This is a genomic window from Catenibacterium sp. GCM10023432 (assembly GCF_042651925.1).
In the GTDB taxonomy this organism is placed as follows: Bacteria; Bacillota_I; Bacilli_A; order Erysipelotrichales; family Coprobacillaceae; genus Catenibacterium; species Catenibacterium mitsuoka.
The window spans coordinates 1-57,671 of the sequence record NZ_JBHSEB010000075.1 but is presented as its reverse complement, the minus strand read 5'-3'; the positions used below and the strand labels follow the sequence as shown (position 1 = coordinate 57,671).

Here is a 57,671-nt window from a genome sequence, read left to right as displayed (position 1 = left end):
TAATAATCTGTGACACCTTATGACTGGCATTCCCTATATTTATATATAGGTTTCTTTTTTTATTCCTATAGAAAAGGATAGTAAATAGCCGTCATAGGGTGTCACACTTAATTATTCTTAACCCTTAGAACTTGCAGTTTCTTGCTTAAGCTTTAAGATCTTTACTGCTTCAGGAAGGATAAGCTTACCATCGACTCTTTCCTTGGCTACATAACCGACCATGCCGTTACCAGCGAAAAGTTCACGCAGTTCTGCAAAAGAACGAGAACCACGATCACCAATGTTGTAGTAACTATAGTCACCGAATGCAATCGCATTTGTAGGTGCGAAAGCAGAAGTGTGAACAGCATAGCCAAGAACTCTGTCAGGTTCTCCTTCCTTGTAAGAAGGCTGCCAGATGTAGGCACCGTTGTTGTCCTTAAGCTTTCTGATAGAAGCAAGTGTGGCATCATTCATAATGAAAGATGCGTTCTTACGGTAAGGTCTCTTAAGACCGTATACCAAATCGATAAGGTCATCAGACTTGATAGCTGCAGTAAGTGTTGCTGCAATCTGACCACCACCGTTTGCTGCGAAGATACCAGTAGGCTTTCCAGTACCGTTACCGTTAAGGAATGCATCCTCTTCGGCATTTGCTAAAGCCTTACCGAACTGAGTGATGATGTAGTTTTCAAGACCAAAGGCATTGTCATAAAGCAATTCTTCAGTAACCTTGATTGCTACATGAAGCTTGTAGGCATCAAGATAGATCTGGTCAAATGTTGCATCACCAAAAGATAATGCTCCACCTTCCTCAATCCATGCTGCTGCAGGCTTGGTAGCTGCAATGTTGATTTTGTGCTGACCTGCTGTAGTAATCTTTGTAGCAAGGCTGCGCATGATGTTCTCACCATCAAGCACATCGATAAGTCTTCTGTCATACTCCTCCGGCACAAGATAACCACCATCGGCATCTACACCTTCCTGTAATACATTGCTTACATTACGGAAATTAGAACGCATTGCAGAAAGCATCGCATCCTTGTATGCATCAGAAGCACGTCCAGTCTTTACCTTATCTGCATCACCCATAAAAGGCTTACCGGTAATCGGAGAATTAACAGGCTTTGCAAGTTCTGCTTCTCTGCGTTCTGCTCTTGTTTGACGATCAATCGCAGCTGTCAAATCCTCAATTTCCTTTTCCATCTTGTTGTAGGTTGCTGTATCCTCTTCGGAAAGCACACCATTCTTGTCTTCATGGGTCTCAACAAAGTTCTTTGCAGTATCCCACACTTTTGCTCTTTTTTCGATTAAATCCTTAATAGTCATAATAGAATTCCTCCTTAAATGAATTTCTTAATAAAATCAAGACGCTCCTTAATCTCTTTTGCAGGAGTGCCTTTACTTGCAGGTGCAGTGATTTCTGCCTGCTTTGTTACTGTCTTTTCAGGCTGGACATAGTGTTTTTCCAGCTTGTTGATAAGAGCGTTGTTTACAGCCTTGCGTGAAAAAAGCATCGAGTCAGTTGGTTTCTTTTCCTTCTCCTCGGTGCTTTCATCTTCTTCGTCCTCTTCATCAGAATCTTCTGTATTCGGTTTTGTTTCTGCTCTTGTGATAATGTCATCAGCAAAGCCAAGTTCAATGGCCTTATTTGCATCCATCCAGGTTTCTGCGTCCATCAAGTGACTAAGCTTGGCTCTTGTAAGACCAGTCTTAATCACGTAGGCATTGATGATGGATTCCTTAACTTCTGCAAGCATATCGATTGCCTTCTGCATTTCTGCATGGTCACCAAATGCTACGGTTGCAGGGTTGTGGATCATCATCATGGATACAGGAGACATAAGAACTGTATTTCCTGCCATCGCAATGACCGATGCAGCTGATGCTGCGATACCATCAATCTTTACTGTGACATTGCCTTTGTACTGTGTGAGCATATTGTAAATCTGAGCCGCAGCCACACAGTCACCACCCGGAGAATTAATCCAAACGGTGATATCTCCACTTCCGGCATTTAACTCATCCTTGAAAAGCTGTGGTGTAACATCATCGTCAAACCATGACTCCTCGGCAATCGTGCCATGCAACTCAAGGATTCGTTCTGCGACTTCTTCGTTTGCCTGGTTTAGAGTCTTTCGGCTCTTCCAGTTCCAGAACTTCTTGTTCTTCATCTGTCTTCTCCTCTCCGTTTGATGTGTCTGTTCCCGTAGCAAAGATACCCGCATCTTCAAGCTTGGTCATGTTGCCATTGATAAGGTAAAGGTCACCACCCAACTCAGCAGGAATCCTGTCGAGATTTTCAAGTTCCCTTATGTCATTGGCAGACATCCAGCCATTCTGTCTTGCAGTGGCATAACCATTCATACGGCTCTGGTAATCACCACGAAGAAGTCCGTCCACATTAAACTTAATAAAATATTGCTTTTTCTCTTCTGCAGAAAGAAGAGAACGTGCCATGTTCTGCTCCCATCTTGAAACCCATGGGTCAAGGGTGTATTTCACGAACTCAAGTGACTGCTGCTCAATATTAGAAAAGCTCGATTTCTCAAGGTCTCCTACCATATGTGGAGGCACTCTGAAAATTCGAGCAATCTCATCAATCTGAAATTTTCTTGTTTCTAAAAACTGTGCTTCGTTTGGAGAAATGGAAATCGGTGTATACTTCATCCCTTCTTCCAGAACAGCAACCTTATGTGAATTCGCACTGCCACCAAATGTCTGTGACCAGCTATCTCTTACCTTTGATGGGTCCTTTAGAGTTCCAGGGTGCTCTAATACACCGCTTGGTGCAGCACCATTCGCATAGAACTTACTTCCATACTCTTCTGCTGCGATTGCAAGACCGATAGCATTCTTGGCCATCGCAATTGGCGAGTAACCAACAAGACCATCAAATCCCAATCCTGGAACGTGCATGACTTCATCAGGTGTAAGCCTTACGGTGGAGCCTTTATTTGTAGGAGCATCATCAGAACTTACCCGGTATTCGTAATACAGATGACCCTTGTCATCACGGTCAACTCTCATACGATTTGGCATCAATGGATAAAGAGCAATAATCTCACCCTTGCCATTTCTTATGATCTGTGCGTAGGCATTACCCCAAAGTAGTAAGTGTGTCATAAGTGTTTCCCTGAAAACAAAGCTTGTCATTTCAGGGTTCGGTTCATCGTGCAGCAAATGATAGAGATTATGGCTTAATGCTTTTTCTTTTCCACCATCATCGTTATAATGATAGACATGAAGTGGCAATCCTGCGATAGCCTCTGAAAGGATACGGACGCAGGCATAAACCGCTGTCATCTGCATGGCACTTCGCTCATTTACATTCTTCCCGGCAGTACTTCCACCCATGAAGAATGAATAAGCACTACCGCTTGTTCGGTTGGTAGGAGCATCTCTTGTCCTAAATAATCCCGAAAAAATACTCATCGTTTTTTCCTCCATTGTTTTTATAATTTCCCAAAAGTAAGGAGTTGATTGCTAATGTATACATATGATGTCGATTTTGTCAAAACCCGTAGTGCAGATAAAACACCTAGAAAACGTCCATTCAAAGCAGAACGAAATCTTACTGTTTCATCTGTAGGTGGGTACAACAATAAAGAAGTACCAGCACTTCGTATCAACGGTATGTGGCTTGAAGATCTAGGCTTTCATACTGGAGATAAAGTTACTATCCATTGTGAAAACGGTAAGCTTGTCATCGAAAAATCAGAAGACAAGTAGTCCTCTTGTATCGTAGACCGATTCCGTTACTTCATTACCACATCTGATTGCTCTATCAAGTGCCATGATTGTTGCAATGGCACCGTCAATCTTTTCAGTTGATTTTTCCTTATCTGCCTTGATGTTTCCAGCAGGGTCAGTACGGATAAAGATGTTATCCATGTTCCACCTTAAAACTGGATGACCACCGTGTGCTATCTTCTGTTCAAGCACAAGCTTCATCAGTTCCTTGGTCGGTGGACTCATGTCCTTGAATCCCTGTCCGAAAGGCACAACGGTAAATCCCATGCCTTCCAGGTTCTGAACCATCTGTACTGCTCCCCAACGGTCAAAGGCAATTTCTCTGATGTTGAATCTCTCACCAAGACTTTCTATGAAATTCTCGATGTAGCCATAGTGAACAACATTACCTTCGGTTGTCTGCAGATAGCCTTTTCGCTCCCACAGATCATAGGGAACATGGTCTCTTCGCACTCGAAGGTCAAGGGTATCTTCCGGCACCCAGAAATAAGGAAGAACGATATATTTGTCATCCTCATCAAGTGGTGGAAACACAAGCACAAATGCCGTGATATCGGTTGTACTGGATAAGTCCAGTCCTCCGTAACATACACGACCTTCCAGGTCATCTTCATTAACGGCAAAGTTGCAGGCATCCCACTTTTCCATCGGCATCCATCGTACCGACTGTTTTACCCACTGATTAAGCCTTAACTGTCTGAAGGAGTTTTCTTCTCCGGGATTCTGCTTTGCAGAGTCACAGGCAGCTTTTACTTTTTCTATTGCAACTGTAATACCAAGTGATGGATTTGCTTTCTTCCATACTTTAGGGTCTGTCCAGTCTTCCGATTCATCTGCACCGTAGATAACAGAATAAAAGGTAGGGTCAACTTTTCTGCCTGCCTCAATATCTAATGCCTTCTGGTGTATCTCATAGCAGATGGAGTTCGTATCATTCCCGGCTGTTGTAATAAGGAAATACAACGGCTGCATACGGGCATCACCCGAACCCTGGGTCATTACATCATAGAGTTTTCGATTTGGCTGGGTGTGCAGCTCATCAAAGATTACTCCGTGGGTATTAAACCCATGCTTGTTTGCAACATCCGCCGACAGAACCTGGTAGGAACTGTTGGTAGGCTTATAGATGATTTTCTTCTGTGATTCCAGTATCTTCACTCTTTTCATAAGAGCCGGGCAGAACCTTATCATATCAACGGCAACATCAAATACGATTTTTGCCTGGTTTCTGTCTGCTGCACATCCGTACACTTCTGCTCTTTCTTCTCCATCACCACATAAAAGAAGAAGTGCAACGGCAGCTGCAAGTTCCGATTTTCCCTGTTTCTTGGGAATTTCAATATAGGCTGTATTGAACTGTCTGTATCCGTTTGGTTTCAGCACACCGAACAGATCCCTTATAATCTGTTCCTGCCAGTCTATCAGTTCAAATTTCTTTCCTGCCCACGTTCCTTTGGTATGGCATAGTTCCTCAATAAAGCTGACGGCATAATCCGCCATCTGCTCATCGTAATGAGAAGACTTCGCCATAAGCTTCGTGGGTTTATACTTTTTCAGTTTTCTCATTCGCCATCACCTCCACGAAAAAAGGACCCCTGGTGGAGTCCCGAAAAGTATTCTTTTTCAGTTGTTACTGTCCCATGCAGCTATGAATGGTGTTCAGGATTTCTTCCTGCTCATCCTTGTCCACACCGATGCTTTCAAGAGCCTCTCTTGTTCCACAGTCGGGGCAGATATAGGTTTCGTTATCCACTCTTGAAAGAGCCGGACTTCCGTGATATTCCTTGCCACATTTAGGGCAGATTGCAATTCTTCTTACTTCAGTCTTCATGTGTATCCCTCCTGCTAATTCTGATTGCATCAAACAGGTACTTCTCATCAAATCCAAAGGCTCGGTATCCGTCAAGGCAGGTGTTCACATAGTACCAGCTTGGGATTCCAAGTTCTCTTTCTTCATGCATGATGTAGACAAAAGCATCTCGTCTTCGCACCTTTCCCGTTCTGATGCCTTTGATATCCAGGGTCATTTCCTTTTTGTAATAGAAGTTTGGATATCCTTCGTAACGGTCGAGTGCTTTCTCATCGGTCTCGGTAACTTCCCATATTACAACAGGAACTTTAGCACCTTCCATCGGTTCAATGGTAAGGTAAGAACCTGTCTTGCTGCCTTTGAATAAAAGCTGATAGTCTTCAATGACCGATGTTCCAATAATCCTTGCTCCCGGACATCGCATTCTCATCTGTGGGATGTTCAGGTTGCTGCCATAGGCAATGTAGTATCGTTTACTCATATGGTTTCCATCCTTTCTGAAGGGGACACCCTTCTACCACCTTAAGACCACCGAAGTGGTCGACTCTTTTTATTAAGGTGTTACAAGGCTATCTCCTTGCAGTTCTGAATGCTGTATCTCCTGCAAGTCTTCTTGTAAGAAGGTCTCTTGCTGTCTTGAATTCGTCTCCGATGAACCCAAGTCTTAAGAGCCATGTTCTCATTGCGTATTTTGGATTTTCGTTCTGCTGTGGCTTTGGACTTGCTGTTCTTACTTCCTTTGCCATCTGGCTGAGTGCCAAGCAAAGCTGAATGTAGCTTTTAAGCTGTCCGGCATGAAGTCCGTTCTGCTTACCATCGGCAGGTGCGTCAAACTGGAAAAGTCTGAACTCGATGGTTCCCTTTGTGAAGGTTGCGTGGTAGTTGAGCATATGGTATCGGCTGTCATTGTAGTGTTGGCTGCGTCCGTAGTTGCAACCCTGTGTGCCGTACCAGATGTCTGCAAGCTTGCTCATGGTCTTTGGTTTCTTCTTATTGAGCTGCTCTAAAAATCTTGGGTCAACCGTTCTGCAGTATCTGTTCATTCTTCCTCGGTCAAGGTCAAGTGCCTCGGCTATCAGACTTTCGTGGCTTGCCATGATGTTTGCAAGGTTTCTCATGGTCTGTGGTGTGTGGCCGTTTGCTCCGATGTGGATGTGAACTCCGCATCCCCTTGTTGCATCGCTCTTGGCTCCTGCCTTGCGAAGCTTTCTGATCAGTTCCTGCAAGGTTTCCATGTCCTCGTATTTAAGGATTGGGGTTACCATTTCGCATTTGTGTGCATCGTCTCCGGCAATGCTGACGTCCTTTTGGAATTTCCATTCTCTTCCTTGTCCGTCCCATGCCGACCAGGTCATGTAGCCGTTCCTTGATGCTGTATTCTCGTAGCGTCCTGTTCCGAAGTATTCGGCTGCAAGCTTTGCTGCTCGCTCTCTTGTGATGCTGTTCATCTCGACCTCAACTCCGATGGTCTGCTTTTTCATTTCTTCAATCTGATGTGTGATTTTTTCGTTCATTCTATGTACCTCCGTTTGGTGTGTTTTCCCTTTTGGTAGTACTATATATCACTCTAAAAGCACACTATATCAAGTTAATTAGCACCATATACTACACAATCTTTTGGCAGAAAAACTGTGTATTTCTGACCTTTATTCTTCAGTGATCTTACGGCATTTATCCTCGCCGTAGACCACATTCAGACTGCTGCCGTTGTCCCATGCAACCATAATGCTTGCAGTATCATCAACACCTCTGACCGTACCCTTCGTTCCAATCGGTGGTGCCTGGAAATCATCCATTCTTACAAGTTCAACTCTTGTGCCTGCCGGATATTCCTTTTTCACTCTCTCAACGATATCTCTGCTTGGAAAGAACATTATACTTCGCCTCCCTTCGCACCGTTCTTGAATGCTGCCGAGCCTTCAAGGTTCTTAAGAAGAAGTTTTCTGTCTGCCTTGTATTCTGCACCGATGAATCCGAGTCTTAAAAGGAAACATCTGAATGCGTATTTCTCGTTGTCGACTTTCTTCTCCTTCGCCTGGATTCTTTTCTGATTAACACTCATCTCGCAAAGTGCTGCAATGAATCGTGTATAGGTCTGAATGCTGTCTGCATCCAGGTCTTTTGAAAACCAAGGGAAGGAAACCTTATCTTCTTCAATCTCGATGCCAAGTTCTGTAATGCCAAGTGCCTTCTTGATGAGTCCGGCTTTGGAATCAATAAGTGCCGTAAGGTTTCCCACCTTCACTTTCTCAATTGGGATTGATACCGTAAGTCCTGCGGTTTCGCCCTCTGTTGCCCCTTTATTCGGCTCACAGTCGGCTTCTTTTGCCCCCATTTGATTGTTATCCCATTCTTCTGGGGAAGTGCCTGTGGCCATTACGCAGGCATCAATGATCTTTGCTGTTTCTTCCATACTCTCTCCATCTGCAAACTCAAGTTCTCCGTTTCTTCCTACCATGTAGTTTCCAACCTCGTATGAGCAGCTTGGAACTCCAAGGTATCTGGCTTTAACACCGAGTTCCTTTTCGATTGCCTTTACCATTGCTTTTCGGCTTTCGCCCTTTACATTAAAATGCAGTACCATGTTATGTACCTCCTTCGTTTTTGGTAGTACCATATATCACTCTAAAAGGCACATATATCAAGTTGTTTGTGTGTAGAATAAGCAGCTGCTATTCGGTCGGAAACTGTGAGTAGTACACAATGCCTGAAAGCACGAATACCACGTTAGGAAGTGCTACTCCGTTGCCCCACATCTTATATTCAGCAGAATCAGAATGGGGATTGATGAGCCATTTCCTTATCTGTGCATCGGTCTTCGGCTTTGTTTCCTTACCGAGAGCCTTTGCATGGGTATCAAAGATTTCTCTCCACTCTGCAATATCCTCATCAGTGGGTTCAGGAATACCAAGGTCATCACACCACCAGTCGGGAAATCCCTGCAGTCTTGCACACTCGGTCGGTGTAAGTCTTCTTACGATATAGTCAGCTTCAAGGACTCCATTCTGAAATCCCGGATTTGTACCATTCACAAGGCATCCACTCTTTTCTTCCGTAAAGGTAATGCACTCGGCTTTCATCTGTGGATAGAATCCATAGCTTGGACTGTCATTTACAATTGGCGGGTCCTTGTAGTCGGTTGCTACAAGTGTGTTTGCAAGTTCCTCTTCAGCTGACGTAAAGAACGATGCCTTTGAAGAACTGAACACAGGATGAGCCACACCACTTGCTCCTGCTGCAACAAGTGTAGGTTCGACTTCCTCTTCCACCTGGAAAGAGAACTGTGCGTTGTAACCCTGGTTCATTGCAGATCTTCCGATTCCATACGCAACTCCATGCTGTTCTGTCGCATTAAGCGTGTACATCACATCGGATTCCTTATAGCCATCACCCTTATGAGAAGGTCTAGTTCCGTTTCCTTCAATAACAGCCATGCCGCCCTGATTGCATGATGGATTGCCACCATTCCCATCAAGGCATCTGCTGGTAGTTGCCTCATAGAATCCACTGTTAGGATTTGATGACTTCATCGCATTACTGTCCTTGGCACAGATACCATAGACCTTTGGCACGAATAAAGTCTGATCATTGTTGCATCCAAGGGTCGCTGACTTGTCTTCCTGAATCAAGGCACCCTTGCCACCACCTTCGCAGCCACTTCTGATTTTGAGAGTCTTTGGTGTCTGCACAACAAAAGGCTGATTATTACCACCCGTTCCAAATGTGGAAAGAACGGTCTGTGCCACTTCAAGAGGGCCCGTATATCTTGAGTCCTGTCCGTGGTTTTCAAACATTAAGCTGTTGCTGCCTGTTTCTCCAATGCTCTCTGCAGAACCGTTGGCAGTTTCTTGCCACGAACGGAAGCCCTGCGGAGAATACCCAGACAAGCCTTCTGACTCAAATAGTATTTTTCCGGCACACCAGCCTGCAAAATCTGCGACAAGGTAGATACGTTTTCTTCTCTGGGGTACTCCCCAAAATTGAGCATCAAGCTGTCTCCATGCGACTGAGTAACCGTCTCCCAGGATTTTTCCTGCACTCTGCCATTTTGAAGGTTTAGGCACTGACACACATTCATCTTTGATTTTGCAGACCTCTTCGAGGACGGCTCGGAAGTCTTCTCCCTTGTTGCTTGAGAAGGCTCCTGGGACATTTTCCCAGACGATAAATCTTGGATATCTGCCATTTGTCTTACTCCTCATTTCTTTTATGATTCTTACCGCTTCATAAAACAGACTGGAACGAGAACCACCAAGTCCGTCCCTCTTTCCGGCAACGGACATATCCTGGCATGGACTTCCAAATGTAATGATATCAACGGGAGGAATCTCGCCACCATTCATCTTGGAAATGTCACCGTAGTGTTTCATCTGCGGTAGTCTTTTCGTTGTTACACGAATAGGAAAAGGCTCGATTTCCGATGCCCACAAAGGGGTAACACCAGAAAGCAATCCTCCTAAAGGAAACCCGGCAGAACCATCAAAAAGGCTGCCAAGGGTCAAATTATTCTGTTTCTCCATCCGTACCCTCCACTTCTTTTACCAGTGCAGAGTATGGGATCTTCTCACCATCTCTGATTACAAATACACCTTCTGCATCACCGGTATCCTCAACATATCTGCGAAGGATGACGGATGCGTATTTTTCATCAAGTTCCATCGTATGACATACACGGTTCGTCTGCTCACAGGTCATGAGAGTTGAACCACTGCCACCAAAGGTATCAATGACGATTGCATTTTCCTGACTTGAATTTCCAATCGGATAGGCAAGCAGGTCAAGTGGCTTTGAGGTCGGATGGTTCTTATTCTTTTTCGGCTTATCGAAGTTCCAGATGGTAGTCTGACTTCTGCCTGCATTTTTGCTCCAGTAGTGCTTTCCGTTCTGTAAAAAGCCGTAAAGGACTGGTTCATGCTGCCACTGATAATCCGAACGGCCAAGCACAAGGGAGTTCTTTACCCAGATGCAACAGCCGGATAAGTGAAAACCTGCATCCATGAAAGCCTTTCTGAAATTAAGACCTTCTGTATCTGCATGAAATACATAAGCCGAGCCACCCTTTTCAAGATGCTCGGCCATGTTCTTAAATGCTGAAAGCAGGAATTCATAGAATTTATCATTTGCCATCTTATCATTTTTGATGGATAGACCATCGGAACTTTCAAATGCCACATTGTAAGGCGGATCAGTAATGATAAGGTTGGCTTTTTTACCATCCATAAGTGCAGCTACATCTTCTGAAGAAGTTGCATCACCACACATCAGTCTGTGTCTTCCGACTGTCCAGATATCACCACGCTTTACAAAGGCTGCTTTTTCAAGTGCAGCTGACAAATCGTAGTCATCATCCTTTACCCCGGAAGTATCATCCGAACCAAAGAGATCTGCAATCTCGCTTTCGTCAAATCCCGTAAGTCCTATATCGAAGTCCTCACCCTGGAGAGCCTCAATCTCAATACGAAGTAACTCTTCGTCCCATCCTGCATCCATTGCCATTCGGTTGTCTGCCAGGATATATGCTTTCTTCTGTGCCTCTGTAAGGTAGTCCACAAATACACAAGGCACTTCAAGTATTCCTTCTTCCTTTGCAGCAAGGATTCTTCCGTGACCTGCGATAACATTAAACTCTCGGTCAATGATAACAGGATTGATGAAACCGAACTCACGAAGGGAAGAACGAAGTTTCATAACCTGCTCGGCAGAATGGGTTCTTGCATTATTCGCATAAGGAATAAGTTTTGATACAGCTACAAGCTGCATTTCTGTAGTTGTCTTTCCCATAATGCCTCCTTAATAAAGTCCCCACTCGGCAAACTTCTCAAAGCCACCGATGGAACGAATAAACTCTCTTGCTTCTTCCACAATTTCCTTATATGGAATACCATCAACGGCATCATCACCAATGGCACATACAAGTTCTACTGGTTTGCCAGTTCTCTGTGCCTTAAGGAATGCATGGATATTTACAGAAACATCCGCCTTGGATAAGTCCTTGCCATGAAGACCACCACCTGTTACGGAGTCTGCCATATCAGAACCAAGCTTACGATTGGTTGCCCCGGTATCTACATCCGTGCCACCAGTCCAGTCACCCAGGGGATTGATTTCAGCTGCAGGATAGATTTCCTTTAAGTGTACTTTTTTTGCATTGCTTTGGCAGATGATGAGTCTTGCCTGATCAAGAATGTACTTTCCATCAAACGGATACACTTTATAGATGTCTCTTGCTATCTGGGATAATGCCTTCTGCTCTTCAGTAAGTGGCATTCCCTTGAAGATTCCATTGTCACCACAATGGATGCTCTCTTCTTGGTTCTTTGCAAGGTGTATATCCTGGGGAACTATCTCGATGTCTGCTCTGACATCTCCGGCAATTCTATGGATTACTTCTGCAACATCAAGCTTGTCAATATCAGCTGATGTTTCAATAATTACATGAGCCTGCCCATGACCGATAAGCACCTCAACGGCAACCTTCGGATTTTCTTCTTTTGCATAAGCCAAATCAACAATGGCACCTGCTATTCTGTCTGCCACCTTATCAGGATGGCATGGATTTACTTTTTCAATCATATTATTTTCCTTCCCTTGCTCTTAGGAGTCTTTCCATCAAATCATTCTGTGGAGCAGCATCATCATAATCTGTGCTGCAGTTCTCCTTCACAATCTGAAATATTTCGTTCCAGAGCCTTACTGCCTGGTTCATATAGTTGATGCCAATGTTAATGAACGGAGATGGGATTGGTTTCTGTGTTGTTGGGTGCTTTGAAAGAAATCCCAGCTTGTTGGTCATCTCTTCGCACTGAATCCATCTTGCAGAACACATCGCATATCTTTCCAACAGCTGTGGGGATACCTTCGATGAGCATCCGATCTTGTTGAGCCAGTTCCATGTTTCCGTATAGATTTCGTGAGCCTGCAGTTCACTTCCGTCTCTCTGTTCTGCAGACAGGAAGTCGTGTGGCTTTGGCATCTCCACACCTTCCACTTCAGGAATATCCAGGACTTCTAATTTTCTGCCACCCGGATTTCCGTTCTTTGCTTTCTCGGATACAGCCGTTTTCTTGCGACCTGCACCAGGTCTTGCACCACCACGGCCACCGATGTTATTCGATTTTGTAGGCACGTCTGTACACCCTCCTTTAATTACCCTTTTGATTTCGCATTTTTCACACGCAAGACCCCACGCCGTTCCACGGTGACGGTCATTTTAGAGATTTCGACCGCCCCTGGGTCTTTTTTTCTCATCAAATCATATGTTTTTTTTGAAGTGTGACAGGGTAAGACTGTCATTTCCTATATTTATATATATAGATTATTTTTTAACCTCTATAGAAAAGGTATGTAAATACCCGTCATAGCCTGTCACACTTAATATTTATACACATGATGTTTTTTGCTACCATGATAATCACCACGCTCTGCATGAATCTTTGCATGGCATGATTTACATAAAGCAATGAGGTTAGACCTCTCATGCGTTCCACCTTCTGACAATGGCAGCTTGTGATGAACTTCATCTGCAGGCACAAGGATTCCTTTCTCAAAACACAGTTCACAGAAAGGATGTTCCTTAACATAGCTGTCACGGATTCGTTTCCACGCTCTTCCGTACTTACGGCGTACAGTTTTATCTCTACCGTACTTCTCGTAGGAACGGACGGCTTGTTTCTCGTGTTCCTTGCAGTATCTACCTTCTGTTAAATTAGGACAGCCAGGATAACCACATGGTTTCTTTGGTTTTCTTGGCATCTTTTTCACCTCCATCTGGACATAACAAAAGCCTCTGCGGGATTGCTCCTACAAAGGCTCTGTTGTCTTTATATAATTTTCTACAATACCATTCTACACCATTTCAATATGAACGGGGAGTGGCCTAGGGGTGATCTAGGGGTGTCCTCTTTCAAAACTGTCCAATGCACGTCTATGTAGTTTCTTTGTCCAGCGCAGTGAGTAGTGCATTCGAACAGAAATATCTGGCATTGATAAAAATTCCAAGTACCTATATCTTAGAATCATCTGTTCCATAGGATCTTCCACAACATCAATTGCATTGTCCACTTCGGTTTTAATCTCTTCAAGCATTTTATAATCTTCAGCAATCTCTCGCTCTAAATCATCTATCTTTTCTAAGTAGCGAACAAAGGGTGATTTTGTATTTGGATTGCTTGAAAAATGCTCTTCGAATCCCGGTGATGATGGACTGCACGATAATTCTCTGTAAAATCCGAGCTTAATTTTCTTATCATTAATCTTGTTATTTAGAATGAAAGGTCTGTTTAAAAACTCATTGCCTTGCATCCACACCACCCCCGATTCTCGCCTTAACCGCATCGATAAGATCTGTCTGTGTTTTCTCTTTGAGCCTTAGTGCCTTCATCACATCTTCATCAATCGTATCCTTTGCAATAATGTGATGGATGACTACTGTGTCATTCTGACCCTGCCTATAAAGTCTTGCATTTGTCTGCTGATAAAGTTCAAGCGACCATGTAAGACCAAACCATATAAGTGTTGAACCACCACTTTGAAGATTCAAGCCATGTCCGGCACTTGCCGGATGAATAACAGCAACAGGAATATCACCATTATTCCAATCTCTGATATCCTTCGAAGTCTTGATTTCACGAACCTTGAATCTTTCCTTGATTCGTTCAAGATCATGGTTATACCAGTAAGCCACAAGTACAGGCTTGCCGTTTGCACCTTCAATCAAGTCCTCAAGTGCATCAAGCTTACGGTCATGAATATAGAAGACCTCTTTTTCTTCGTTATAGATAGCACCATTAGCCATCTGCAGAAGCTTTCCTGAAAGAGCAGCTGCATTTGCAGCATCAATCTCTTCATCTTCCAAAGACACAACCATTTCCTGTCTTAATTCGTCATATACAGACCATTCCTTTTCTGAAAGCTTTACTTCCACTTCATTCATAATGCATTCAGGCATTTTAAGAAAATCTGCCGACTTCATGGAAATCGTAATATCCGATATCAGTCTGTAGATGGCATCTTCTGCACCAGGTCTTGGCTTATATGAAAATATCATCTGCTGATTTCGTTTATCCGGCACAAAGAAATTCATACGATAATGTGTGATATATCTTCCGAGCCTTTCTCCCATATCAAGGATTCTGAATTCTGCCCACAAGTCCATCAATCCGTTACTGCTTGGAGTTCCTGTAAGACCCACGATTCTTTTTACCTTTGGCCTTACTTTAAGAAGGCTCTTGAATCGTTTAGCCGATGCAGATTTGAAAGACGATAATTCATCAATGACTACCATATCGAAATCGAACGGAAAGCCACTCTTATTGATAAGCCAGTCCACATTCTCTCTGTTGATTAGATAGATACCAGCACTTTTTCTTAATGCCTCTTTTCTCTCCGGCTCTGTACCTATAACAACCGAATAGGTAAGATTCTTTAAGTGATTCCACTTTTCAATCTCTGCAGGCCATGTATCTCTTGCTACTCGAAGGGGTGCAATCACAAGAACCTTTCCTACTTCAAAGCTGTTATAGAGCAGTTCATAGATTGCCGTTAAGGTAATCACGCTCTTTCCCATACCACAATCAAGGAAGATTGCCGCCACAGGATGTTCCAGCACAAAGTCTGTTGCATATTTTTGATAATCATGAGGATTGTATTTCATCAATGACACCCCCAATCACATCCGTGTTATCAACCACATAGCAGGGAAAGCCTAAAGCTGATAACTGTTTCATTCTTCTTTTCTGTAAGACTCTTGGTTTCTTGCCAGGAGCCTTGAGTTCTATAAAAGCCATTCTCCCTTTTGGAAGAAGAACCAGTCTGTCCGGCACTCCGTCAAATCCGGGAGATGTAAATTTTATGCAGAAACCTCCCGCAAGCTTTACAGCCTTTACAAGTTTCTGCTCTACTTCTTTTTCACGCATTCGTGCCACCTCCATCAATGTCAAATTTGATGGTGTGACAGGGTAAGACTGTCATTTCCTATACTTTATATATAGACTTAATTTTTTTACTCTATAGAAAAGGATAGTAAATAGCCGTCATTAACTGTCACACCTACTGTCATTACTCTTCTTCCATAAAGTCCGTCTTGAGTCTTAAGCCTTTAAGATATCTGCCTTTACGGTCACGATATCTTTCAAATCCGACCGTTTCCAGGGCTGTGTAGAAATCAGTTGTACTTCTTGTAAACTCACCCACCTGGGTACAGAAGATTCGATACTCGTTATATACCTCGCTCGACTTTGCCACATAGGCAGGGTCAAGCTCGCAGCGTTCACTTAAGAAGTAGGAAAGCCAGTCATTACTTTCCTTATAATGCTCAATGGCATCACGCACTTTCTTGGGCGGTTCAATCTTATAGCTGTCTGCGATTACCTTTCTTGCACCTTCGATAACCCATGTAAGGATTGCTCCACCTGCCTTTTCAAATAGATAGTCTGCATAGTTCTTGATATCAGCACTGCCTTCAATCTTGGCATCAAACGGAATAACGATAAGTCTTCTCCAGGTACCTTTATCAATCGCACCGACCTTTGGCAGATGGTTGGTATAAAGCACAAGTGTATGTGTCGGAGTATATGAGAACGGATCTTTATACTTCTTTTCAGCATAGATTTCATCGGTAGAACAAAGCTGCTTAACATTGGCAGTATTTAGTCTCATGCCTTCTTCAAGTTCGGCTGCAATGAGCATTCTCTTACCCTTTGCCTCGGCAAGTTCCGGCTTGACATTTCTTCTGCATCCAACGGTCAGCATATCTGCAGAGATATTTCCTGAATATGTACCAAGGACTCTTGCGATAACATTCCAGAAGGTTGACTTACCATTGCGGCCTTCACCATATGCGATAATGAGTGCCTCCACATACACCTTACCGATAGCAGACAAACCAACCATTCTCTGAACATAATCAATAAGGTCTGTATCCTTTAAGAAGAAAGTATCCAGTGCATCTGACCATATATTCGCTCCATCACTTGATGGGTCAACGGTCGTCTGCTTTGTGATGAAATGCTCTGGTCTGTGTTCCATTGGAAACTTGATGCCCTGTCTTAAATCATAGGTAAGAGTCGGTGTATTTAGCATGAACTCATCGGCATCAAGGTTTCTCTGTTCCACTTCAAGCATCGGACGAGCCTCTTTTAGTGTGGCTGCGATGTTCTTTGTATCTCTTCGCTTAATGGCAAACTTCTTGTATGCGACAGCATCTTCATACATCTCATAGGCATGAGCCTGCTGCTTGTTGAACATCTGCACAGCCTTCTTTGGACCAACGGATACAAGAATCTCCATACCTCCATTCTTTACAAGTTCATCCATAGCTTTCTTCATTTCCGATTCAGCCTCTGCAAGCTGTCTCTCCGTCAAGTCCTGTGATACTCCCTGCGACTTAGGTTTTGACTCTTCCCAGAAACTGCCGTTGTAGACCATGTAATCAGTAGATGGGGAATAGCGAAGAATGTCCTTATACTCCATTGCAAGAACAGTAGCCTGTCCCACATCTGAAAAGTCCATAGGTTTTAACTTACAATCTGAGTTGTACTGTTCAGGCGGTATATAACCATCCTGGTTAGAAACCTTCGTACCGAACTTTGTGGCACTATGCCATATCACCTTGAGTTCACTTTCAGGAAGTGGCGGATTACAGAGTTCTGATTTTTTAAGGAATATATGATAAGCCTCTTCTGTATTTCCATATCTTTTGATAATCTTGCCAGCAATATGGCTCATGGTACTGTTTCGCTGACCTTCCGGCACCTGGTCAAGACCTGCATCGAACTCTGCAAAATCATCCTCTTCCAAATGATCAAGAATGGTTTTATCACCTTCATAGATTTCAACATCTTCACAGTCCGTACCATAAAGGAATCTTGCACTGTCTAAGGCATTGGTATCAAAATATGGAAATGCAGCTACAATCCTTCTTTTAAGATTTGTGTATTCTTCTTCATCACTAACAACTTCTATAGGAAAGAACACATGAAATCTTGGTCTTTCTGATTTATCACCTTTGACCATCATGTGGTGTCTGCTATACGATGCAGCAAATGAAACACCCGGAATCAGCATTGCAAGGTCAAATGGTGTAATCCACTCGTCAGGATTCTCTGAATGGTCATTGTCACAATCAAGTGGAATACAGTCTGAATATTCAAAGTTATCCTTACTGCGATAGTTTCCTTTGTACTTTGCTGTTACATGATCCGTCTTGATTGCTGCAATAAATGTATCTTTGTCCGTGACCTTCATCTTATGTGGGTACAGACAGTTACTGCTGTTACCCGTGCAGTCAGCTGCATATAAAGTGATATTAATCATATTCCTGAACCTCCTTCATCTCCCAGGTAAACCACCTGATCTTCATTCTTCTTTTCTTTGCCACACTGATTTCACGAGCCATTTCACGGCTCACAACACCACCAAACACCCACAACTCGGTACATTTTCCGAGTAATACATAATTAAAGTGCATAGCCATCTCACGTTCCTTCTCGTTACTGTCATTCATAAACTGTGGATAAAGAAGATGCGGAGTAACCGGAATTGCATTATTCTCTACAGCAAATCTGCTATACTTCTTTGCATTTGACACGTTGTTTTCAACATCACCTGCATATGGACTACATACATACACCAACGGAAGATAGGCAGCCTTTTTATCAGCTGCCTTTTCTTCACGGTGAATATTGGTAAGTGCCTCATATGTAGTCGGGTCAAAGTAACCTTCATGATTAAACTTATCAATACTCATTTCTATTAATCCTCCTGTTCAATAAGCGGATAGATACCTTCACACTTCAAAAGGTCATAAAGGAATAATCTGCCCTTCTGTGTCCAATAGGTATGCATCACACTTCTGCTTTCATCAATTGCATAGGTACGTGATTGTGTGTATCCGCATTCTGCATACTGCTGATATAAAAGCCATGTCTTTCTAAACTTGTACTGAACCCCAAGTTCATGAAGAAGTTCATTAAACTTGCGACCGCTCATACCGTAGTCCTTTGCAATCTGTGTGATAGGAACTGTGTTCTTGTTCTGTAAAATAAGGTCGTAGTAGCTTGCCTTTGGCTGCATCTCTGCAATCTGCTGACGCTGAATAAGTGTCTGACACTCAAGCTGTTTTCTTCTCTCACGCTCTTCCTTAAGCTGAGTGAGTGCTGCAATTGCAAGATCAGGATTTTCCAAAATCTCATTGATGGCATACATTCCATGCTTACGGATAGTCGGAAGTACCTCTGCAGTTACCCAATGCTTGAACTTCTTCGCATTAGGCATCTTGCTTGAAAGGATAAGACTGTAAAGACCAGACTCATTAATAAGGATGGTTTCCTTATCCTGATTACCATCGAAAATCATAGCCTTCTGTCTGTCCTCTTCATCCACATGACGGTTGATGTCTCGACTACCGTTCTGGTATCCGAGGATATCTGCCACATCCTTGCCGACAAACATGATTTCACCGTTTACAGTTGCTGTTCTTACAGAGCCAAACTCTGTGCTGTTAAATACTTGTAATTCCATATCGAATTACCTCCTTATAATTTCTTGGAGGTGTCACCCCCCTACCGTGTAGCCTTGGGAGAAGGGTTAAAAGGACGCTTTTTCAAAAACTTTTTTCAATTTTTTAATTGCACGTCTGTAACGATGACTGACATTATTGGCATCATCACCGATTTCTGCTGCATACTCACCAACGGTGTAGCCGTCAAGGGCAATGGCAATGACCATATCTGCTACCGCAGGTTTAAGAAGACTTCTCAAAGTTTCACAGCATTCTTCGTATTCAAACTGTTTATGTACTCCATCAATTGAACTGTTAAAGGCTGACTTATCAGCGGCTCTAAACATAATTGCCTCTTCTGTGTTGACCTCAACTGTTCCGTCCTTGCTCTTCATATAAGCGTTGCCAGTGTGACGGTCATGCTTGTGCCAACTGTTGTAGTCAGGACGGTTGTATCTGACTTCGATTTCTTCCTGGATTCTCTTTTCGTAATCATCTTCGCTTTCTTCTTCTGAGATAGAAATGTTTAACCACTTTTCAATCTCCTTTGTTTCAACCTCAAGGGTCTGGTATGCATCCTCATAACGCATCTTAATTTTCATAAAGTTCCTGCCTTTCTGCCTGGTTCTTGCAGAAGGGCATAGGAAACAAATAAAGGCCGGTGCTTGTAGAAGTACCGACCTGGATAGCCTGAAAAAAGGCATAAGGAAATAAGGGTACTTCTATCGCACCTTTCACAGGTTGTCCTGTGATTGATGTCGATATCTGTATCCCAATGCCCTTATACGTAATCAGGCCTTGTGATATTAATTACTGAGTGATGTTCTCACCTTATATAACGATTCTTGATTTCGTTAACCGGGATCACATCGGAGTTATTTATTAACTCTGTAATAAGTATAATCAGCGGCAATTAGTAATTGAAGATAGCAAGTTTTAACATAACTTTTACATATTAGTAATGTTAAAAGCGTTGTGTTTTGAGTTATTAGATAGTATAATTAGTACATTACATATACTTTGCCATTACTGTTTTCAGGCAAAAAAATAAAGCCATGACATATGCCATGACTTTTCGACCATAGAAAGGAGCCAAAAATGCCCCAAATTAAAGAAAATTTTTTTGAAAATATTTTATTTAGATTTGAAAGTTGTAGCTGTGACTGCGTTGAAGATATAGAACACATTGCTCCAGGAGAAGAACCTATCAGCAAATTCAAGTTACAGGCTATGCCGGAACACCCTATTCTTTTTGGCTATGCAGCTAAAGATGGATTGGTTCGCATTGCACCCAACGGAACAATCGAAGAAAAAAATATTCTCGGCACTTTGATGTCTCTTGCAAATAAGCCTACCAAAGAACTCGTGTCCTTTTTGAAAGGCAATGGTTTTCTATTTCCAGTTTGTGCAGGTACTTATGAAGTATTTGATGAGATATCTTTATACGGAATAATCAACCGATTAAAAATGACCGTAGAGTTAATGACTGCTGCCAACGAGATCAGAAAGAATTACAAGAAGATTTGTGACCTAACAATTTCTTTATTGTTCTCTGAGGATCTTACAATAAAAACCTACTCTATGAAAAACGCTTACTCCAGCTGCCATCATAAATATGTAGATATACTTATGAACCCACCTGTTCAGTTATCTTACAGCAGACAACAAGAAGCATTCGAAGGAGACACCTATAATATCACCGATTGCATATACGGTTCTTATGCACTGAACATCCAGGACTTCAATAATATTATTGGTGGCTACTCTTCTGTTCCGGGATATCAGAGCGGATTCTATCAAAATATCACTTCGATGTTTGTTAATTATGAAAAGCAGGATATGACCAAGAAAATCTCTGACTTTCTCTTCCATTTCCTTTATGAAATGAACGGAGATAGTTCCAGGGAGTTCTCTGACGAAATGAAGGCAACACTAATTGAAATCGCAAAGTACATAATCGGAGAAGAAATCAATGCCAACCTTGATGGTATCCATCCTGTTTATAATTCAGAAACAATGACTCCTTCATGGAAGGTAGACTCACTTCTTTGTGCCGCCTACTTCTCCATCTTTTATTTGAAACCAGATCTTGAATTGTATCGTCCCTGTGATAATCCACGATGTGGTCGCTATTTCCTTGTAAAGACAACATCAACAAGGAATCGCTACTGTAGTCAGGAATGCTGCAACAGAGTCACACAAGACCGATACAGAAAACGAAAAAGAGAAAAAGAAGGCTTATAAGAAAAGAACCTCTGTCTGCAATCATCTGCAAACAGAGGTTTTATAATATTTTGCTATTTTTATATTTAATCTACACCGTTTGAACTGTCTTCTGCGGCCATAGAATCAACAGGCTTAATGCCTACATATGATACAGGTTTAGGAATCGGAGCTTCTCCAGTAGATTTTATTTCATCTCTTCCCAGAACTGCCTCGATACATTCAGCAAGAGCAATCTTTTCCTTTATCGGCTTGCCGGAATAATGATACATTAGATATCTTGTATCCATGACAATTCCCTGTATTCGTTCATAGTATTTCTTGTTGTGTCTCCAGTCACCAACTGCCTCACCAATGTTTCCAACAACTGATGTAAGCTTGAAGTGGTTCTTGGCCATATTGTATGGCATGATAAACGCATTAAATAATGAATTCGTATCTACACCTTTATACTTTTCCAGATACTCACCGTATGTAATCTGCTTATTGATTGATGAACCATTAGGCAGATGATCTGGAATGCCTGTCCAACCATACTTATAACACTTGGCATCGAGAATGTAATACTTGCCATTGTAAATCATAATGGTATCCGGCATCAAAGGTCTCTTTTCCTTGTACTTGCCGTAATCAAGTAGCCATCTTGAACGAGGGAAATATTTGTCCTTATCCTTTTCTCCGAATGCTCTATCAACAAGTTTCTCCCACACATGGTCGAAATCATCAGTGCCAAAGTAGAACTGCTTATCAGATGTCTGCTCATCTATGTACTCAAGCATATCTTTCATACCACGAAATAGTGACTTCTTCTTATCATCGTTTGTGTTAGCAAGCTTACTCTGAACAATTCTGATTGAAGTTTTCACATCTGGGTGTGGTCCCGGTTCTTCCGGCATATATGGAACATATAGCCATCCCAGTCTTTTGAAAGCCTCATACACACAGAATCTGTTAATCTGAGTTATTTCCTTTGTATCATTAGGTGTTGAAGAACGAACCTCAAACTGCGTAAACACGAAAGAACTTACACCATTTCTGCTTTGAACTAGAGGCATCTGTTTTCTTGCGGTTCTCGCCCAGTCCTGTTTTCCAGTGGGTGCTGTGATATACACTTGCTCCTTCTCAACATAATATGTGCCACCAATCGAAAAATAGTATTCAATGACACTCTTATACGCATTGATAGGAAAATCAACTGTCTGTGGTGCTGCAAACTTATTGATAGCAAGTAAACGGTCATCCTTTGTTGTAAATTCAGACAGCACCTGTATCAAATGTTTAATGTCCGTTCTGATTTCAGCATCGGTTTCCGGCAGTTCATATCCGATAGGGAAATAGACCATAGCATTATCGGAATCAGCCTTGATACCAACAAAACGATCACCATCTTCATTTGTATTAACATGGCAGTGCTTTTTGATATCAAATTCCATTATTGAATTTAAAGCTGAGCCTAAATCCATCTATCCTCACCACCTTACTCTTCTTCTGTATTGGTAAATGCATCCCTAACATTGTCCTTAAATACCTTGAAACGCTCCAGTCCTTTAGCATACATAAATGCACGGATTACCTGCTCAAGGCTCTGGTATTCTGTAACCTCAAAGATTACTTCACGGTTAAACTTGAATGCGTCATCCCAGAGATACTTGATTACTTTTTCAGGGAACTTTCTGTTCTGTCTCATAGCATCACGGACAACAGCAATCTGTGTCTTTTCTTCTGGGGTAAGAGAACCTTTGCTTTCCTTCTTACGAAGAGCGTCGTATTCTTTTAAATCACCCATCGCATCATTAAACTTAAGATCACGAAGATGAACGAAGTATGCACCAAGTCTCTTATCTTCTGCAGAAGTCATTCTGGCACTGTTGCCAACAACAATTCTGTTAATCTCAACGCAGAAATTTCTCCATGTTACTGTAGTATCAAGAATTTCTGCATTTGCAAGTGTCGGGTCAACATTTTCAAAATCATTCTCAATAAGACGCATATCCCATCTACGCTGGAATGCTGTATCTAATGTGAAAACATTCTGATCTGATGTATTCATTGTACCAATGATAGAAAGGTTTGAAGGAATACGAACCTTTTCTGTCTTTCTATCTTTACCATACATCTCTTCAGCGATATTCATATTTGTGATGCCATACTCACTTGTGCCAACAGGGAATCCATCATCATCGATATCACGGATTTCAACCTTACGGTCAAGCAACTGGAATACCTCACCAAAGATAGCCGGTGCATTACCACGATTAATTTCTTCGATAATGAGGATGTATTCTGTACCAGGATTATGATAAGACTCACGAAGAATGTTCGTAAATGGTCCTGGTGTAAACTTATAGCTTACCTGTCCGTCTTCTGCAACTGCAGGAAGAATCTGACCAATGAAATCTGAGTAAGTATAGTCAGGATGAAATACAAGTCTTTCTATGACACTGCCAGGCTTACAATACTCATGCTCAATAGTCCAACTCTTACCAGAACCAGGAACACCGTAAAGAAGGACATTTTCTCCAGTAGACAATCTTATTGCTTCTAAATCAATTTCTTCCTTTTCATCCTGCTCGCTAGAATCTCCACTAGAAACATCCTGCAACATTTCGTTAAGAAATTTCTCGTACCACTTTAAGCCTGTGCTTAAAAATCTATTATTACAAGCTTTATTCACTTCTTCGTAATCAGGATGGCTTTGAATGATATTTTTAACCTCAACAAAAACATCCATATCAACGATTTCAAAGATACTTTCTAAGTCTGGATACTCAGCAATTTCCATCAAAGAGCAAACTTTCTTCAACGCACTACAGTTATTGCTTATCATACTGGCAGTACAAGGAGTTCCGTTTACGGTTACCTGCTTAGCCATCCATGCACGGAATTTCTTTTCATTGTCGTCTTCATTATTATCATTTCCAAAATCAAACGATGAAGCATCGATAATATCTTTATCAATATTATAAATCTTTAGATTTCTGAGCCTTGGCTGATACTTCTTTAGCACCTCATCTGCAATTACAATATGTTTACCATTAGTTGCATTTGCAGACTCGTCTTCAGCTAAAAAGCCCCATCTAACAAGTATCATAATTGGTTTACAATCTGCATATTTATTTGCTTCATCACCCAGCTGAATCGGACCCCGGCTACGCAATCCGCGAAGTTCCTGAAGAGAATCCGTATAATTTGCTCCAAGGTCTTCCAGTTTCCATAACAGCCAAGCAAATTCTCTATAGGTCAAATACCCTAAATCAAGAATTGCTCTAATGAATAAAGTGGGCGGTTCGATATCTGTATTGCTATCTGGACATCCGTAATTATCTCTACCAAACTTTACCTGTTCCAAAGCTTCTAATAGTACTTCTTGTACCTTTTCGGTATCGTTTTTTTGCAAAGCTTCATACATTTGTTTACCCGAAGGTGTAATTCTTCTTAATGACTGAGGATTACGAATATCCTGCCATACAGTAAAACCAAAATACGATGTGATTTGTGCTTTTTTTGTATATGATGAAGAGTACTGATCATCTCCTATCAAAGCTTTCAATCTTGTTTTATATAAATCATTTGGAATCCAATCATTTGCTTCGTAATATATCTTTAGAACAGATTCTATCTCATTTAATAGTGCACTGTTCTTTGGCATAACTATTTTTCCCATAGTAACTCTACTCCTTTACGTTAGCTGCGCCAATAAAGCCAGCATTATTTCTTTTACTAATTTTGAAGGAATACCTTCTCCAAATACCTTCCTGATAAGCGTATCACTTGCCCATTCAGGAATAGGCCAATCGAGTGGCAAGGACATCACTATCAATAATTCATAAATGGACAACACTCTCGGATCTGAATATAACGTCTCTCCCGTATCAGTTTGGTAAGCATTTCCTGGATGAACGCAGGCTAATGACGAAATCACACCATTATTTTGTGTAATTGTTCTGCACGGCATATCCCACTTCAATCGTCTGTAATGATTATGATGCGCCTTAACGGGTGTTCCATCAGCTTTCTGTGGATAATAAACTTCGTTATATATTGCTGATTTACCAGTTGGAGTATGCATCATCCATTCTACCTGTTTCCACGAATGGGTAGGAGGATAATGCCATTTTGAAACTGCTAATCCCGCCGCTTTCTTCTTTTCATACTCTGGAAACACTTCTAATGTTTTTGCAAGTCCGTCCCTTAAGTATGGGTCCAAAGACGGCAGGTGTCCTATAGCCTCACGTAGTGTTATTTCTTTTTGTTTTTCTGGAAATTCCCAAATTACATTTTTTATATCTTTTCGTACTAACAAGAATATATTGCGTTCTCTCAGCTGTGGTACACCATAATCTTTAGCCATAACCAAAGTTTGATTATTAAATGAATAATCCTTACCAAGTTCTCGTTTGATATACTCAGGAATCAATACGATTTCTTCTCCACATTTAATTTTCGTTGTTAGCTGTTTAGGAACATTCTCCATAAATACAAACTTGGGTTTTACTCGCTTGATTACATCAACAGCATAAGATACCAGTCGATTTCTCGGATCAAACTCCAAACGCAATCCTGCTTCGCTCATACCTTGACAAGGTGGTGTTGCCATTATCAAATCTACATTCTTCTCTAATGCTTCCTGTACAATGGCTCTTCGTACATTATCGTCTGTAATATCACCACATACCATGTGTGCGTTCTTATATACATCTTGATAGAAACGCGCTCGTTCTGTATCAATTTCATTCGCCAGCACTATGTCAATTCCTATGCTTTCCATATAAGCTTCGGCAATTCCAACATTGGCAAATAGCGATAATCCTTTTAATTTCGCCATCAGTCTTTTCCTCTTTTCAATTTATCAAAAACTTTTTTTACAAATAAAGGCGGAATACCTTCTCCTATAATTCTTCGTAAAAAAGCCTCAGGAGTGTTCAAAGGCACAGGCCAATCGTCCGGCAAACTCATCACTTTCATCAATTCATATAATGTAAGTGTTCTTGCATCGGAGTATATAATTTCGCCCTTTTCGTTAGTGTATTCTACTCTTCCTGGATGGACATTATTCTGCGAAGAAATCTTTCTATTATCCATAGTCACCGTATATGCAGGTGTATCCCAATTCTGTCTCTTATAAGTGTTATGGTAGCCTTTTACGGGATCTCCATTCTCTTTAACAGGAAAATAAACTGGATTATCAAATGCAGTGCATCCTGGTGCAGTATGCTGCATAGCAATAACCTGTCGTTTAATATGTTCAGGTGGTTTATGCCATGGAGAAATCATCAAGGCCTGTTCCTTTCTCTCTTTGTATAAAGGAAACATTTTCTGACGCTCTTCCTCACTAATATCTTTAACGAAAGGGTCCAAAATAGGCAAATCACCTATTGCGTCCCTCATTGTTACCACCTGCTCATCCTTATCAGGAAGAACCCATTCAGGTTCTCCTTTGAGAGTCATTAGAATAATTGCTCTTTCCCTTGTCTGTGGTACAGAATAGTTTTCTGTATTAATCGTGTATTCATTAATATGATAGTTACCTTGCAATTCTTTTTTTAGGTACACAGGAATAAGTGTTTTTATTCCATTCACTTCAATCTCTGTATTATAAAACAACGGAACATTCTCAATAAACACATATCGAGGTTTTACTTTTTTTACTACTTCAACAACTTCACAAATCAATTTATTACGAACATCATCGCTATCCTGTTGACCTGCAGTACTCATACCCTGGCATGGCGGGGTGGCCATTATTATATCAATACCTTTTTCTTTACAAGACTCAATAATCTTCGTTTTTATATTATTGCTTGTAATATCTCCACAGATCATTTTTGTCTTTGGGTATATTTTTGAATATAAGGCGGCTCTTCTCTCTATTAATTCATTTGCAACAACAACATCAAAGCCAATGCTTTCAAGATAAGCTTCTGCCACTCCAATATTCGCAAATAAGGATAACACATTTAATCTGCCAGTTTGATCAGATCTTACAGGTAATGTATGATGACTTTCATATTCTGAATAAAGCTTAACTGCCTTTTTTATTTGAGAACGAACAGTTGATGACAACCCTTTAAATAAATCATTCTGCTCAAGTTCAAATTGATAAATAGGTTCATTATGCCAGGCAACAAATCCGTCTGCTCTTTTAAATCTTGAAACAATATTACTAACTGTTCTTTCAGAGTATTGTGTTGTATCTAAAAGCCAAAGTCTAAAATTAGCTAAATCAATCATCTTCACACTCTCCTATCAGTGCATTAGTATAGCTATAAAATTGCAAATATCATTATAACATATCCAATTATCGGCGTCAATAGTTTGACGCCCTATTTTGGAGCAATTCACTAATTTAGATTTTGTAGCTACTTGATTATTGTTATTTCTTTCAACTCAATATTTTTATCTACCCAACCCCAAATCAATACTTCTGTCTATTCAACTATAAAAATCTGCCTCTTTGCAGCACCTAAAACGTAAAAAATCCGAGGACCTGGATTTACTTCCAAATCCTCGGAAAAGCCTTATATTTCAAGCATTTTTACACTATCAATTATGTACTTTAGTCAACAGAACCACGCACTCCACATGGCTCGTAAATGGGAACATATCATAAGGATATACATCCTTGAAATCATATCCTAGTTTTCTAAATAACTTTAAATCTCTTACCTGTGTATGAGGATCACAAGAAACATAAACTATTTCCTGTGGCTTTAAAGAAACAGCTGCTTTAATAAACGTTTCAGTAGAACCACTTCTTGGTGGATCCATAATAATGACATCTACATCTACTTTCTGCTTTGCGGCTTCTACCATGAATTCAGTTGCATCCCCCTGAATAAACTTGATATTTTCAACCTTATTAAAAGTTTTATTCAGTTTTGCATCCTTCACAGCATCCTTATTAAGTTCTACCCCAATAACCTGTTTCGCATTCTTGCTCGCAATAAGACCTATTGTCCCAATACCACAATATGTATCCATGATTTTAGGATCTTTGACTGTAATAAGAGATAAAGCTTTACTATATAATGCTTCACATTGGTCATGGTTGATCTGATAGAAAGAACGTGGAGAAATCTTAAAAGTCATTCCACATAGTTCATCTACAATAAACCCTTTCCCAAAAAGAACCTTTTCCTGTTCACCTAATACAATACTTGTCTGTCTCTTATTTGTATTTAAGACAATACTCTTAATAGAAGGAAAATCTTTTACAAGCTGATTACAGAAGTTCTTAGAACCTTTAAAGATAGCTTCATTAGATACAATGACAACTAATGTCTGATTTGTCTTGACTGCACGTCTAATAAGAATATGTCTGATTTCCCCTCTTCTTCTTTGTGGATCATAGATAGAAACTCTATACTTTCTAAATAGTACAGCTATTTTACTAATTATTGCATCTGTTTCCTGATCATGAATGAGACAAGATTTATAAGGAATAATACGATGAGAATTCTCTTCATATAAACCATAGTTATATGTCTTATCAAAGGCAACGATAGTCTTATTACGATAGTAATAAGGATCTTCCATACCAGAGACGGGGTGTACATTAACCTTTAAATCCTTAAATATCTTCTTACATTCTTCATTCTTATATTCCAAAGACTTAACATATCCTTGATTAATAAACTGACAGCTTCCACATTTTTTCGCTATATCACATTTCATTATAATTCTCCTAGCCAATTCTTTAAAAAGTCATGGACTTCATAAAGTGTCTTGATTTCTAATCTTTCCTGTGGTGTATGAATATCAATACAGTTTGGTCCCATAGTCACAATATCCATATCTGGAAATATTCGACTCATATAACCTGTTTCTAATCCACCATGAGTCGGTACTTCTTTGAGTTCTTTATCATATGCTTTTTTATAAGCTTCCTTGTAAGACTTACGTAACTGAGAATCAGGATCATAGCTCCAACCATAATATTCATCTGATGGTGTCACACTTAAGCCAAATAAAGAAGCCAAAGTTTCTACTTCATTTACAAGTAGTTTAAGATTGATTTCATTCTCACTACGTAATAATAGAATAAGCTCTACAGCCTTTTCTGTTGTTTCCACAATTCCTAAATTCAAAGAAAGAACTGGGAAATGATTGAAGTAATAAGAATACTTTTCTACACCATATGGACATAACGCAAGGAAATGAATAAGTGCATCACTATCTAAGATTACATGACCACTCTGCTCTTCTTCTAATGTATAATCTAAAGGTTCTAATGGATAAAGAGCCTTCTGTTCTTCCATTCTTTCATGAATAAAAGCCTTCAATTCTTCTTTATTGCTTGCAGACTGGAAAGTAAATAAACCTTCTCTACAGATTGCATTGGCCTTCTGTCCTGCATTAAGTGAAGAGAAACGGATATCAAAGCCATTATCTAAACATGCTTTTAGTACAAGTCCGGCAATCTTAATCGCATTCCCTCTACCTTCTTTAATCGCATCACCAGAATGACCACCTAATAATCCTTTTACATAGAACTTATATCCCTGATCATGAGATTCTACAAATGTCGCATTCTTTCTAATAGTTAACTGAACGCCACCTGCAGAAGAAACATTTGTTTCTCCTACTACATCACCATCTAAAGAAATCATCTTGCGAGCATGAATCCAATCTTTATCTACATGCGTAATACCATCCATAGTTGTTTCTTCCTGAACAGTAAATAAGCATTCTAAACGAGGATGTTTAAAGCTATTATCACTTAATAATGCGAGCATGATAGCCACTGCCACACCATCATCTGCCCCTAAAGTTGTTTTTGTTGCATGTAAATAACCATCTTCTTCATAGATTTCTAAAGGATCAGTGAGGAAGTCGTGGTTACTATCTACATCTTTTTCAGCCACCATATCCATATGACCCTGTAGTAAAATAGGTGCATGATCTGCGTAGCCAGGCGCTGCTTCCTTATAAATAATAATGTCCCCTATTTCATTTCTAGCATAATCAAGTTCATGAGTCTGCGCAAATTCTTCTATATAATTGCCTAGTAATTCTTCATGTCCTGAAGGATGAGGAATACTACAAATAGTTTTAAAATAGTCTAATACATCTTTTGTCATAGTGAACTCCTTTATTTTGTAATAATATCTGTAATACCTGGATTCATAGATAATTCTATTCTTTGTACATGAGGATGACTGCGATATCTTTTTCTCACCATCTGACCTAAAGTCTGTCCTTGATTATATCCATGGATGATTCTTAAAGTCAATGCATCAGGTTTCTTTAAAGCTGCATCTATCATCTTACGTGCTTCCTGTTGAGTATAGCCATGTATATCTATTTCTTTGATATATTTCATATACTACTCCTTGTGATGTCTTTTAAATGATTGATTTCTTCTTGTGTAAGTGTTCGATATGTACCACTTTCTAAATCACCTAACGAGATATCTCCATACATAATGCGATGAAGTGATGTAATCTTATTATTAAGAGAAAGGAACATCTTCTTTATTTCATGATAACGTCCTTCTTCTAAAGTGATGATACCTTCATATTCACTTGTCATTTCTACTATTGCAGGTAAACATTTTACATCTCCATCAATAGTTATACCTTCTTTAAAAGGTGTAATATCCTTTAAAGGATTAAAACAAGTAAATGCATAAGTTCTAGGTATATGAAATTCAGGAAGAGTGAGTCTTTTTCTTAATTTCAAATCATTCGTCAAAATGACTAGACCCGTTGTATCACGGTCTAATCTTCCTACGTAATGAAGGTTATCATCTGGAAGTAAAGTGATAAGACAGGGATCATAAGGATCCTTATTGGCACATACATAGCCTGATGGTTTATGAATGATATAGTATTTCAAGGGATGAGGATCAAGAATCTTAGAATCATAAATCACTGTTTCATCCGTTATATCTATATCTTCACCAACTATTTCATTGTTGACTTGTATCAGTCCCTTTTTAATGGCCTTCCTTGCCTGTTTCTTACTTCCACATTTATTTAATACAAATATGTCTATCAGTCTCATTAATGAGTATTCCTTCCACGAGAACAGTCATTCGAACGATTATCAGTACTATTGACTACAATCACCTTGACTTTATCTCCTCTCTTATATGAAGGATCTTTTTCTAGAATATCGCGTAAAGCAGTTAATCTCTTATTGCCATCTACACATAAATAGCCACAACCTGTTTCTTTGACCTTAATAGGAAAAGAAAAGCCTATTCTAATAATAGAATGATAGAGATGATCTGTATATTCTGATGGAATAAAGTGAATATCACTTAATGGTAGTTCTTTAATGCGCATAAATATGCCTCCTTTTTTAACATTATAAACAAAATAAAACATAATACAAAATTATTTCTAAAGATTATTACAACTATGATATAATATTCCAAAAGGGGCGTGAATATAATGGGCTTGTTACTTAGTAGAATATTGACTTATTTAAATGGTGCGATGCAGAATGATTACTATTATAAAATATGCAATTTCATTATCTTTAACTATCTAGATATATTTGAGATGTCTGAAGAAGAATTTTTAAATAAAGGTGCTTTTAGAAAAGAAGAACTTTATAGCTTCTTATTATCATTTGGATTCTCTACTTATGAGGATTTCCGCTTTAAATTAGAAGCTGATCATCAGTTACGTTTGAATCAGATTCGTGTCAGATTATTTGGAGAAACTCCTCAGAAATTCTTAGCGAAGATGGACAAGGCAATGGATGAAGAAGTACTTGCGGACACAATTACTTCTATCTGTGAACATTTCTATAAAGCAAAACGTATTATTATCTTCGGTGGTTTATATCCTTGTTCTATTGCTGTAGAGTTACAGACAGATATGATTTCTTTTGGACGTCCATTTATCCATTATCATAAGTATGATCCTATTCAATTTAATGAGGATGATGTTGTCATCTTTGTGAGTGCTACAGGACGTAGTCTAGAAGAAATGAAGAAATATGATAATTGCAGCTTTGAAAAGGCATATTCATTACTCATCACGCAGAACCGTAAATATACACAGTCATGTTTTAATGGAAATACAACAGTAATCTATGTACCAGGTAAGTTTGATTCGATTGATTTCAACTACCAGATCATGTCAATCTGTGACTTAATCAGATTACGTTATTTCCAACAATACTACCTCTAAGCAGACTTCAGTCTGCTTTTTTCATGCATTATAAAAGACAAGGATGATCCTTGTCTAGTGAAGAAGAACGCGGTCATTCGCTTCTCCTGTTTCAGTAAATTTTCTTACAAGTTCTTCGACAGTCATTTTCTTTTTAGTTTCTTCATCAATATCCGCAATGATTTTTCCATCCTTCATCATCAGGATTCTATTACCATATTTAAGAGCATCTTCCATATCATGGGTGATCATCATAGTGGTAATATGATGTTCTTTCGCAATTCTTTCAGATAATTTCATCACCTTGATAGATGTTGCGGGATCAAGTGCAGCAGTATGTTCATCCAATAAAAGTAATTGTGGTTTAACTAAAGTTGCCATTAATAGTGTGAGGGCTTGTCTTTGTCCTCCAGATAAAGTACCTACCTTAGTTGTTAAACGGTCTTCTAAACCAATATCTAAGTCCTTTAATGCATTTACAAAGACATCATGATGTTTATGAGTAAATGGTGTAAGTGAGAAATGTTTTCCTCTTTGATAAGCTAAAGATAAGTTTTCTTCAATTGTCATTGAAGGGGCTGTTCCTCTTAAAGGATCCTGGAATAAACGACCAATGGTACGGCTTCTGACATATTCCTTTTCATGCGTGATATCTTTATCATCTAATACAATAGTTCCTTCTTTTACTTCTACTGCACCAGAAATCGCACCAAACAATGTAGACTTCCCTGCACCGTTAGACCCTATAATAGTGACAAAATCTCCTGGTTCAAGATGAAGAGACAAATGATCAATGGCTTTCTTTTCATTGACTGTCCCTTCATTAAATACAACTGTTAAGTCTTTTATATTAAGCATGTCTCTTAAACCTCCTCTTAAGTGTTGCAGAAGAAATCGCAATCACAACAATAAATGCTGATAGGATCTTTAAGTCTCCTGAAGGAAGACCTAAGTATAAGGCAATTGTTAAGGCAAAACGATAGAAGATAGCCCCTACAATCGTACCAACTAGACATACTGCCACTTTATCACTCTTAATGAATGTCAACCCAATAATAATAGAAGCAAGTCCGATAACCATCATACCAATACCACTAGTGATATCAGCATAGCCCTGCTGCTGTGTAAATAAAGCGCCACTTAAAGCGACTAGTCCATTAGCAAGTCCTAAACCAATAATTTTCATCTTATCTGTATCAATAGAGCTCGCACGTACCATTGCTTCATTATCACCACAGGCTCTAAGTGCAAGACCCATCTGTGTCTTTAAGAAATAATTCAATAATATAGTAATCACTATCACAATCACACCAATAATCAATAATTTATCATAAGGTTCAAACTGAGTTGTACTGCTGAAGATTGTCTTATGATTAAATAATGAGATATTTGGTGTCTGATGCATAATACGTAGATTCACTGAGTATAAAGCAGTCTGTGTAAGGATCCCGGCTAGGATTTCATTAATATTGAGCTTAGTAATGAGTAAACCTGTCACCATCCCTGCAATCGCACCTGCTACAAATCCAAGTACCATACCAAGTACTGGGTAGCCTGCCACTGCTACCATAGCACTCACTGCACATCCTGTTGTAAAACTTCCATCCACTGTCAAGTCTGGAATATTCAAAACTTTGAAACTAATATATAAGCCTAGAGATAAGACGGCAAATATGCCGCCTAACTCTAGGGCTCCAAGAATAACTGTACTATTCATAAAAACTCCTTAGATTTCTGTATATTTACTATCGCTTGTAATGCTTTCTGGTAACTTAATACCTAATTTATCTTTTGTAGTTGTATTGACATAGATTTTTAAGTTTGTCTTAAATACCTTCACTGGGATATTTTCTACTTTATTACCCTTTAATACTTTATCAACGATTTTAGCCGTTTCTTTACCAAGTTCTTTATAATCGATACCAACACTTAAGAAACCACCATCTTTAACCATTGAATCGGCACCTACATATAAAGGCTTGTTTGCTTTCTTACATGCATCACTGACTACATTCATCGCACTTGCAACTGTATTATCATTTGGTGCAAAAATAGCATCACATTTACTATTTAATACATTGACAGCACTCTGTGCTTCATTGACTGATGCAATTGTTGCTTCTTCTACCTTGATATTCTTCTTAGCGCAATAAGCTTTTGCCTTTTTAATATTAGTCACTGAATTGGATTCACCTTTATTATAAAGCATACCAATTGTTTTTGTATTTGGATTGATTTCTAATGCCTTATCAATAATCTGATCAACCTGTACCTCATCACTTGTACCAGTAATATTCTTATCTGGTTTAGTTAATGAGCTCGTTAACTGTGCACCTACTGGATCAGTCACTGCACTAAATACAACTGGAGTCTTAGTAGCAAGTTTAGCAACGGCCTGTGCTGCAGGAGTCGCAATTGCCATGACACAATCAAAATTCTTTCCGGCAAAATCATTGGCGATACTTGCACAAGTATTTGTGTCACCCTGACCATTCTTGAATGTATATTCGATATTCTTATCATCATATCCAAGAGTCTTCATTTCTTTATCGAATGAATCCTTGATCTCATTTAATGAAGTATGATCCATGAACTGGATAATACCCACCTTCTTCTTATTACTAGTAGAAGTTCCACATCCTGCTAAAAGTGAAATTGTTAATGCTGAAGTTAATACTGTTCCTAATAATTTGTTCATTGCTCTGTTCCTCTTCGTTTTCATAATTTTTTGTTTTCTCTGATTCAATTCATACAACGACGCCATCGCTTCATATGAGTTCCTCCCAACTTGTTAGCAGGTAATAAAAAAACACCTGTCCCAAAAGACAGATGTTACTCTTTAAGCCACCTTTTGATTCATAAATGCTAACACATTTTTGCATTATAACGTTTGCATCACGTCTCAGGATACTCGTTGCCTTTCCCCCTCGCCCTCACAGGTCCATTTATCATTGTGGTACTACCAGGTTTCCAGCATCCCCAGCTCTCTATCAGCCCTATACAAAGTTTTATCTCCCGCTCTTAGGTTTATCTGCATGTTACATCACAGCACGATCAATGTCAACACATTTATTTATAATTTTGTATATTTTCGAATATTACTTAATATATTTGTGTATATAATAAATATCCTGTTCATTTAAACTGGATATTCCTATCTCCTTTTTTATCGTATCCTTTTTACCGGGTCCATTTTATTACTATTAATAGCCTTTTGTTCTATTAACAAGGTTTTCTAATGGTTCCTGGTTCTTTAGGTGATTGAGGTTTCTAATAACTAATTGTGTATAGTAATCCTGTACACTCTTCCAATGGTACCCACCAGAACAATGTGGTGTAATCATGACTCTAGGATTTTTCCATAATGGTGAATCAGCTGGTAATGGTTCTTCTTCAAAAACATCAAGTAATGCCCCACCAATAGACTTATTGTTTAATGCTTCAATTAAAGCATATGTATCAATCACACTACCTCTACCTACATTACATACAACAGCGTCTTCCTTCATTAATGCAAATTCATCATGACTTAACATATGGAATGTTGCATTGGTTGCTGGTAAAGAAGTAATAATATAATCCATCTTTGGTAATACATCATGTAATTCTTTAGAAGTAATGATTTCATCACAATTCGGATGTTCCTTATAAGAATTTCTTAGTCCTGTTACATTGGCACCAAGTACCTTTAATACTTTCGCAAATTCAGTACCGATATCTCCTACTCCAAGTAGTAAGACATTTGAGCCATAAATTTCTCTACCAGTAAATAATGGTGTCCATCTTGCTTCCTTCTGTCGATCATAATAGAAACGTAGATTCTTATTAAAGCTTAAGAGCATTCCCATCATATGTTCGCAGATGGCATGACCATAGCTTCCACTTGCATTTGTAAGAAGTGTTTGTCTATTTAAGATGTTAGGTAAAAGAAATTGATCATTTCCTGCACTATTTAATAATAATGCCTTAAGTGTAGGTCTATTCAAGTTAAATTGTCTTGGTGGATTACCTACAATGACATCGGCTTCATCAATCATCTCCTGTGTTAAATCTTCTTTATTTACCTTTAAAAGATTCATATCAGAACAAGACTTTTTAATAAGTTCAATATTTGAATCATCTAAAGCTGGAATAAGTAATACCTTCAACATATTTAGTCCCCCTAAGTTCTTTTGATAAACTTAGTATGACACTTTGGACAGCTGATTTCAATCTTTCCGCGTCCTTTTGGTACACGAACAACCTGTTTACATGTTGGACATTTATAATATTTATGTGTTTTATCTTTTCTTTTTCTCTTAAAGAAATCTACCTTTTTTGTAATAGGTGCGATAAGCTGTACATATTTCTGGTTTTCTGCATAACGTTTATAGATATTCTTAGAAAACATTCTGAAATAAATATAAATCATCAAAAATAAGCTTATAATCATTAATGGTTTTGAACCAGTAAATAACTCTATAATAACTAAAATAAACAATAAATACATGAGATGACTGTTGAGCTTATCTGCCCCACCATATCTTCCCTGCATGAATCTTATAAATTTTTCTTTCATAAAATACCTCCATGTCATTAATATAGTATTTAATTATAAACTCCATATTAACAAAAAAGGACAGAAACTGTCCTTTTTGTCCATTATCTACTTTTGTTGATGAGTTCTTTCGCAATCTTTAATGCAGTATTTGATGGAATCGCAAAGCCTAGACCTTCACTATTTGTATCGGATGATTTCGCATTCACAATACCAATGAGATCACCATTTCCATTAAATAATCCTCCACCAGAATTACCTGGAGAAACAGCTGCATCTGTCTGAATAACAAAAATAGAGATAGTCTTAGAAGAGCTATAAAGCTGACCAAAACGACCATAATCACTAGATGAAGATGAGTCATCGTTGTCTAACTGCACTGTAATCTTACGATTTAAGGCTGATACGATACCTGAAGTAATAGAATCACTGAATGTACCTTCTGGGTTACCTACTGCATATGTAGATTGACCCTGTACTAATTTATCACTATTCGCAAATGTTGCTGGTTTTAAATTAGTTGCATTGATTTTAATGACCGCAATATCATTATCACTATAGATTCCTACTAATGTTGCATCATATGTTTTATTATCACTTGTAGTGACCTTAATTGTACTTGCACCAGAAACAACATGGGCGCAGGTAATAATATAACCATCGCTGCTCATGATCACTCCTGAACCGGCACCACTTGATACCTGTGACCCATACCAGAAGTTATCTCTTGAGATATTTTCAGTAGTAATAGCGACAACACTTTGTGTCATCTTAGAAGAAATGCTTGAAGCATCTTTTGATGTACCTGTTGCTTTAGTTGTAGTAGTCTTCGTCACTACTGTAGTACCCTGGTTATTCATAAAATAAGAACCAGCAGCGCCTCCACCAAAACCTAATGCCACAATAATAAATGCTTTACCTATATTTTTGCTTAAACGACTGACTTTCTTTTTATTCTGCTTTTCATAAACATCTTTTAAATTTTCGTTGTTCATAATACCACTCTCACTTTCTGATTCTAGTATATATCTTAAACTTAATACCTAAATGTGGTTTTTGTGGGAAAATATGTTATTAAATATCTATTCCTGCATATTTCAAAAATTTCTTTTCATTGAGGATTCCTTGAGTTAAAAACTCTCCATCTTTAAATAATGCATAGGTAGAAACAGGTGAAGGAAGGCTCTGTGCTTGTTCACGTGTTGTGATATGAATCGTTTTTAAAGGAATGTTGTATTCTTTTGCCATTTCTTCTATGCATGGTACCCAATAGTCTGTAAAAGGACATTGATCTGTATAATATAATACAAAGCCCTGTTCATTGATATGCGGATGTTTGGCACATTCTTTAAATTGTGGTGGATTACCTTCAGTGAATGGAAGATACATAAGTATAATACCATTATCTGATTCATCGGCTATCTTAAACCCTTTATGTGTCAAATATTTATAATCAGAAAGGAACTCCTTCTTACGTCCTTTGGACGATAGAATACAAACGCCTTTATAACCTTTTTGACGTGCATCTTCTAGACAATAGTTTAATAACTCACTTGAATAGCCATGTCCCTTCATCGAACCTGAAACCCGTGAACTACCTCGACTTAATACTCCGTATTTGAAGTCAAGGCTTCTAGGATGCTTACGCATCCGTTTAAGAAGATTGATATTTAAGTCTCCACCTATTGCTAGGCAATCCTTATTCTTATAGGCGTGTCCACTTCGCCTCTACTGTATAGGATGTTTACATCCACAACGCTACTTTTACGCATGATATTTAATGCACCATTTACATCTGCATTCAGAACTTGTCCACTGGCTGTTCTATACTGTCCACGATGTATTCTCTTTCCACTGAAATGGTATTCTTCAGTATCATCACTCTTATAGACTGGTATGACATCCTTATCCCAGAAGCTTGCTTTTGATGTATAGGATTCCTCCTGCATTACAAGTATGATGCCATTCAGCTTACAGAGATATTCAAGCTTGTCTCTCAGCTTTCCGTATGGAATATTGACGAAGGTCTGATTGTTTCTTCTGCCTATATTGGAATCCTTCTGAAATGTTTCATTATAGCCCACAACAAGAGTTCCAATATCATGATTGATACAGTAATCAATCACAATGCGTGCAGTCTTGTTCATGTAGTCATTTATTCTATTGTTACGTCTGCGTGCTAATGCCTTCTGTCTGTTGGTTGTCTTCTTTCCAAAATGCTGCTTATCCTTGATGGACTGTAATCTTGCATTTTTCTTGTTGAACCACTGATTAATGGACTTCAGTCTTCTTCCATCGATGATGAATGTTTCACCTTTACTTGATACTCCAGTGACAAGATTATTGATACCTAGATCTAATGCCAGTGCATTTGTTGTATTGAGATTCCTTTGAATGCATTCAGCTTCATAGGTATACTGAATTTCAAAGAACCTGGCATCTGCCTTTGGTATGATACGTATTTCCTTCACTTTCTTATCAAGCAGTATAGGTGGAATAGTAATCTCAACAGCCTTATGTGTCTTTCTGAAGCTGTTTGAATATGGAAGTATGAGCTTATTCCCTTTAAGTCTTACAAATCCAATGACGAGTGTAGTATATCCATCCTTTGGAAGATAGCGTGGAAGTCTGCAGTCCTTAAGTGCATGCTTTCCCTGCTTTGCCTTTTTAAGAAGACCAAAGAATGATTTAAATGAACCATCTACTTCCTTCAGTATCTGCTGTGCCATATTGGAATTAAGCGTTCTATAGTTATCAGACGACTTCAGAAGTGCATAGTTCTTTTCATAATTGAGATATTTGCCTTCTGTAAAAGTAGTGCTGTCTGATGTTATAGATTGCCTGATTAGTAAGATTCTTTGCAATATGACATAATTCCTTGATGGAATGATAGTCTTCCTTGGACAGATGCTTTACCTGCTGCTTGACTGTAAGATACATATATTTAGCCTCCTTTCTGTAGATTTAGGAAAAGAAGTTTCCTATATGTATTATACTATTTCTTACTCCAAATTTCTCTATCAGATGCATTAACGGCATTCATCCCCCACCTATATTCTATATTGAGGTGAAGGTTTTTCTGCCATTTTTTTGATAAACAATTGATATACATATAGTCATGAGAATTAAGAGGTATCCAGGCATATTCATCAGGAATATATTCAATAAAGCATTTACCTCTTTCTTCACTGCGATAAAATACTAAACCTTCATCAAATCTTTCTTTTAACCATTCTTTCTTTTGAAGACTCTTCTTATTAGACATGGCACAGCATATATGTTCTGTGTCTATGTTGTCTTTATTAATAATAATATAGTTCATACATTCTCCTAGTAAAAAAGCCATGTGAATGGCTTGTTATGCGATTGGTGTATTCATAAATGTTTTATAAATAGGAATTTCATCTTTCTTGGATGAACCATAGAGGATATCTCCTTCTTTCTGGTCATTCAAACAATCACATTCCTTTAAACAATTATAAAGATGTTTACTTGTTCCATAGGCTCCATCAAACATTGGAATATCACCTAAAACTGTCGCTATTTGATCTTTCACAAATGGATAATGTGTACATCCTAGTACGACACTATCTACTTTACCTTTATAAGGACCTATTAAATCTGTAAGTAACTCAATGAGATCTGGTTGATCTAAATTTCCCTGTTCAATACGTTTAGCAAGTCCATAACATGGAACTGGAATAATAGTGGCTGATTTATCATATCTTTCAGCTAATTGATGAAACTTATCTAAACGTAATGTATTGGCTGTTGCCATTACAAGAATACAGCTGTTCTTCTTAGATAAAGCTGCCGGTTTTAATGCAGGTTCTATACCAATGACAGGAATATCTGTATATTTTTCTCTTAATAATGTCACAGCAGCACTTGTTGCTGTATTGCAGGCAATCACAATGGCCTTTAAATGCTTCTTCTTATTCATGTTCTCTATCGCATTAAGAGTAAGCTTCTGGACATCTTCTAATGTTTTCTCCCCGTAAGGTGCATTAAGTGAATCACCAAAGAAATAAAGATTCTCTCCTGGCATCATTTCATGAATAGCCTGTAAGACACTCACTCCTCCAACACCTGAATCAAATACACCTATATATTCTTCTTTCTTCATACTGATAACTCCCTTTCGTTTTTTCATTATAGCACAATTATTCTTTCAAGGTCTATATTACTTAACCACTGGTTTTAGTTGTGATAAAATAGTATTTGAAAGGAGGTATTTATATGTCTATGAGTGAATTGTTGAAAAAGACAGTACTTGTAGGTATTGGTGCAGCTGCTGAGGTGGCTGATCGTTCTAAAGATTTAACAGATAGTCTTGCGAAAAAAGGCCAGGATACCATCAATAAAGGACGTGCAATGAATGAAGAATTAAAAAGAAAAGCACGTGAAGACTTGTTAGAACATGTAGAAAACATGACTGAAGAAGAACGTAATGCTTTGCGCCAGAAGCTTGATGCATTAGATCATGAAGAAAATCAGTAATATTAAACGTATGAGAGAAATACTCTCTATTATCAAGAAACATGATATTAAAAATGGTCTGACTCCTATTAAGGCTAGAGAGATGATTGAAGAGCTTGGCCCTACTTATGTCAAATTAGGACAGATCATGTCAATGCGTAGTGATTTAATACCTCTCGAATACTGTAAAGAGTTTGAAAAACTAAGAGCGTCTATTGCGCCTCTTAGTTTTTCTACTATTCGTAGTATTATTGAAGAAGAACTAGGACAGCCAATAGAGAATGTATTTAAGGATATAGAGGAAAAGCCTATTGGATGTGCGTCTATTGCGCAGGTTCATTTAGGACATTTATTAAATGGTGATACAGTTGTATTAAAGGTTCAAAGACCTCATATTCATGAAATCATGGAAGCTGATGTACGTATTATGCATAAGTTTCCTCGCTTGTTGAAGATGGTGACGGGAACAGGTGATCTGATTGATTATCGTTCTATTATTGATGAATTATGGCGTACAAGCCAGACAGAGATGAACTTTTTAAACGAAGCGAATAATATGAATGTCTTTGCGAATAATCAAAAAGATATACGTTATATTAAAGCACCTCATGTCTATAATGAATATACAACCAATCATTTGCTTGTTTATTCTTATATTGATGGTATTCCTATTGATGCAATAAAGAGATTAAAGTATGAAGGATATGACTTAGATGAGATTGCCTTGAAGATGGCCGATAACTGTTGTAAACAGATTCTAGATGATGGATTCTTTCATGCAGACCCTCATCCTGGCAATATCTTAATAGATGAAGGTCAAATTGCCTGGATAGATTTTGGCATGATGGGAACTGTATCATCCTTTACTCAGCATATCTTATCGCTTGCTTTACAGGCACTCATTGAAGATGATATTTATGATCTAGAAGAAGCCTTCCTGATGTTAGTAACACCTGATCATGAGATAGATGAAACACAATTACTACAACAATTAAATTCAATTGTAAGTGAATATAAGGCAAAGAGCTTATCTGATTATAACTTCTCTGAATTAATCCAGAAATGTTTTGATATTGTGACAAGTAATGATATTGCGATACCAACAGAACTCACTTTACTGTGTCGTTGTTTAGTGACACTTGAGGGTACTTTAGAGAAGATCAGTCCTTCTTCTAATCTCATTGATATATTAATTAATCATAAGCGTAATACAGTACTAAAAGAGTTGGATTATAAGGATCAAGGATTAAAAATAGGTCATGATCTTTATAAGACACTAAAGAAAAGCTATGCATTACCTCAGATTGTCTATGATTTAATCAAGATGAGTAAGAATGGTCAGTTACATGTCAATGTGACTGAGAGTGATGATTACAATAGAACAACTTATCAAAAGAAGCAGTTCTCAATCATTATAAAAACAGTATTTAGCTGTATATGTATGTTATGTGGTGTATTGACTGAGTCTTATTATATGTCTATTGTATTATTTACTATTTCTATGTTACTTGGTATAGATGTATTCTTTCACCTATGGAAGCTAAAAAGATGATTCCGTTTTTTTGGAATCATCTTTTTCTATTTGTTGGGATCAATCATAGTTAATTGAACTTTATGTCTTTGTTCATCAATTGTATCTACCCATGTCGTTACGATATCTCCTACAGAGACAACATCACTTGGGTGTTTAATACGGTTTTTACTCATTTTAGAGATATGGACAAGTCCATCTTCATGTAATCCAATATCTACAAAGGCACCGAAGTCTACGACATTGCGGACTGTACCTTCTAGCTTATCGTGCACATGAAGATCTTCTAAAGTCAAGATATCCTGTCTTAAGATTGGTCCATCATAATCATCACGATAGTCTCTTAAAGGTCTCATAATAGAGTCTAGGATATCTTTAAGTGTATAGTCATCAAGTCCTGTAAGTTCTTTAAGGGTTGCGATATTAGCCTGTGAGACAGCCTTCTTACAGCTATCTGTACCTAAATCTTTTGTAGTCAAGTTTAATGCCTTTAAGATTGCTTTTGTCGCATCATAAGATTCTGGATGGATATTCGTACGATCTAGTGGTTCACTGCCCTCTTCTATTCTTAAGAATCCGGCTGCCTGCTGGAAAGCCTTAGGTCCAATTTTAGGAATCTTCTTCATTTCTTTACGACTCATGATCTTACCATTTTCTTCACGATAAGCGACAATACTATTGGCTGTTGCCGCATTAAGTCCAGATACATTTTTTAGAAGTGTTGGACTGGCTGTATTGATATTTACACCAACTAAGTTAACTGCTTTTTCTACAACGAAATCAAGTCTTTCTTTAAGTTGTGTAGCAGGAAGGTCATGCTGGTACTGCCCTACTCCAATAGACTGAGGATCGATTTTGATAAGTTCTGATAAAGGATCAAGTAGTCTTCTTGCGATAGAGATAGCACTTCTTTGTTCAACATGAAGATCTGGGAATTCTTCTATCGCTAGTTTTGAAGCACTATAAACACTCGCCCCTGCTTCACTGACTATTGTGTAGCTCACAGGTAAGTGATATTTCTTAATAGTATTTGCGACAAATGCTTCACTTTCACGACTGGCTGTTCCATTCCCAATCGCAATCAGGTTAACATCATACTTCTGACATAAGTCTACAAGTTTCTTTTCTGATTCCTTCACCTTTGCGACTGGAGGATGTGGGTAGACAACATCGACTGTAAGTTTCTTACCTGATTCATCAATAACTGCAAGTTTACATCCTGTACGAAAAGCTGGGTCAAAGCCTAAGATTCTCTTATTTTTCATCGGTGCCTGCAAGAGAAGCTTGCCTAGATTATCAGAGAAGACATCAATACTTGCATCCTGTGCTTTTTCAGTAAGAGTATTTCTCACTAATCTTTCTAGTGATGGATAAGCGAGACGCTTTAAGCCATCATCAATGGCTTCATCTACATATTTTGCTGTTGGGCTCTTAGGATTCTTAATATAACGTCTTGCGACAAATGTTTTGATATAGTCTTCATTGATACTAATAGAGACATTGAGGATTTTTTCTTTTTCTCCTCTATCGATAGCCATAATACGATGTGTCGCAATACGTGAGACATTTTCAGAATAGTCATAATACATCTTATAGGTCATCTTTTCATCAACTGCGTTCTTCTTTTTAGATGTGACAAGTCGTCCATAATGCATCATAGAATCAACAATCTTATTACGTACTGTCATATCATTAGAAATCTTTTCCGCAATGATATCCTTAGCACCCTGAAGTGCCTTTTCTCTAGAAGTGATTGTATCATTCAAATAGGCATCTATATCTTTTTCATTAAATGTACGTGGTAAAGAAAGAAGTGTTTTAGATAAAGGCTCTAGTCCTGCTGCAATGGCTACACTCGCTCTTGTTTTCTTTTTCTGCTTATATGGACGATAAATATCTTCTACCTGTGATAAACGTGTACAAGCTTCAACCATCCTCACAATATCATCATTTAAATGTCCAAGTGTTTCTATTCTTGCAAGAACTTCTTCTTTTCTCTTTTTAAGATTGACCTGATAGTCATATTGTTCCTGGATCACACGGATCTGTTCTTCATCTAATCCATGAGTGAGTTCCTTACGATAACGAGCAATAAAAGGAACTGTACAGCCATCTTCTAATAACTTTAATGTATTTCGTATCTGGTCTGTCTTAATATTTAATTGTTCTGAGATTTTAAGTATAATATCTTCCTGCATTTTTTTCTCCTTTATAAAAGGCTGATTGCTCAGCCTTATGCATGCTTATATAAATATGTGATTGAAAGTGGCGGTAATTCTAATTGTTCGTTATAATCCACCATTTCTCCACTCATAAGATCCTGATAAGAACCATGTTCAATAGGTGGATAGATTGTATAAGGTGCATCATCAATATTTAATGCGACCACAATCTTTTCTCCTTCATAGTTTCTTTCTAATACATATTGTTTATTAGTCAATACAAGATCCTTATAATCTCCCATAGAGAGTGCTTTATGTCCTCTACGCATATGAATATATTTAGAAACTAAATCGGATAAATCATTTGGTGCAGGTGCATCAAGTTCTGGACGAAGTGGTGCATCAGTCACTCCTTGAATCTTTTCACCCTTAATACCCCATTCAGAACCATAATAAATACATGGAATACCAGGAACTGCCATGAGTAAGCCAAACACTAATGGTAGTTTTCTTTCATCAGTAAGAGTACTAGATATTCTATTCACATCATGGTTATCTACAAATGTAAGCAAGTCTCTTCCTCTATACATATCCATCGCATTTCTCTTTAGTGTATGAGCATATTCAAACATATTAAGAGAATTGAATGAAGACCAGAAAGCTTTATATGATGGATAATCAGTAATCGCATCTAATTTAGCTTCTGTATACATATAACCTGCATTATCACCTAAAACTTCTCCTAACATAAAGAAATCCTGTTTCTGACTCTTACAATGATCTGATAACATTGCCATAAACCATCTAGGTAATGAATAAGCAACATCTAGTCTTAAGCCATCAATATCAAAGCATCTGATCCAGTAATCGACTGCATCAAGTAAATAATGCTGAACATCAGGATTATCTAGATTTAATTTAACAAGCTCATAATGACCTTCCCATCCTTCATACCAGAATCCATCACCATAGCTTGAATCTCCATCAAAGTTGATATGGAACCAGTTAGCATATTGGCTTGAAGGTCCTTTTTCCTGGACATCCCTAAACGCAAAGAAGCCTCTTCCAACATGGTTGAATACACCATCCAACACGACCTTAATACCATGTTCATGGAGTGTTTTACATACTTCTTCAAAGTCTTCATTTGTACCTAAACGCGTATCGATGAGATTATAGTCACGCGTATCATAGCCATGTGAATCACTGTTGAATACAGGATTGAAATACACAGCACCTATTCCTAATTCTTCGAGATATGGTACAAACTCCTTGATTTTTAAAATACGATGAGCCTGGATATCGTCATTTTTTTCAGGCGCACCACAAAATCCTAGTGGGCAGATTTGATAAAATACTGTTTCTTGATACCACACAATTAACACTTCCTTTCTTTTCTATTATACTTCATTTTAAAGTATTATCCAATTCATTTATATTATTAGTAATGCCATTTTCTATATATCCATAATATTTGTATTATCACTAAATGCATCATTGTATATATCGATTATGTTCAGGATCATATTCGCCTAAGAGTAATTCTATCTTGTCTTCATCATAATCTAAGTAAACATAGAAAACATAAATAAGCAGATCTCTAATCTGTTCATGAATGTCTGCCCCATAATAAAGACGTAAGATCTTCTCACAGCTTAATGCAAAACCAAGAATATCTTCTGTATCTTTATAATCCTCATATATATGATCAATCATCCACCCCATTTCTTCATTGATGGAATTCTTGAGTAGTGTATATAATTGTTCCATATTAGTTCCTCTTGAAATAGTTCTGTATATCCTGTTGCGGAATGACTGTTACTTTATCTTCCTGGTAGTTATTCTTCCATGGACCTGTTTTTGCGAGTGTGACAAGTGTCTTTAAAGGATAACGAGAGAATGTATTGAGAATATCATCAATGAATTGTTTCTTTGAATCATCAAGATGATGATAAGCATCTTCAATGATCTTATAACGTACATCATCCTGAACCTTGAATGGGAATGTAGAGAATAGATGATAGACATCAGGATAAATCACTCCCTGCTTCCATGCTTCACAATGTTCATGAAAAAGAGGTTCAGGATAAGAATAAGCCTGAATAAAATAAAGATAGGATTCTAACTGCATAGGGGTCAATTCTTCTAATTTATAAAAAAGATATGAGATGACTTCTAGAATCTCTTTTGAACAGGAGAATTGTGATTTAAGTTCCAGGCAGCGATTGATTGCCTTCTTAAAGGCAGGTCCCATCTTTTCATGGTTCCTATTGACTAAATCCATCATATAATCAATATCACATAGCGCACTGTGAATAACTTGTGCATAATCAGGATGTGGTGTACTTCCCTGCAAATAACGTGTAATAGTGACTTCACCAAAGCCTAAAGCATAAGATAAGGGTGCTTTTCCTAGATGATAAAGAGACATCAAAGCTTCTATTTCTTCTTGTAGTGTAGTTTTACACATCTTATTCACCTTCTTCACATCCATTATAGCATATGATAGACTTTTTAAAAATATCTATCATATTCCTCGAATAAATAAAGAAAGTGCATATCATTGTGAATATGCACTTCCATGTGTGAATAGATTTTCTATTTCCAATAACATTTTCCCATACTCATTGAGCTTTGTATAAAGCTCATCATCATCAATCATCATAATGATTTCATTGTTACTGATCTTTGCATCATGCATATAACAGATAGCAGCAATCTTCTCCTTCATATCAGCGTCCAACTGATATGCACCCGCAATATTTGCGATAGTAGATGCCTGATCAGAAAGTTTATAAGACCGATTATGTGAAAATACATAAACGATAATATAATCCCCTTTAAAATTCTTATAAGGCATCAACAATTTTTGATAATTCAGCACACGCCTCACTTCCTCTTCTGTACCTATTATATCTGTACAACTTTTAATAAAGAAAGGTGTGGCAAAAGATTGGGCATGAAAAAAGAACACATTATAGTTCTAATGAACAGATATTCATTAGCTGTATTTTATGATTATTTATATAGATATAGTGATGAGTGAGGTTGATAGATTGTACAATTCCTGTGATTTTTGAATAGGATGAACCAGTATAATAGATGACCTCTACTTGATCACCTTCCTTTAACTGATGAATCTTCCAATCCAATTCATAACATTGATCTTCGCATAGTTCTTTTCTTGGAATAGATGTATCTTCTACAAGCAGTTCTTTAAATCCTTTAAGTGCATCAAAACTTAAAAACAAGCGTGCACGATCCACCTTCTTAGGCATTATGACCTCCTATTAATGTATTTCTCTTCTCTGTAGTCGCTTTTTCCTGTTTATTCATAAGCTTTAATATTGCATTCTTCCCATACTTATGACGAATAGAGACAATCGCTCTCTGCAGCTTCTTTTCTTCCTCTAATGCCTCTACATCACTAAATAAATCATAGGATTCATAGCACTCATCTAAAACATCTCCAAAAGAAATAGAAATCTGTCTGATCATTCTACCCTTCTTGACTTTTAGATGATAAAGAGAGATGAATTCATCCATAAGAATATTCAAGGAATTCGTACAAACAGTTAACTTCCTTGAACCTCCTGCCCATCCCCCGCCATCTGTACGTGAATAACCGATATAAAGACTAATATGATTTGTGACAAGATGTGATTCAACAAGTCTTAAAACATTCAATTCAACCATCTCTTTCACAACAAGTAATGCATCCTCATATTCATAATCAGAAAAGAGAACCTGTGAATTATTGACTGATTCATTCTTAGGACGATATTTCTTAATAGAAGCAATTGTAGCAGGTTCTCGTCCCCAGGCATGATCAATTATATATTCAGCATTAATCCCAAATTCCTTATAGAGCACCTCTTCAGGAATCTGTGTAATACCATGCATATCCACCACGCCTAGTCTTAATAGATGATTGGCTGTCCCACTTCCCATATGCCAGAAATCAGTAATTGGCAAATGATGCCATAAGTATTTCTGATAACGCTCTTCATCAAGTATGCCGATATTCTCTTTCGTATGCTTAGAAATAATATCAAGGGCGACTTTCGCAAGATAGAGATTGGTTCCTATACCACAAGTCGCAGTAATATGCGTCTCGTCAAATACTGCTTTCATCAACATTTTCGCAAACTCTTTCGCACTCTTATGATAAAGATGCATATAAGACGAAATATCAATAAAACATTCATCAATAGAATAGACATGAATATCATCAGGTGAGACAAAACGACAATAAATACGATAAATACGTGCTGAATATTCCATATAGAGATGCATACGAGGCATGGCAGTGATGTACTCAACCCCTTTAGGAATCTCAAATATACGACAACGATTATGAATCCCCATGCTTTTCATCTTTGGTGTAATTGCGAGACACAAAGCACCATTACCTCTTGTTGGATCCGCAACAACAAGATTTGTCTTAAAGGGATCAAGATGTCTTTCACTACATTCTACAGATGCAAAGAAAGTTTTCAAATCAATACATAGATATACTTTATTCATCATTCTCTCTCCTTCCTGTTATCACTATTATAATAAGCGGTGGTGCATATTTCAATATGTTTTGCACCATATTGATGATGTACATACATTGAGTGACGCATTTCATTGCACCAAAATGTAATTTATTGTATAATACCTAAAAAGAGGTGGATTCAATGAATTTTAAAGATTATCTAAAAAAGTATAAGGAAAAGATGGGGGTATCGAATGAGTATATTGCAAAGCAGTTAGGCGTAAATCGTTCAACTGTTACTAGATGGTTAAAAGGAGATACAAAAGTAACCAATCCTGAAGTCATAGAAAAACTCTCTTTTATATTAGGCGCTGATGTAGAATCACTTATTAATAATGAAGAACGTTTTGAAAAGCCCGTGCTAGGAGAAGTTAAAGCAGGTTATGACTTGCTTATTGATGAAAACTTTGAAGGCTATGAACAGGTCACGCAGGATGATTATTATCGTGGTGATTTCTTTTTACGTGTCGTGGGAGATTCTATGTCGGGTGCACATATTCATGATGGTGATCTTTTGTATGTCAAGAAATGTCAGGATGTACCAAGTGGGACAATTGCGGTCGTCTTAATAGGACGTAGTGAAGTGACTGTAAAAAAGGTTATAAAAAAAGAAGGGTTACTGATTTTACAGCCAGCTAACCCTTCTGTAGATGCACGTTATTATTCTAAGGAAGAAGTAGAAAGTCTTCCTGTAGAAATTATTGGAAAAGCATTATATAGTCGTTCTGATTTAGTATAAGAATTCTTCAATCATTAATGTACTCATACGCTTTTTTAAGTCATCCAATTTATCATCATCACCTAGACAAAAAGAAATGTGTTTATATTCTTCAAATAATGTCTTTCTGCAAGTGATTTCTCGTTGTCCGATTGTTGCATGATAAAGATGTTCCTGCGTAGTAATATTCATATTATGTTGTAATTCTTTTAAAGCTTTCTGACCATTCAGCTTCATTTGTTGATTCTTTTCATCCTGATCATCCCTGCTTTCAGCATCAAACATATAAGCACAAATACTATAGTTCTTATGATGACATTCCCTAAATAAATCATGAATCATATAAGTGAAATCAACAAAGATACCTCCACCAGTACCACCAACAATACCAGATGCGATCAATACATTAATATGTTCTTCTCCAGCAATAGAGATCATCTTCTCAATAAGTGTCTTAAATTCACTTCTAATACCTTCATACACCTTTTCATCTCTAAAGATGCTCTGTCCGAGTGTTCTGTCACAATCTGTTCCACGAGGATCTAGGATAATGATTTCATCATTTGTTATATGTGTTTTCTTGACATGAGAAGTCATATCCACAATTCTCATTTCTACTCTATTTATATCATCATAATCATTTTTTATTTTACCTTTTAAGGAATCAATGACACCGCCACCAAGTCCTCCTAATCCTGCAATAATAATAGGATCTGCGAGATTCATGTTTCTACTAGATTGTAGCCCCATAAAATTATCCTCCATTTCTTACCACAAATAATTCAACCTTCACTATTCTAACATATTTTATACACATTACAATGAAAAATAGAAGAAGCTGTAAGGCTCAATTAAGAACCTTACAGCTTCCTTTTTTGCATATAATGAGATGCCTTGATGACAAGATAACGATCAGAATACTGATAGCCATTTCTCATCATATGTATATTGGAGAATTTCTTCTGGCATTTGAACTGATTATCTTCCCCATTATAATCAGCATTTGTCTTTTTCTCTTCTTTCATAAGATAATGCTTCCCCTCTTTCAATGCCATACTCTATTATACAGTAACAATTATATATTACAACAACCAAATATAACTATTTTTTATTTATATTCTGTTTATATATACAATTAGAAATATCATGCACAAATAATGACTTCCAGAAAAAAAGAATAGGCAATCGCCTATTCTTCTACAAAATTAAATTTGTCTTTGTTTCTTTCTTTGAATACTTCAAAGAGAACATTAGTCAATTCCGGTGTGATACCTAATAAGCCATCTACGCCCTCATCTTTAGTAGGCACTACTTCATAGATAGAGACCTGAGTTGTAGATTCATTATGTGGCATAAGGACGACATATGTACGTTCTTCATAAGTGAATTGATCAAGCATCTTGAATTCAATATCTGTACCCGATGCATCTTTTAGTGTAATAATATTTTTCATTGTATTTACCTCGCACACTCATTATGCCATAAGTGTATATCATACGACAATCTTTTTTAGCTGATCTGCCATTTTACATGGGAACCATTGTCATCTTTTGAGACAACTAATTGATCTTCTATTTCCTGTTTTAATTCTGATACGTGAGAAATAATACCAATTAGCTTAGTTCCTTCTGACATATCCATTAGTACTTTAACAGCTTCATCTCTTGAATGATCGTCAAGAGAGCCAAAACCTTCATCAATAAACATGATATCTAAATCAATACCTGCAGCACTTTCCTTAATCTCATCTGCCATACCTAAAGCTAAAGAAAGTGCAGCCATGAATGATTCTCCACCAGACAATGTATTAATTTCTCTTTCAGAATCAGTCACAAAAGAATAAACCATTAAGTCTAGACCCTTGTTTTTACCTTCTCCTGCCTGTTCAATATTCTTTAAATGTAATTCATACTGCCCAGCAGACATATCATAGAAACGTCTGTTGGCTTCAACAAGAATACGCTCTAGATATGTTCTTTGAACGTAGGTTTCTAAATCCATTCTAGACCCCGATACATTACCTGAAAGCTGATTATATAAAGTTGTCAATTGATGATTCTTATGAATCAGCTTTTTTGCATGAGTGGCTATATCATCTAAGGTATTTAATGATTCGTTGTTATTTGTATAATTATGTTCTAATACCTGTACAACACCCACTTGATTTTTATAAGTGTCCATTGTCTGATTGTATTCATTTTCTAATACAGTAAGTTCAGGACATAGCTGTCCATTAATTCCTTTTTCAATTGTCTCCTTCTTAGAAGTATATTCAGAAAGCTTTCTTGTATAGCTAATATACTGTTCATTAAACTGCTGAATATCTTTTTCCTGATACTTTGAAATAATATTCTGCCAGTCATCACACTGAAGTTCTTCGACTAGATGAGAATAATGGTTATCTGCCTGTTCAACTCTTTCTTTTAACAAAGGAATAGAGTCATTGTAAGTATTGATCAATGTATGACACTTATCATAGGCTGTTTGAGAAGCACTCACTTTCTGTTTAAATAACTTATAGGCAATATCTTCTGTCTCTTGATCCTTTATAAGTATATCTAAAGCCTTCTGTGCTTCTTCTAATGATGCATAGCTTAACTGATTCTTTAATTGCGAAATAGTTGTATCAAGAGAAGCTTTCTTGACTTCATATTGATGAATCGCCTCAGTGATTGCAGTTTCCTTCTCTTCATATTGTTTCAACTCTATATCAATACTTTCAAGAAGTGTATTTAATTCATTGAAACGTTCTTTCTTATCTCTTAAATGATCAGCCTGTTGTTGTAATATCTGTTTTTCATTCACCAATGTCTTTTCAAATAATTCTAGATCATTATCACATTCAAGTATCTCACCAAGCTTGCTTAAATCTAGATCATATTTTGTTTTCATATCATCCAATGTTGTCTTTAAAGAAGAAGACTTAGCACTTTCTTTCTGCATTAAGATGAGCGCCTGATCTTTTGTCTCTCTTAAATCTTTTAATTCTTCTTTGGTTGGTACCTTACCTTCTTTTAAGCAGGCAGGAGATGGATGATGGATAGAACCACACACAGGACATGGAGTCCCTTCTACAAGAGTAGAAGCCAATATACCTGCCTGTGCATCTAGGAAGATCTTATTTGCCTCTTCATATATATGATTCTTCTTTCCATAGTTTTCACTTAAACGTGCATAGTTATGCTGCGTAGTGACCAATTCTTTTTCTTTAATTTGAATATTGTTGAAATCTTTGACTAGCTGATTATAAGATTCCACCTTCAGTTTGAAATCTTTACGCTGTGACTCTAATACAACGGCTTCTGTATCAACATCTTTTAAAGTGTCTAATTCTTTTTTGCCTTCTTCCTGCTTCTTAACTAATGATTCCTTAGAATTCTTTATATGATTCAGCTGTTCAATAGAATCATCTGTACGCTTATTGATATCAGATATTTCTTTTTCTTTATTGCTTAATATTTTTCTATTATCTAAATCTTTCTTCGCTTTATCCGTTTCTTGTGTACAATATCTAACAAATTCTTCGTGTTTTATATCAGCACGATTATCCTTTTCTTTTAGTTCTTCATACTTTGAACGCAGTTCAGGCTCCCTTTTTAACTCTTCATCGAGTTTACTTTGCGTTAATTTCAATTGCTTATCAGCGTCTACATAAGCATCATATGCCTGTTTGATCTTATAAGCATGATCAATTGTTGACGCCATCTTATAGTTATTTTCAATTACTTCTTTATGAGCAACTAAAGCAGTTAACTGTTTACTGGCTTCTTCTAAATTAGAATAAGCATTAATCAGTTCTCTTCCCTTATCTAACTGAAACTTCTTCTCTTCCTTTAATTTTTCAGTTTTATTTAAAGATTGTTTCTGTTCATTCAGTTTTTCTTCCTGAATCTTACAATAAACTTCTAATTCTTGTACAAGTTCATCTAAGTAACTGATTTCTCCTCTTTTAATTGCTTCAATATAGAATACCAATTGTTCATGTTCTTCATCAACGTTTAAATGTCCTGCTTCACTCATACATCGAGTCTTAATATCACCAATACTCTTTTCAGTCTCTTTTCTACGTTGATTGAGTTCTTCTACAATATCATTATAGATTTCTGTATGGAAAAGTTTTCTAAAGATTTCCTTCTTTTCATTTGATGTCTTACGTAATACATCCATGAACTCACCCTGAGCAATCATTGCGACCTGCATGAACTGTTCCTTAGTCAAATGAACAATATCAATAATCTTCTTATTGGCTTCCTTCTGCGGATACTCAGACCCATCTGGCATCATTAATGCGATACTTCCAGACTCTGCTTTCTCTTTTCTCAAGCCCCTTTTAGCCCCTGCTTTATAATAAGTATAATGCTGAGGAATACGATGAATCGTATAAATCTTTTCATCATCACCATATCCTTGAGAGAAAGTAAGTTCTACATAGGGTTTGACATCTAATGAGGCAAATTGGCTCTGCAAAAGAGTTCCTGTCTTTTTATTAAGAGTCGAACTGCTTTCACCATATAAAGCAAATACAATTGCATCAAAGATTGTCGTTTTACCTGCACCAGTATCTCCAGTAATTAAGAATAAGTTCTGGTTTGGTTCACTAAAGTCAATAATAGTTTTAGATGCATAGGAACCAAAAGCTTCCATTACAAGTTTAATAGGCTTCATATTATACTCCCTTCACATGGTTGATAATATCTTCTAGAAGTTCTTTTTCTTCTTCATCAACACCATTTAAGAAATCAGCACATAAAGAAAATGGATCCATTTTGACATCCTTCTTTACAACTGCCTGATAGTTATTCTTTCTTATATTTTCTCTTCTAATTTCTAATAATCGAGGAAAGGCGTTCTTTAACTTCTCCTGCATTTCAAAGACATTGAGGTCCTGTTTATCTGTAAGTACTACTCTCACAAAATCATCACATGACTGTTCTAATACATCCTTTAATTCCCCTTCAATAATTCTTAATTCATGGAGTGGTTTTAAAGGAAGAACCTGTGTTTCAACACCCCCCTTCTCTTTCATTTCTATTTCAATAATACCTTTATCCTGTCCTGCCTCACTCATAGAATAAGCGAGAGGTGTCCCACAATAACGATACAAGTCACTTCCTACCTTCATAGGCTTATGAATATGCCCTAATGCCGCATAATCAAAAGGAAGTAAAACTTCTCCACTCACTTCATCAATATTACCTGCAGTACGTATTTCAGAATCTGCACGTTCTATATCTTCTGCTTTCTTATTAACAGGTAAATAGAACTGATGAGAAATCAATACATTTCTATCCTCTGTATTTATTTCTTCTCTTTCTATTAATTTTTTAAGTGTTTCATTATAAGAATAATTTCTTCCATCGTTAGTACCGATAATGTTTTTAACCATGGATGGCTTCACAAAAGGAAGAAGGTAGAAATGAACAGGACCATAATTGTCATTTAAAGTAATTCTTTCAATATGATCTTCTTCTTTTTCAGGAGGGTTACCTACCATATAGAGGTTCTGTTTAAGTAGAACCTGTCTAAAACAATCTATTCTAGGTGCGCTGTCATGATTACCAGAAATCATCATAATCGTACATTCAGGCACAGCTTCCTTTAAAGAAGTTACAAAAGCGTCAAATAAACTCACTGCTTCAGCACTAGGAACAGCCTTATCATAAATATCTCCTGCAATCATAATTGCATCCGGTTGTCTTTCTTTTGCATAACGTACAATTTTATCAAGTATGTATTGTTGATCTTCAGTTAAATCTCTATTCATCAGCTTTAAGCCAATATGAAAATCAGATAAATGAAATAATCTCATTATTATTCGTCCTTTCTATGTATCAAAGATATGTCTATTATACATTATCTATTCAACTTATGTCTTGAATAGAGGTTTTATAATGCCTTTAAAAAGGTGTTAAAAAAATATATTTTAGAATAGATTTTGCATATGTTTAGAGTTTTCTATCCTAAAATATAAAAGGAACAGCACTATCATCATGACTGTTCCTTAAATATTCAATTATCAGTACTAATATGTGACGTAATACCTTCTACATCTTGCCCATCATAGAATATTCTGATAATTATGACTTCCATCTGACTATCATCTACTTCGTAATAGACAACATAATGATTCACCTGTGCTCTATGCATTCCATAACTCTTCCATGGTTCCCATTCAACAATTGGGTATCTTGAAGGCATGCAGTCAAGAGAATGGATCAATTTTCTAATTCTGTTTATCTGGTCCTCGGCAGTAATAGGAACCATTAACTTAAAAGCAATATAAGTATAAATCTCTTTAATATCTTTTCGTGCTTCCTCATTATAGATTACAGAATACCTGTCATTCATATGCCAAATTCCTTAGCCAATTCTGCATCAACCTCATCTGCCGTATAGGTTTTTGCCGATTTTAATGACTCAACACCTTTTCTTAACTCTGCATCAAGTTCTTCTCTACTCATACCACCAATTGCAGTTGGATTAGTAGGAGGTAAATGCAGGTCAAGCGGTAGACCTCTGGTTAATACAATCTGACTATACAGCATCTGAATTGCACTAGATGGCGTAATGCCTAACTGAGAAAGAATCTCTTCAGCATTTTCTTTTAGCCCTGTATCAATACGAGCGTAAACAGCTGTTGTATTTGCCATATATATCACTCTCCTTTAACAGTATATTATCATCAAATCATATCATCTGCAATCATACGCAAGCAATTAATATCATTTTTCACAATTTGAAATATTTAATGGAATTTAATCTTCTCTTTTGTGAAAAAAAACATGTTCTTGAAGTGAACTACTCCTACTTTCATTACTCGATGGAATGATAATTTTTCTTATACAGATTCTTTATCTGCTATTTGACTACAAAAACGCATATTTTACCTCCTTTGTATAGACTTAGGAAAAGAAGCTTGCTATATATCTTATACCTTCTCCAATCCAAAATCACTCATTCAAATGCCGTATCTTTACATAAAAAAACAGAAGAACTTCTCCTGTCAATCTACTGTAAACAATAATACTACAAAACCCATAAGTACAAACAATACAGGTAGGATAATCGAAATAAATTTGTTAGATGCTTTCTTATACCAATACGGGATTAACGATAATCCAAATAGAATTATACTAGCTGCAAATAGATAATCACCTTCCATGATACCTACACAGCCAAATAGAGCTATACCTATACCAATAAGAGTACGAATAATATCAGATACAAGAAATAAAGAACCAACTGCTTTAAAATGGACCCTGTAAAATGGACACGATAAAAAAGAGACCTTATTTCGTGACCCTGTTTTACAGGGTTT

Annotated in this window: 62 protein-coding genes; 6 read left to right on the top strand and 56 right to left on the bottom strand. The window is 37.7% G+C overall.

Annotated features, from left to right (window positions below; all coding sequences use genetic code 11):
- Window positions 1–117: 117 nt before the first annotated feature.
- Genes ACFOZZ_RS09885 through ACFOZZ_RS09875 form a run of 3 tightly spaced genes read right to left on the bottom strand, consistent with a single transcriptional unit; the run spans window position 118 to window position 3,414 of the window.
- Entirely contained in the window at window positions 118–1,308 is a 1,191-nt protein-coding gene (locus tag ACFOZZ_RS09885) for a phage major capsid protein (protein WP_376815162.1), read from the bottom strand.
- Between the two features lie 14 nt (window positions 1,309–1,322).
- Window positions 1,323–2,153 (bottom strand): head maturation protease, ClpP-related, encoded by an 831-nt coding sequence (locus ACFOZZ_RS09880; RefSeq protein WP_376815161.1) that lies wholly within the window; start codon window positions 2,151–2,153, stop codon window positions 1,323–1,325.
- Window positions 2,071–3,414: a phage portal protein gene (locus ACFOZZ_RS09875; RefSeq protein WP_376815160.1), complete on the bottom strand. Its 1,344-nt coding sequence runs from the start codon at window positions 3,412–3,414 to the stop codon at window positions 2,071–2,073. Before ACFOZZ_RS09875 ends, ACFOZZ_RS09880 begins: the two co-directional genes overlap by 83 nt.
- Window positions 3,415–3,468: 54 nt before the next feature.
- On the opposite strand from ACFOZZ_RS09875, the gene ACFOZZ_RS09870 reads away from it, so the two are divergent.
- On the top strand, window positions 3,469–3,711 hold the full coding sequence (locus ACFOZZ_RS09870) for a SymE family type I addiction module toxin (RefSeq protein ID WP_376815159.1): 243 nt from the start codon (window positions 3,469–3,471) through the stop codon (window positions 3,709–3,711).
- Here the strand turns inward: ACFOZZ_RS09870 and ACFOZZ_RS09865 are convergent.
- The 18 genes from ACFOZZ_RS09865 to ACFOZZ_RS09780 form a co-directional block, all read right to left on the bottom strand.
- Window positions 3,697–5,298, bottom strand: coding sequence for a terminase large subunit (locus ACFOZZ_RS09865; RefSeq protein ID WP_207618610.1), 1,602 nt, complete (start codon window positions 5,296–5,298; stop codon window positions 3,697–3,699). The two genes, ACFOZZ_RS09870 and ACFOZZ_RS09865, sit on opposite strands and share 15 nt — an antisense overlap.
- A gap of 64 nt (window positions 5,299–5,362) precedes the next feature.
- The gene (locus ACFOZZ_RS09860) at window positions 5,363–5,563 is read right to left on the bottom strand and encodes a hypothetical protein (RefSeq protein WP_132226267.1); all 201 of its coding nucleotides are present in this window, start codon (window positions 5,561–5,563) and stop codon (window positions 5,363–5,365) included.
- Entirely contained in the window at window positions 5,553–6,023 is a 471-nt protein-coding gene (locus tag ACFOZZ_RS09855) for a gamma-glutamylcyclotransferase family protein (RefSeq protein WP_234756766.1), read from the bottom strand. The genes ACFOZZ_RS09860 and ACFOZZ_RS09855 overlap by 11 nt, the downstream gene beginning before the upstream one ends.
- Before the next feature lie 88 nt (window positions 6,024–6,111).
- Entirely contained in the window at window positions 6,112–7,056 is a 945-nt protein-coding gene (locus ACFOZZ_RS09850; protein ID WP_165622591.1) for an amidoligase family protein, read from the bottom strand.
- A gap of 132 nt (window positions 7,057–7,188) precedes the next feature.
- A complete protein-coding gene (locus tag ACFOZZ_RS09845; protein WP_165622592.1) occupies window positions 7,189–7,416 on the bottom strand; it encodes a DUF4314 domain-containing protein in 228 nt (75 codons plus the stop codon).
- Window positions 7,416–8,126 carry a virulence protein gene (locus ACFOZZ_RS09840; RefSeq protein ID WP_346793655.1) on the bottom strand — a complete coding sequence of 237 codons (711 nt, stop codon included), beginning with the start codon at window positions 8,124–8,126 and terminating at the stop codon, window positions 7,416–7,418. The genes ACFOZZ_RS09845 and ACFOZZ_RS09840 overlap by 1 nt, the downstream gene beginning before the upstream one ends.
- Before the next feature lie 88 nt (window positions 8,127–8,214).
- On the bottom strand, window positions 8,215–10,062 hold the full coding sequence (locus tag ACFOZZ_RS09835; protein WP_376815158.1) for a DNA cytosine methyltransferase: 1,848 nt from the start codon (window positions 10,060–10,062) through the stop codon (window positions 8,215–8,217).
- Window positions 10,046–11,323 carry a site-specific DNA-methyltransferase gene (locus ACFOZZ_RS09830; RefSeq protein WP_234756760.1) on the bottom strand — a complete coding sequence of 426 codons (1,278 nt, stop codon included), beginning with the start codon at window positions 11,321–11,323 and terminating at the stop codon, window positions 10,046–10,048. The genes ACFOZZ_RS09835 and ACFOZZ_RS09830 overlap by 17 nt, the downstream gene beginning before the upstream one ends.
- 9 nt (window positions 11,324–11,332) lie before the next feature.
- Window positions 11,333–12,115 carry an S-adenosylmethionine synthetase N-terminal domain-containing protein gene (locus ACFOZZ_RS09825; RefSeq protein WP_216697160.1) on the bottom strand — a complete coding sequence of 261 codons (783 nt, stop codon included), beginning with the start codon at window positions 12,113–12,115 and terminating at the stop codon, window positions 11,333–11,335.
- 1 nt (window position 12,116) lies between these two features.
- Window positions 12,117–12,668 carry a terminase gene (locus ACFOZZ_RS09820; RefSeq protein WP_132226275.1) on the bottom strand — a complete coding sequence of 184 codons (552 nt, stop codon included), beginning with the start codon at window positions 12,666–12,668 and terminating at the stop codon, window positions 12,117–12,119.
- A gap of 245 nt (window positions 12,669–12,913) precedes the next feature.
- Window positions 12,914–13,294 (bottom strand): HNH endonuclease, encoded by a 381-nt coding sequence (locus ACFOZZ_RS09815; RefSeq protein WP_376815157.1) that lies wholly within the window; start codon window positions 13,292–13,294, stop codon window positions 12,914–12,916.
- Between the two features lie 135 nt (window positions 13,295–13,429).
- The gene (locus tag ACFOZZ_RS09810; protein ID WP_376815156.1) at window positions 13,430–13,843 is read right to left on the bottom strand and encodes a hypothetical protein; all 414 of its coding nucleotides are present in this window, start codon (window positions 13,841–13,843) and stop codon (window positions 13,430–13,432) included.
- The gene (locus tag ACFOZZ_RS09805; protein ID WP_376815155.1) at window positions 13,830–15,194 is read right to left on the bottom strand and encodes an SNF2-related protein; all 1,365 of its coding nucleotides are present in this window, start codon (window positions 15,192–15,194) and stop codon (window positions 13,830–13,832) included. The genes ACFOZZ_RS09810 and ACFOZZ_RS09805 overlap by 14 nt, the downstream gene beginning before the upstream one ends.
- The gene (locus ACFOZZ_RS09800) at window positions 15,175–15,456 is read right to left on the bottom strand and encodes a VRR-NUC domain-containing protein (protein WP_234756753.1); all 282 of its coding nucleotides are present in this window, start codon (window positions 15,454–15,456) and stop codon (window positions 15,175–15,177) included. Before ACFOZZ_RS09800 ends, ACFOZZ_RS09805 begins: the two co-directional genes overlap by 20 nt.
- Window positions 15,457–15,598: 142 nt before the next feature.
- Window positions 15,599–17,854 carry a phage/plasmid primase, P4 family gene (locus ACFOZZ_RS09795; protein ID WP_376815154.1) on the bottom strand — a complete coding sequence of 752 codons (2,256 nt, stop codon included), beginning with the start codon at window positions 17,852–17,854 and terminating at the stop codon, window positions 15,599–15,601.
- On the bottom strand, window positions 17,847–18,287 hold the full coding sequence (locus ACFOZZ_RS09790) for a DUF4406 domain-containing protein (protein WP_376815153.1): 441 nt from the start codon (window positions 18,285–18,287) through the stop codon (window positions 17,847–17,849). The genes ACFOZZ_RS09795 and ACFOZZ_RS09790 overlap by 8 nt, the downstream gene beginning before the upstream one ends.
- Window positions 18,288–18,292: 5 nt before the next feature.
- Window positions 18,293–19,060, bottom strand: coding sequence for a phage antirepressor (locus tag ACFOZZ_RS09785; protein ID WP_376815152.1), 768 nt, complete (start codon window positions 19,058–19,060; stop codon window positions 18,293–18,295).
- Window positions 19,061–19,126: 66 nt separating this feature from the next.
- Complete coding sequence (locus tag ACFOZZ_RS09780; RefSeq protein ID WP_376815151.1) at window positions 19,127–19,642, bottom strand: hypothetical protein; 516 nt, start codon at window positions 19,640–19,642, stop codon at window positions 19,127–19,129.
- 496 nt (window positions 19,643–20,138) lie between these two features.
- Between ACFOZZ_RS09780 and ACFOZZ_RS09775 the strand changes: the two genes are divergently transcribed.
- Window positions 20,139–21,284, top strand: a complete 1,146-nt coding sequence (locus tag ACFOZZ_RS09775; RefSeq protein WP_376815150.1) for a CGNR zinc finger domain-containing protein — start codon at window positions 20,139–20,141, stop codon at window positions 21,282–21,284.
- A gap of 65 nt (window positions 21,285–21,349) precedes the next feature.
- Here the strand turns inward: ACFOZZ_RS09775 and ACFOZZ_RS09770 are convergent, their stop codons facing one another.
- The 9 genes from ACFOZZ_RS09770 to ACFOZZ_RS09730 all read right to left on the bottom strand — a co-directional run bounded on the left by ACFOZZ_RS09770 (window position 21,350) and on the right by ACFOZZ_RS09730 (window position 31,552).
- A complete protein-coding gene (locus tag ACFOZZ_RS09770) occupies window positions 21,350–22,726 on the bottom strand; it encodes an LlaJI family restriction endonuclease (RefSeq protein ID WP_376815149.1) in 1,377 nt (458 codons plus the stop codon).
- A gap of 14 nt (window positions 22,727–22,740) precedes the next feature.
- Window positions 22,741–24,927, bottom strand: a complete 2,187-nt coding sequence (locus ACFOZZ_RS09765) for an McrB family protein (RefSeq protein ID WP_376815148.1) — start codon at window positions 24,925–24,927, stop codon at window positions 22,741–22,743.
- Between the two features lie 15 nt (window positions 24,928–24,942).
- Complete coding sequence (locus tag ACFOZZ_RS09760) at window positions 24,943–26,088, bottom strand: DNA cytosine methyltransferase (protein WP_376815147.1); 1,146 nt, start codon at window positions 26,086–26,088, stop codon at window positions 24,943–24,945.
- A complete protein-coding gene (locus tag ACFOZZ_RS09755; protein ID WP_376815146.1) occupies window positions 26,088–27,494 on the bottom strand; it encodes a DNA cytosine methyltransferase in 1,407 nt (468 codons plus the stop codon). Before ACFOZZ_RS09755 ends, ACFOZZ_RS09760 begins: the two co-directional genes overlap by 1 nt.
- Before the next feature lie 312 nt (window positions 27,495–27,806).
- Window positions 27,807–28,937 carry a 23S rRNA (uracil(1939)-C(5))-methyltransferase RlmD gene (rlmD, locus tag ACFOZZ_RS09750; RefSeq protein WP_376815145.1) on the bottom strand — a complete coding sequence of 377 codons (1,131 nt, stop codon included), beginning with the start codon at window positions 28,935–28,937 and terminating at the stop codon, window positions 27,807–27,809.
- A complete protein-coding gene (pepD, locus tag ACFOZZ_RS09745; RefSeq protein ID WP_279067871.1) occupies window positions 28,937–30,343 on the bottom strand; it encodes a beta-Ala-His dipeptidase in 1,407 nt (468 codons plus the stop codon). Before pepD ends, rlmD begins: the two co-directional genes overlap by 1 nt.
- Before the next feature lie 11 nt (window positions 30,344–30,354).
- Window positions 30,355–30,585, bottom strand: a complete 231-nt coding sequence (locus ACFOZZ_RS09740) for a Smr/MutS family protein (protein WP_055235059.1) — start codon at window positions 30,583–30,585, stop codon at window positions 30,355–30,357.
- Complete coding sequence (locus tag ACFOZZ_RS09735; RefSeq protein WP_376815144.1) at window positions 30,582–31,268, bottom strand: pseudouridine synthase; 687 nt, start codon at window positions 31,266–31,268, stop codon at window positions 30,582–30,584. Before ACFOZZ_RS09735 ends, ACFOZZ_RS09740 begins: the two co-directional genes overlap by 4 nt.
- Window positions 31,268–31,552, bottom strand: coding sequence for a hypothetical protein (locus tag ACFOZZ_RS09730; RefSeq protein WP_006506539.1), 285 nt, complete (start codon window positions 31,550–31,552; stop codon window positions 31,268–31,270). The genes ACFOZZ_RS09735 and ACFOZZ_RS09730 overlap by 1 nt, the downstream gene beginning before the upstream one ends.
- Before the next feature lie 108 nt (window positions 31,553–31,660).
- Between ACFOZZ_RS09730 and ACFOZZ_RS09725 the strand changes: the two genes are divergently transcribed.
- Window positions 31,661–32,407, top strand: coding sequence for a hypothetical protein (locus ACFOZZ_RS09725; protein ID WP_055235063.1), 747 nt, complete (start codon window positions 31,661–31,663; stop codon window positions 32,405–32,407).
- A 54-nt stretch (window positions 32,408–32,461) separates the two neighbouring features.
- Here the strand turns inward: ACFOZZ_RS09725 and ACFOZZ_RS09720 are convergent, their stop codons facing one another.
- From ACFOZZ_RS09720 to murI, 11 genes are all read right to left on the bottom strand, one after another.
- Window positions 32,462–33,244 carry an ABC transporter ATP-binding protein gene (locus tag ACFOZZ_RS09720; protein WP_278778892.1) on the bottom strand — a complete coding sequence of 261 codons (783 nt, stop codon included), beginning with the start codon at window positions 33,242–33,244 and terminating at the stop codon, window positions 32,462–32,464.
- Entirely contained in the window at window positions 33,237–34,103 is an 867-nt protein-coding gene (locus ACFOZZ_RS09715) for an ABC transporter permease (protein ID WP_055234693.1), read from the bottom strand. Before ACFOZZ_RS09715 ends, ACFOZZ_RS09720 begins: the two co-directional genes overlap by 8 nt.
- A gap of 9 nt (window positions 34,104–34,112) precedes the next feature.
- A complete protein-coding gene (locus ACFOZZ_RS09710) occupies window positions 34,113–35,084 on the bottom strand; it encodes an ABC transporter substrate-binding protein (RefSeq protein WP_286696540.1) in 972 nt (323 codons plus the stop codon).
- Between the two features lie 505 nt (window positions 35,085–35,589).
- Complete coding sequence (locus ACFOZZ_RS09705; RefSeq protein WP_279148443.1) at window positions 35,590–36,537, bottom strand: D-2-hydroxyacid dehydrogenase; 948 nt, start codon at window positions 36,535–36,537, stop codon at window positions 35,590–35,592.
- Window positions 36,538–36,548: 11 nt separating this feature from the next.
- Entirely contained in the window at window positions 36,549–36,944 is a 396-nt protein-coding gene (locus ACFOZZ_RS09700) for a BRcat domain-containing protein (RefSeq protein ID WP_070101824.1), read from the bottom strand.
- 83 nt (window positions 36,945–37,027) lie between these two features.
- Entirely contained in the window at window positions 37,028–37,918 is an 891-nt protein-coding gene (locus tag ACFOZZ_RS09695) for a S1C family serine protease (protein ID WP_270468889.1), read from the bottom strand.
- Window positions 37,919–37,997: 79 nt separating this feature from the next.
- Window positions 37,998–38,498: an N-acetyltransferase gene (locus ACFOZZ_RS09690; protein WP_376815143.1), complete on the bottom strand. Its 501-nt coding sequence runs from the start codon at window positions 38,496–38,498 to the stop codon at window positions 37,998–38,000.
- Between the two features lie 113 nt (window positions 38,499–38,611).
- Complete coding sequence (locus tag ACFOZZ_RS09685) at window positions 38,612–39,691, bottom strand: RNA-guided endonuclease InsQ/TnpB family protein (RefSeq protein WP_376815186.1); 1,080 nt, start codon at window positions 39,689–39,691, stop codon at window positions 38,612–38,614.
- 16 nt (window positions 39,692–39,707) lie between these two features.
- Window positions 39,708–39,863: a hypothetical protein gene (locus ACFOZZ_RS09680; RefSeq protein ID WP_376815188.1), complete on the bottom strand. Its 156-nt coding sequence runs from the start codon at window positions 39,861–39,863 to the stop codon at window positions 39,708–39,710.
- A gap of 55 nt (window positions 39,864–39,918) precedes the next feature.
- Window positions 39,919–40,245 carry a hypothetical protein gene (locus ACFOZZ_RS09675; RefSeq protein WP_279147964.1) on the bottom strand — a complete coding sequence of 109 codons (327 nt, stop codon included), beginning with the start codon at window positions 40,243–40,245 and terminating at the stop codon, window positions 39,919–39,921.
- 36 nt (window positions 40,246–40,281) lie between these two features.
- Window positions 40,282–41,049: a glutamate racemase gene (murI, locus tag ACFOZZ_RS09670; protein WP_376815142.1), complete on the bottom strand. Its 768-nt coding sequence runs from the start codon at window positions 41,047–41,049 to the stop codon at window positions 40,282–40,284.
- 113 nt (window positions 41,050–41,162) lie between these two features.
- Between murI and ACFOZZ_RS09665 the strand changes: the two genes are divergently transcribed.
- Together ACFOZZ_RS09665 and ACFOZZ_RS09660 are read left to right on the top strand one after the other, a co-directional pair.
- A complete protein-coding gene (locus ACFOZZ_RS09665; protein WP_055234701.1) occupies window positions 41,163–41,423 on the top strand; it encodes a hypothetical protein in 261 nt (86 codons plus the stop codon).
- The gene (locus tag ACFOZZ_RS09660) at window positions 41,407–42,954 is read left to right on the top strand and encodes an ABC1 kinase family protein (protein ID WP_376815141.1); all 1,548 of its coding nucleotides are present in this window, start codon (window positions 41,407–41,409) and stop codon (window positions 42,952–42,954) included. Before ACFOZZ_RS09665 ends, ACFOZZ_RS09660 begins: the two co-directional genes overlap by 17 nt.
- 26 nt (window positions 42,955–42,980) lie before the next feature.
- Here ACFOZZ_RS09660 and ACFOZZ_RS09655 read toward each other — a convergent pair whose 3' ends face one another.
- The 7 genes from ACFOZZ_RS09655 to ACFOZZ_RS09625 all read right to left on the bottom strand — a co-directional run bounded on the left by ACFOZZ_RS09655 (window position 42,981) and on the right by ACFOZZ_RS09625 (window position 49,622).
- Complete coding sequence (locus ACFOZZ_RS09655) at window positions 42,981–45,131, bottom strand: Tex family protein (protein ID WP_376815140.1); 2,151 nt, start codon at window positions 45,129–45,131, stop codon at window positions 42,981–42,983.
- Between the two features lie 35 nt (window positions 45,132–45,166).
- Entirely contained in the window at window positions 45,167–46,471 is a 1,305-nt protein-coding gene (locus ACFOZZ_RS09650) for an alpha-amylase family glycosyl hydrolase (RefSeq protein WP_320803517.1), read from the bottom strand.
- A 118-nt stretch (window positions 46,472–46,589) separates the two neighbouring features.
- Window positions 46,590–46,865, bottom strand: a complete 276-nt coding sequence (locus ACFOZZ_RS09645) for a hypothetical protein (protein ID WP_215656329.1) — start codon at window positions 46,863–46,865, stop codon at window positions 46,590–46,592.
- A gap of 1 nt (window position 46,866) precedes the next feature.
- Window positions 46,867–47,565, bottom strand: a complete 699-nt coding sequence (locus ACFOZZ_RS09640; RefSeq protein ID WP_050772184.1) for a Panacea domain-containing protein — start codon at window positions 47,563–47,565, stop codon at window positions 46,867–46,869.
- Between the two features lie 90 nt (window positions 47,566–47,655).
- On the bottom strand, window positions 47,656–47,979 hold the full coding sequence (locus ACFOZZ_RS09635; RefSeq protein ID WP_147556381.1) for a DUF1828 domain-containing protein: 324 nt from the start codon (window positions 47,977–47,979) through the stop codon (window positions 47,656–47,658).
- Window positions 47,980–48,070: 91 nt separating this feature from the next.
- Entirely contained in the window at window positions 48,071–48,373 is a 303-nt protein-coding gene (locus ACFOZZ_RS09630) for a YolD-like family protein (RefSeq protein WP_055235205.1), read from the bottom strand.
- Window positions 48,366–49,622 carry a DNA repair protein gene (locus ACFOZZ_RS09625; RefSeq protein WP_278779728.1) on the bottom strand — a complete coding sequence of 419 codons (1,257 nt, stop codon included), beginning with the start codon at window positions 49,620–49,622 and terminating at the stop codon, window positions 48,366–48,368. Before ACFOZZ_RS09625 ends, ACFOZZ_RS09630 begins: the two co-directional genes overlap by 8 nt.
- 155 nt (window positions 49,623–49,777) lie before the next feature.
- Here ACFOZZ_RS09625 and ACFOZZ_RS09620 point away from each other — a divergent pair, with 155 nt between their 5' ends.
- Window positions 49,778–50,374 (top strand): LexA family protein, encoded by a 597-nt coding sequence (locus ACFOZZ_RS09620; RefSeq protein WP_055288971.1) that lies wholly within the window; start codon window positions 49,778–49,780, stop codon window positions 50,372–50,374.
- Here ACFOZZ_RS09620 and ACFOZZ_RS09615 read toward each other — a convergent pair.
- The 8 genes from ACFOZZ_RS09615 to ACFOZZ_RS09580 all read right to left on the bottom strand — a co-directional run.
- Window positions 50,366–51,103 carry a tubulin-like doman-containing protein gene (locus ACFOZZ_RS09615; RefSeq protein WP_376815139.1) on the bottom strand — a complete coding sequence of 246 codons (738 nt, stop codon included), beginning with the start codon at window positions 51,101–51,103 and terminating at the stop codon, window positions 50,366–50,368. The two genes, ACFOZZ_RS09620 and ACFOZZ_RS09615, sit on opposite strands and share 9 nt — an antisense overlap.
- Before the next feature lie 110 nt (window positions 51,104–51,213).
- The gene (locus ACFOZZ_RS09610) at window positions 51,214–51,378 is read right to left on the bottom strand and encodes a hypothetical protein (RefSeq protein ID WP_187114807.1); all 165 of its coding nucleotides are present in this window, start codon (window positions 51,376–51,378) and stop codon (window positions 51,214–51,216) included.
- 164 nt (window positions 51,379–51,542) lie between these two features.
- Entirely contained in the window at window positions 51,543–51,806 is a 264-nt protein-coding gene (locus ACFOZZ_RS09605) for a DUF1292 domain-containing protein (protein WP_147556380.1), read from the bottom strand.
- Window positions 51,807–51,862: 56 nt separating this feature from the next.
- Window positions 51,863–55,018, bottom strand: a complete 3,156-nt coding sequence (locus ACFOZZ_RS09600; protein WP_376815138.1) for an AAA family ATPase — start codon at window positions 55,016–55,018, stop codon at window positions 51,863–51,865.
- Window position 55,019: 1 nt separating this feature from the next.
- Window positions 55,020–56,162: an exonuclease SbcCD subunit D gene (locus tag ACFOZZ_RS09595; protein WP_376815137.1), complete on the bottom strand. Its 1,143-nt coding sequence runs from the start codon at window positions 56,160–56,162 to the stop codon at window positions 55,020–55,022.
- Window positions 56,163–56,362: 200 nt separating this feature from the next.
- A complete protein-coding gene (locus ACFOZZ_RS09590; RefSeq protein ID WP_006506564.1) occupies window positions 56,363–56,701 on the bottom strand; it encodes a type II toxin-antitoxin system RelE/ParE family toxin in 339 nt (112 codons plus the stop codon).
- Entirely contained in the window at window positions 56,698–57,003 is a 306-nt protein-coding gene (locus ACFOZZ_RS09585; RefSeq protein WP_278546789.1) for a type II toxin-antitoxin system RelB/DinJ family antitoxin, read from the bottom strand. The genes ACFOZZ_RS09590 and ACFOZZ_RS09585 overlap by 4 nt, the downstream gene beginning before the upstream one ends.
- 353 nt (window positions 57,004–57,356) lie before the next feature.
- Window positions 57,357–57,671: hypothetical protein (locus ACFOZZ_RS09580; protein WP_376815136.1), on the bottom strand; the 315-nt coding region annotated here is incomplete at its 5' end.

Bases quoted from the DNA above. Each gene is read 5' to 3' on its own strand.
- ACFOZZ_RS09885 (WP_376815162.1), bottom strand. From the start codon at position 1,308: ATGACTATTAAGGATTTAATCGAAAAAAGAGCAAAAGTGTGGGATACT.
- ACFOZZ_RS09880 (WP_376815161.1), bottom strand. From the start codon at position 2,153: ATGAAGAACAAGAAGTTCTGGAACTGGAAGAGCCGAAAGACTCTAAAC.
- ACFOZZ_RS09875 (WP_376815160.1), bottom strand. From the start codon at position 3,414: ATGAGTATTTTTTCGGGATTATTTAGGACAAGAGATGCTCCTACCAAC.
- ACFOZZ_RS09870 (WP_376815159.1), top strand. From the start codon at position 3,469: ATGTATACATATGATGTCGATTTTGTCAAAACCCGTAGTGCAGATAAA.
- ACFOZZ_RS09865 (WP_207618610.1), bottom strand. From the start codon at position 5,298: ATGAGAAAACTGAAAAAGTATAAACCCACGAAGCTTATGGCGAAGTCT.
- ACFOZZ_RS09860 (WP_132226267.1), bottom strand. From the start codon at position 5,563: ATGAAGACTGAAGTAAGAAGAATTGCAATCTGCCCTAAATGTGGCAAG.
- ACFOZZ_RS09855 (WP_234756766.1), bottom strand. From the start codon at position 6,023: ATGAGTAAACGATACTACATTGCCTATGGCAGCAACCTGAACATCCCA.
- ACFOZZ_RS09850 (WP_165622591.1), bottom strand. From the start codon at position 7,056: ATGAACGAAAAAATCACACATCAGATTGAAGAAATGAAAAAGCAGACC.
- ACFOZZ_RS09845 (WP_165622592.1), bottom strand. From the start codon at position 7,416: ATGTTCTTTCCAAGCAGAGATATCGTTGAGAGAGTGAAAAAGGAATAT.
- ACFOZZ_RS09840 (WP_346793655.1), bottom strand. From the start codon at position 8,126: ATGGTACTGCATTTTAATGTAAAGGGCGAAAGCCGAAAAGCAATGGTA.
- ACFOZZ_RS09835 (WP_376815158.1), bottom strand. From the start codon at position 10,062: ATGGAGAAACAGAATAATTTGACCCTTGGCAGCCTTTTTGATGGTTCT.
- ACFOZZ_RS09830 (WP_234756760.1), bottom strand. From the start codon at position 11,323: ATGGGAAAGACAACTACAGAAATGCAGCTTGTAGCTGTATCAAAACTT.
- ACFOZZ_RS09825 (WP_216697160.1), bottom strand. From the start codon at position 12,115: ATGATTGAAAAAGTAAATCCATGCCATCCTGATAAGGTGGCAGACAGA.
- ACFOZZ_RS09815 (WP_376815157.1), bottom strand. From the start codon at position 13,294: ATGCCAAGAAAACCAAAGAAACCATGTGGTTATCCTGGCTGTCCTAAT.
- ACFOZZ_RS09810 (WP_376815156.1), bottom strand. From the start codon at position 13,843: ATGCAAGGCAATGAGTTTTTAAACAGACCTTTCATTCTAAATAACAAG.
- ACFOZZ_RS09805 (WP_376815155.1), bottom strand. From the start codon at position 15,194: ATGAAATACAATCCTCATGATTATCAAAAATATGCAACAGACTTTGTG.
- ACFOZZ_RS09800 (WP_234756753.1), bottom strand. From the start codon at position 15,456: ATGCGTGAAAAAGAAGTAGAGCAGAAACTTGTAAAGGCTGTAAAGCTT.
- ACFOZZ_RS09795 (WP_376815154.1), bottom strand. From the start codon at position 17,854: ATGATTAATATCACTTTATATGCAGCTGACTGCACGGGTAACAGCAGT.
- ACFOZZ_RS09790 (WP_376815153.1), bottom strand. From the start codon at position 18,287: ATGAGTATTGATAAGTTTAATCATGAAGGTTACTTTGACCCGACTACA.
- ACFOZZ_RS09785 (WP_376815152.1), bottom strand. From the start codon at position 19,060: ATGGAATTACAAGTATTTAACAGCACAGAGTTTGGCTCTGTAAGAACA.
- ACFOZZ_RS09780 (WP_376815151.1), bottom strand. From the start codon at position 19,642: ATGAAAATTAAGATGCGTTATGAGGATGCATACCAGACCCTTGAGGTT.
- ACFOZZ_RS09775 (WP_376815150.1), top strand. From the start codon at position 20,139: ATGCCCCAAATTAAAGAAAATTTTTTTGAAAATATTTTATTTAGATTT.
- ACFOZZ_RS09770 (WP_376815149.1), bottom strand. From the start codon at position 22,726: ATGGATTTAGGCTCAGCTTTAAATTCAATAATGGAATTTGATATCAAA.
- ACFOZZ_RS09765 (WP_376815148.1), bottom strand. From the start codon at position 24,927: ATGGGAAAAATAGTTATGCCAAAGAACAGTGCACTATTAAATGAGATA.
- ACFOZZ_RS09760 (WP_376815147.1), bottom strand. From the start codon at position 26,088: ATGGCGAAATTAAAAGGATTATCGCTATTTGCCAATGTTGGAATTGCC.
- ACFOZZ_RS09755 (WP_376815146.1), bottom strand. From the start codon at position 27,494: ATGATTGATTTAGCTAATTTTAGACTTTGGCTTTTAGATACAACACAA.
- rlmD (WP_376815145.1), bottom strand. From the start codon at position 28,937: ATGAAATGTGATATAGCGAAAAAATGTGGAAGCTGTCAGTTTATTAAT.
- pepD (WP_279067871.1), bottom strand. From the start codon at position 30,343: ATGACAAAAGATGTATTAGACTATTTTAAAACTATTTGTAGTATTCCT.
- ACFOZZ_RS09740 (WP_055235059.1), bottom strand. From the start codon at position 30,585: ATGAAATATATCAAAGAAATAGATATACATGGCTATACTCAACAGGAA.
- ACFOZZ_RS09735 (WP_376815144.1), bottom strand. From the start codon at position 31,268: ATGAGACTGATAGACATATTTGTATTAAATAAATGTGGAAGTAAGAAA.
- ACFOZZ_RS09730 (WP_006506539.1), bottom strand. From the start codon at position 31,552: ATGCGCATTAAAGAACTACCATTAAGTGATATTCACTTTATTCCATCA.
- ACFOZZ_RS09725 (WP_055235063.1), top strand. From the start codon at position 31,661: ATGGGCTTGTTACTTAGTAGAATATTGACTTATTTAAATGGTGCGATG.
- ACFOZZ_RS09720 (WP_278778892.1), bottom strand. From the start codon at position 33,244: ATGCTTAATATAAAAGACTTAACAGTTGTATTTAATGAAGGGACAGTC.
- ACFOZZ_RS09715 (WP_055234693.1), bottom strand. From the start codon at position 34,103: ATGAATAGTACAGTTATTCTTGGAGCCCTAGAGTTAGGCGGCATATTT.
- ACFOZZ_RS09710 (WP_286696540.1), bottom strand. From the start codon at position 35,084: ATGAACAAATTATTAGGAACAGTATTAACTTCAGCATTAACAATTTCA.
- ACFOZZ_RS09705 (WP_279148443.1), bottom strand. From the start codon at position 36,537: ATGTTGAAGGTATTACTTATTCCAGCTTTAGATGATTCAAATATTGAA.
- ACFOZZ_RS09700 (WP_070101824.1), bottom strand. From the start codon at position 36,944: ATGAAAGAAAAATTTATAAGATTCATGCAGGGAAGATATGGTGGGGCA.
- ACFOZZ_RS09695 (WP_270468889.1), bottom strand. From the start codon at position 37,918: ATGAACAACGAAAATTTAAAAGATGTTTATGAAAAGCAGAATAAAAAG.
- ACFOZZ_RS09690 (WP_376815143.1), bottom strand. From the start codon at position 38,498: ATGAAGGGACATGGCTATTCAAGTGAGTTATTAAACTATTGTCTAGAA.
- ACFOZZ_RS09680 (WP_376815188.1), bottom strand. From the start codon at position 39,863: ATGTATCTTACAGTCAAGCAGCAGGTAAAGCATCTGTCCAAGGAAGAC.
- ACFOZZ_RS09675 (WP_279147964.1), bottom strand. From the start codon at position 40,245: ATGAACTATATTATTATTAATAAAGACAACATAGACACAGAACATATA.
- murI (WP_376815142.1), bottom strand. From the start codon at position 41,049: ATGAAGAAAGAAGAATATATAGGTGTATTTGATTCAGGTGTTGGAGGA.
- ACFOZZ_RS09665 (WP_055234701.1), top strand. From the start codon at position 41,163: ATGTCTATGAGTGAATTGTTGAAAAAGACAGTACTTGTAGGTATTGGT.
- ACFOZZ_RS09660 (WP_376815141.1), top strand. From the start codon at position 41,407: ATGAAGAAAATCAGTAATATTAAACGTATGAGAGAAATACTCTCTATT.
- ACFOZZ_RS09655 (WP_376815140.1), bottom strand. From the start codon at position 45,131: ATGCAGGAAGATATTATACTTAAAATCTCAGAACAATTAAATATTAAG.
- ACFOZZ_RS09645 (WP_215656329.1), bottom strand. From the start codon at position 46,865: ATGGAACAATTATATACACTACTCAAGAATTCCATCAATGAAGAAATG.
- ACFOZZ_RS09640 (WP_050772184.1), bottom strand. From the start codon at position 47,565: ATGTGTAAAACTACACTACAAGAAGAAATAGAAGCTTTGATGTCTCTT.
- ACFOZZ_RS09630 (WP_055235205.1), bottom strand. From the start codon at position 48,373: ATGCCTAAGAAGGTGGATCGTGCACGCTTGTTTTTAAGTTTTGATGCA.
- ACFOZZ_RS09625 (WP_278779728.1), bottom strand. From the start codon at position 49,622: ATGAATAAAGTATATCTATGTATTGATTTGAAAACTTTCTTTGCATCT.
- ACFOZZ_RS09620 (WP_055288971.1), top strand. From the start codon at position 49,778: ATGAATTTTAAAGATTATCTAAAAAAGTATAAGGAAAAGATGGGGGTA.
- ACFOZZ_RS09615 (WP_376815139.1), bottom strand. From the start codon at position 51,103: ATGGGGCTACAATCTAGTAGAAACATGAATCTCGCAGATCCTATTATT.
- ACFOZZ_RS09610 (WP_187114807.1), bottom strand. From the start codon at position 51,378: ATGAAAGAAGAGAAAAAGACAAATGCTGATTATAATGGGGAAGATAAT.
- ACFOZZ_RS09605 (WP_147556380.1), bottom strand. From the start codon at position 51,806: ATGAAAAATATTATTACACTAAAAGATGCATCGGGTACAGATATTGAA.
- ACFOZZ_RS09600 (WP_376815138.1), bottom strand. From the start codon at position 55,018: ATGAAGCCTATTAAACTTGTAATGGAAGCTTTTGGTTCCTATGCATCT.
- ACFOZZ_RS09595 (WP_376815137.1), bottom strand. From the start codon at position 56,162: ATGAGATTATTTCATTTATCTGATTTTCATATTGGCTTAAAGCTGATG.
- ACFOZZ_RS09590 (WP_006506564.1), bottom strand. From the start codon at position 56,701: ATGAATGACAGGTATTCTGTAATCTATAATGAGGAAGCACGAAAAGAT.
- ACFOZZ_RS09585 (WP_278546789.1), bottom strand. From the start codon at position 57,003: ATGGCAAATACAACAGCTGTTTACGCTCGTATTGATACAGGGCTAAAA.